49 protein-coding genes, 2 tRNA genes and 1 riboswitch (2 of these 52 cut by a window edge) are annotated in these 57,671 nt (G+C 47.6%); of the genes, 16 read left to right on the plus strand and 35 right to left on the minus strand.

The annotated features are described in order from the left end of the window. The 3 genes from H1A11_RS10055 to H1A11_RS10065 all read right to left on the minus strand — a co-directional run. Nucleotides 1-584 carry the start of a glycoside hydrolase family 3 protein gene (locus tag H1A11_RS10055; protein ID WP_181757160.1) on the minus strand. Its footprint begins 1,879 nt before the window's first position, so 584 of the gene's 2,463 nt are visible here — the first part of the coding sequence; the start codon lies at nucleotides 582-584; its stop codon lies beyond the left edge, outside the window. Nucleotides 585-760: 176 nt separating this feature from the next. Then, a complete protein-coding gene (locus tag H1A11_RS10060; RefSeq protein WP_034522673.1) occupies nucleotides 761-2,089 on the minus strand; it encodes a porin family protein in 1,329 nt (442 codons plus the stop codon). Further along, nucleotides 2,090-2,638 carry an RNA polymerase sigma factor gene (locus tag H1A11_RS10065; protein ID WP_005831669.1) on the minus strand — a complete coding sequence of 183 codons (549 nt, stop codon included), beginning with the start codon at nucleotides 2,636-2,638 and terminating at the stop codon, nucleotides 2,090-2,092. A gap of 181 nt (nucleotides 2,639-2,819) precedes the next feature. On the opposite strand from H1A11_RS10065, the gene H1A11_RS10070 reads away from it, so the two are divergent. After that, the gene (locus H1A11_RS10070; protein ID WP_005831671.1) at nucleotides 2,820-3,524 is read left to right on the plus strand and encodes a NigD-like protein; all 705 of its coding nucleotides are present in this window, start codon (nucleotides 2,820-2,822) and stop codon (nucleotides 3,522-3,524) included. A gap of 87 nt (nucleotides 3,525-3,611) precedes the next feature. On the opposite strand, the gene H1A11_RS10075 is transcribed toward H1A11_RS10070, so the two are convergent. The 5 genes from H1A11_RS10075 to H1A11_RS10095 all read right to left on the minus strand — a co-directional run bounded on the left by H1A11_RS10075 (nucleotide 3,612) and on the right by H1A11_RS10095 (nucleotide 9,652). After that, on the minus strand, nucleotides 3,612-6,149 hold the full coding sequence (locus H1A11_RS10075) for a glycoside hydrolase family 2 protein (RefSeq protein ID WP_181757161.1): 2,538 nt from the start codon (nucleotides 6,147-6,149) through the stop codon (nucleotides 3,612-3,614). Between the two features lie 447 nt (nucleotides 6,150-6,596). Then, nucleotides 6,597-6,684: transfer RNA gene (locus tag H1A11_RS10080), tRNA-Ser, on the minus strand. Between the two features lie 127 nt (nucleotides 6,685-6,811). Then, nucleotides 6,812-7,768: an ABC transporter permease gene (locus H1A11_RS10085; RefSeq protein WP_008664980.1), complete on the minus strand. Its 957-nt coding sequence runs from the start codon at nucleotides 7,766-7,768 to the stop codon at nucleotides 6,812-6,814. Beyond that, nucleotides 7,761-8,504: an ABC transporter ATP-binding protein gene (locus H1A11_RS10090; RefSeq protein WP_034522675.1), complete on the minus strand. Its 744-nt coding sequence runs from the start codon at nucleotides 8,502-8,504 to the stop codon at nucleotides 7,761-7,763. Before H1A11_RS10090 ends, H1A11_RS10085 begins: the two co-directional genes overlap by 8 nt. 2 nt (nucleotides 8,505-8,506) lie before the next feature. Further along, nucleotides 8,507-9,652: an NEW3 domain-containing protein gene (locus H1A11_RS10095; RefSeq protein WP_117600372.1), complete on the minus strand. Its 1,146-nt coding sequence runs from the start codon at nucleotides 9,650-9,652 to the stop codon at nucleotides 8,507-8,509. A 188-nt stretch (nucleotides 9,653-9,840) separates the two neighbouring features. Between H1A11_RS10095 and H1A11_RS10100 the strand changes: the two genes are divergently transcribed. After that, nucleotides 9,841-10,896 carry a winged helix DNA-binding domain-containing protein gene (locus H1A11_RS10100; RefSeq protein ID WP_117600374.1) on the plus strand — a complete coding sequence of 352 codons (1,056 nt, stop codon included), beginning with the start codon at nucleotides 9,841-9,843 and terminating at the stop codon, nucleotides 10,894-10,896. A gap of 6 nt (nucleotides 10,897-10,902) precedes the next feature. On the opposite strand, the gene H1A11_RS10105 is transcribed toward H1A11_RS10100, so the two are convergent. Further along, on the minus strand, nucleotides 10,903-11,979 hold the full coding sequence (locus tag H1A11_RS10105; protein ID WP_171030432.1) for an alpha/beta hydrolase: 1,077 nt from the start codon (nucleotides 11,977-11,979) through the stop codon (nucleotides 10,903-10,905). Between the two features lie 29 nt (nucleotides 11,980-12,008). Beyond that, nucleotides 12,009-12,545, minus strand: a complete 537-nt coding sequence (locus H1A11_RS10110) for a flavodoxin (RefSeq protein ID WP_117974355.1) — start codon at nucleotides 12,543-12,545, stop codon at nucleotides 12,009-12,011. Between the two features lie 379 nt (nucleotides 12,546-12,924). Here H1A11_RS10110 and H1A11_RS10115 point away from each other — a divergent pair, with 379 nt between their 5' ends. The 8 genes from H1A11_RS10115 to H1A11_RS10150 all read left to right on the plus strand — a co-directional run bounded on the left by H1A11_RS10115 (nucleotide 12,925) and on the right by H1A11_RS10150 (nucleotide 21,930). Next, nucleotides 12,925-14,217 (plus strand): site-specific integrase, encoded by a 1,293-nt coding sequence (locus H1A11_RS10115; protein WP_181757162.1) that lies wholly within the window; start codon nucleotides 12,925-12,927, stop codon nucleotides 14,215-14,217. 13 nt (nucleotides 14,218-14,230) lie between these two features. Then, nucleotides 14,231-15,265: a hypothetical protein gene (locus H1A11_RS10120; RefSeq protein WP_181757163.1), complete on the plus strand. Its 1,035-nt coding sequence runs from the start codon at nucleotides 14,231-14,233 to the stop codon at nucleotides 15,263-15,265. A gap of 220 nt (nucleotides 15,266-15,485) precedes the next feature. After that, nucleotides 15,486-15,794 carry a DUF3853 family protein gene (locus H1A11_RS10125; protein WP_007759946.1) on the plus strand — a complete coding sequence of 103 codons (309 nt, stop codon included), beginning with the start codon at nucleotides 15,486-15,488 and terminating at the stop codon, nucleotides 15,792-15,794. A gap of 11 nt (nucleotides 15,795-15,805) precedes the next feature. Then, nucleotides 15,806-16,876 (plus strand): AAA family ATPase, encoded by a 1,071-nt coding sequence (locus H1A11_RS10130; RefSeq protein ID WP_009126674.1) that lies wholly within the window; start codon nucleotides 15,806-15,808, stop codon nucleotides 16,874-16,876. A 207-nt stretch (nucleotides 16,877-17,083) separates the two neighbouring features. After that, nucleotides 17,084-18,052, plus strand: a complete 969-nt coding sequence (locus H1A11_RS10135; RefSeq protein ID WP_181757164.1) for a toprim domain-containing protein — start codon at nucleotides 17,084-17,086, stop codon at nucleotides 18,050-18,052. A gap of 182 nt (nucleotides 18,053-18,234) precedes the next feature. Further along, nucleotides 18,235-19,581: a MobV family relaxase gene (mobV, locus tag H1A11_RS10140; protein WP_181757165.1), complete on the plus strand. Its 1,347-nt coding sequence runs from the start codon at nucleotides 18,235-18,237 to the stop codon at nucleotides 19,579-19,581. 99 nt (nucleotides 19,582-19,680) lie between these two features. Next, nucleotides 19,681-20,607 carry an energy transducer TonB gene (locus tag H1A11_RS19115; protein WP_234128274.1) on the plus strand — a complete coding sequence of 309 codons (927 nt, stop codon included), beginning with the start codon at nucleotides 19,681-19,683 and terminating at the stop codon, nucleotides 20,605-20,607. 36 nt (nucleotides 20,608-20,643) lie between these two features. Beyond that, nucleotides 20,644-21,930, plus strand: coding sequence for an energy transducer TonB (locus tag H1A11_RS10150; protein ID WP_234128275.1), 1,287 nt, complete (start codon nucleotides 20,644-20,646; stop codon nucleotides 21,928-21,930). Nucleotides 21,931-22,010: 80 nt separating this feature from the next. Here the strand turns inward: H1A11_RS10150 and H1A11_RS10160 are convergent. Further along, nucleotides 22,011-22,095 (minus strand) — tRNA-Ser (locus H1A11_RS10160). A gap of 116 nt (nucleotides 22,096-22,211) precedes the next feature. Here H1A11_RS10160 and H1A11_RS10165 point away from each other — a divergent pair. Then, nucleotides 22,212-24,749 carry an endonuclease MutS2 gene (locus tag H1A11_RS10165; RefSeq protein WP_181757167.1) on the plus strand — a complete coding sequence of 846 codons (2,538 nt, stop codon included), beginning with the start codon at nucleotides 22,212-22,214 and terminating at the stop codon, nucleotides 24,747-24,749. 56 nt (nucleotides 24,750-24,805) lie between these two features. After that, on the plus strand, nucleotides 24,806-26,017 hold the full coding sequence (locus tag H1A11_RS10170) for an L-serine ammonia-lyase (protein WP_117966895.1): 1,212 nt from the start codon (nucleotides 24,806-24,808) through the stop codon (nucleotides 26,015-26,017). A 68-nt stretch (nucleotides 26,018-26,085) separates the two neighbouring features. Here H1A11_RS10170 and H1A11_RS10175 read toward each other — a convergent pair whose 3' ends face one another. The 12 genes from H1A11_RS10175 to H1A11_RS10225 all read right to left on the minus strand — a co-directional run bounded on the left by H1A11_RS10175 (nucleotide 26,086) and on the right by H1A11_RS10225 (nucleotide 34,118). Continuing rightward, nucleotides 26,086-26,589, minus strand: a complete 504-nt coding sequence (locus H1A11_RS10175; RefSeq protein WP_005831695.1) for a PepSY-like domain-containing protein — start codon at nucleotides 26,587-26,589, stop codon at nucleotides 26,086-26,088. A gap of 36 nt (nucleotides 26,590-26,625) precedes the next feature. Further along, nucleotides 26,626-27,066 carry a PepSY-like domain-containing protein gene (locus H1A11_RS10180; protein ID WP_181757168.1) on the minus strand — a complete coding sequence of 147 codons (441 nt, stop codon included), beginning with the start codon at nucleotides 27,064-27,066 and terminating at the stop codon, nucleotides 26,626-26,628. A gap of 92 nt (nucleotides 27,067-27,158) precedes the next feature. Continuing rightward, a complete protein-coding gene (locus H1A11_RS10185; RefSeq protein ID WP_005831698.1) occupies nucleotides 27,159-28,448 on the minus strand; it encodes a HAMP domain-containing sensor histidine kinase in 1,290 nt (429 codons plus the stop codon). Then, nucleotides 28,445-29,122, minus strand: coding sequence for a response regulator transcription factor (locus H1A11_RS10190; RefSeq protein WP_005832639.1), 678 nt, complete (start codon nucleotides 29,120-29,122; stop codon nucleotides 28,445-28,447). The genes H1A11_RS10185 and H1A11_RS10190 overlap by 4 nt, the downstream gene beginning before the upstream one ends. A 49-nt stretch (nucleotides 29,123-29,171) precedes the next feature. Next, on the minus strand, nucleotides 29,172-29,720 hold the full coding sequence (locus tag H1A11_RS10195; RefSeq protein ID WP_005831701.1) for a DUF4738 domain-containing protein: 549 nt from the start codon (nucleotides 29,718-29,720) through the stop codon (nucleotides 29,172-29,174). A gap of 60 nt (nucleotides 29,721-29,780) precedes the next feature. Further along, nucleotides 29,781-30,230, minus strand: a complete 450-nt coding sequence (locus H1A11_RS10200; RefSeq protein ID WP_005832642.1) for a DUF4890 domain-containing protein — start codon at nucleotides 30,228-30,230, stop codon at nucleotides 29,781-29,783. Nucleotides 30,231-30,366: 136 nt separating this feature from the next. After that, on the minus strand, nucleotides 30,367-30,594 hold the full coding sequence (locus H1A11_RS10205) for a DUF4248 domain-containing protein (protein WP_005831704.1): 228 nt from the start codon (nucleotides 30,592-30,594) through the stop codon (nucleotides 30,367-30,369). A 126-nt stretch (nucleotides 30,595-30,720) separates the two neighbouring features. Next, a complete protein-coding gene (locus H1A11_RS10210) occupies nucleotides 30,721-31,200 on the minus strand; it encodes an HU family DNA-binding protein (RefSeq protein ID WP_009038158.1) in 480 nt (159 codons plus the stop codon). A gap of 290 nt (nucleotides 31,201-31,490) precedes the next feature. Then, nucleotides 31,491-32,372 carry a formylglycine-generating enzyme family protein gene (locus H1A11_RS10215; protein ID WP_370528659.1) on the minus strand — a complete coding sequence of 294 codons (882 nt, stop codon included), beginning with the start codon at nucleotides 32,370-32,372 and terminating at the stop codon, nucleotides 31,491-31,493. A 217-nt stretch (nucleotides 32,373-32,589) separates the two neighbouring features. Continuing rightward, a complete protein-coding gene (locus H1A11_RS19120; protein WP_255461432.1) occupies nucleotides 32,590-33,294 on the minus strand; it encodes a 4Fe-4S dicluster domain-containing protein in 705 nt (234 codons plus the stop codon). After that, the gene (locus H1A11_RS10220) at nucleotides 33,227-33,538 is read right to left on the minus strand and encodes a helix-turn-helix domain-containing protein (protein WP_117976735.1); all 312 of its coding nucleotides are present in this window, start codon (nucleotides 33,536-33,538) and stop codon (nucleotides 33,227-33,229) included. The genes H1A11_RS19120 and H1A11_RS10220 overlap by 68 nt, the downstream gene beginning before the upstream one ends. Continuing rightward, entirely contained in the window at nucleotides 33,498-34,118 is a 621-nt protein-coding gene (locus H1A11_RS10225; RefSeq protein ID WP_005832650.1) for a DsbA family protein, read from the minus strand. The genes H1A11_RS10220 and H1A11_RS10225 overlap by 41 nt, the downstream gene beginning before the upstream one ends. Nucleotides 34,119-34,411: 293 nt before the next feature. On the opposite strand from H1A11_RS10225, the gene H1A11_RS10230 reads away from it, so the two are divergent. Next, nucleotides 34,412-35,920, plus strand: coding sequence for a DUF3843 family protein (locus H1A11_RS10230; RefSeq protein WP_181757169.1), 1,509 nt, complete (start codon nucleotides 34,412-34,414; stop codon nucleotides 35,918-35,920). 50 nt (nucleotides 35,921-35,970) lie between these two features. On the opposite strand, the gene H1A11_RS10235 is transcribed toward H1A11_RS10230, so the two are convergent. Beyond that, nucleotides 35,971-36,657: a TrkA family potassium uptake protein gene (locus H1A11_RS10235; protein ID WP_117966878.1), complete on the minus strand. Its 687-nt coding sequence runs from the start codon at nucleotides 36,655-36,657 to the stop codon at nucleotides 35,971-35,973. A gap of 5 nt (nucleotides 36,658-36,662) precedes the next feature. Continuing rightward, nucleotides 36,663-38,492 (minus strand): TrkH family potassium uptake protein, encoded by a 1,830-nt coding sequence (locus tag H1A11_RS10240; protein WP_181757170.1) that lies wholly within the window; start codon nucleotides 38,490-38,492, stop codon nucleotides 36,663-36,665. Between the two features lie 133 nt (nucleotides 38,493-38,625). Here H1A11_RS10240 and H1A11_RS10245 point away from each other — a divergent pair, with 133 nt between their 5' ends. Next, entirely contained in the window at nucleotides 38,626-39,993 is a 1,368-nt protein-coding gene (locus tag H1A11_RS10245; RefSeq protein ID WP_117600403.1) for a TrpB-like pyridoxal phosphate-dependent enzyme, read from the plus strand. Here the strand turns inward: H1A11_RS10245 and H1A11_RS10250 are convergent. The 10 genes from H1A11_RS10250 to H1A11_RS10295 form a co-directional block, all read right to left on the minus strand. Next, a complete protein-coding gene (locus H1A11_RS10250) occupies nucleotides 39,990-41,588 on the minus strand; it encodes a ClC family H(+)/Cl(-) exchange transporter (RefSeq protein WP_181757171.1) in 1,599 nt (532 codons plus the stop codon). The two genes, H1A11_RS10245 and H1A11_RS10250, sit on opposite strands and share 4 nt — an antisense overlap. Before the next feature lie 72 nt (nucleotides 41,589-41,660). Beyond that, nucleotides 41,661-41,837: a DUF4250 domain-containing protein gene (locus tag H1A11_RS10255; protein WP_005832662.1), complete on the minus strand. Its 177-nt coding sequence runs from the start codon at nucleotides 41,835-41,837 to the stop codon at nucleotides 41,661-41,663. Nucleotides 41,838-41,956: 119 nt separating this feature from the next. After that, nucleotides 41,957-43,510, minus strand: a complete 1,554-nt coding sequence (locus H1A11_RS10260; protein WP_181757172.1) for a carboxypeptidase-like regulatory domain-containing protein — start codon at nucleotides 43,508-43,510, stop codon at nucleotides 41,957-41,959. Further along, nucleotides 43,507-44,367: a FecR family protein gene (locus H1A11_RS10265; protein WP_181757173.1), complete on the minus strand. Its 861-nt coding sequence runs from the start codon at nucleotides 44,365-44,367 to the stop codon at nucleotides 43,507-43,509. The genes H1A11_RS10260 and H1A11_RS10265 overlap by 4 nt, the downstream gene beginning before the upstream one ends. Next, nucleotides 44,364-44,915 (minus strand): RNA polymerase sigma-70 factor, encoded by a 552-nt coding sequence (locus H1A11_RS10270; protein ID WP_009038152.1) that lies wholly within the window; start codon nucleotides 44,913-44,915, stop codon nucleotides 44,364-44,366. Before H1A11_RS10270 ends, H1A11_RS10265 begins: the two co-directional genes overlap by 4 nt. A gap of 51 nt (nucleotides 44,916-44,966) precedes the next feature. After that, nucleotides 44,967-46,229 carry a carboxypeptidase-like regulatory domain-containing protein gene (locus H1A11_RS10275; RefSeq protein WP_005831737.1) on the minus strand — a complete coding sequence of 421 codons (1,263 nt, stop codon included), beginning with the start codon at nucleotides 46,227-46,229 and terminating at the stop codon, nucleotides 44,967-44,969. A 233-nt stretch (nucleotides 46,230-46,462) separates the two neighbouring features. Next, nucleotides 46,463-47,491: an iron ABC transporter permease gene (locus tag H1A11_RS10280; protein WP_016272786.1), complete on the minus strand. Its 1,029-nt coding sequence runs from the start codon at nucleotides 47,489-47,491 to the stop codon at nucleotides 46,463-46,465. Nucleotides 47,492-47,572: 81 nt separating this feature from the next. Then, entirely contained in the window at nucleotides 47,573-48,706 is a 1,134-nt protein-coding gene (locus tag H1A11_RS10285; RefSeq protein ID WP_181757174.1) for an ABC transporter substrate-binding protein, read from the minus strand. Between the two features lie 5 nt (nucleotides 48,707-48,711). Then, nucleotides 48,712-49,830: a YncE family protein gene (locus H1A11_RS10290; RefSeq protein ID WP_181757175.1), complete on the minus strand. Its 1,119-nt coding sequence runs from the start codon at nucleotides 49,828-49,830 to the stop codon at nucleotides 48,712-48,714. Between the two features lie 53 nt (nucleotides 49,831-49,883). After that, nucleotides 49,884-51,899, minus strand: coding sequence for a TonB-dependent siderophore receptor (locus tag H1A11_RS10295; RefSeq protein ID WP_181757176.1), 2,016 nt, complete (start codon nucleotides 51,897-51,899; stop codon nucleotides 49,884-49,886). Between the two features lie 58 nt (nucleotides 51,900-51,957). Further along, nucleotides 51,958-52,157, minus strand: a riboswitch (cobalamin riboswitch). Between the two features lie 100 nt (nucleotides 52,158-52,257). Here H1A11_RS10295 and H1A11_RS10300 point away from each other — a divergent pair. Beyond that, nucleotides 52,258-53,490, plus strand: a complete 1,233-nt coding sequence (locus H1A11_RS10300; RefSeq protein ID WP_138345605.1) for a Cof-type HAD-IIB family hydrolase — start codon at nucleotides 52,258-52,260, stop codon at nucleotides 53,488-53,490. Nucleotides 53,491-53,556: 66 nt separating this feature from the next. Continuing rightward, nucleotides 53,557-57,671, plus strand: partial view of a RecQ family ATP-dependent DNA helicase gene (locus H1A11_RS10305; RefSeq protein ID WP_138345607.1) — the 5' portion only. It continues 760 nt past the right edge of the window; the window shows 4,115 of its 4,875 coding nt (coding positions 1-4,115); it begins with the start codon at nucleotides 53,557-53,559; the stop codon falls past the right edge of the window.

Genomic DNA, 57,671 nt, shown 5'->3' on the forward strand with positions numbered 1-57,671 from the left:
ATTTCCTGCAGCGTGCGTTCATCCACATCTGAGCTGGCATGATGTCTGCTCCACTCCTGGTTATTGGCCGCAAAATGCTTCACCGTAGCCATAACTCCCTCTTCCTGCACTCCCAAGATATATTCTTTAGCAGTTTCGCCCGTCAAATAAGGGTCTTCACCAAAATACTCATAGTTTCGCCCGCATAGAGGAGAGCGGTAGATATTGACTCCAGGCCCCAACAGAATACTTACCCCACGGGCCTTTGCATCCCGGGCCAAACCATGTCCCAGCTCTCTAGCCAACTTACGGTTCCATGTCGAAGCCGACAAGATGCCACAAGGATACAAGGTACTTTGAGTATTGTTACGTATGCCTTGCGGACCATCGGCCATCCTGATTTCGGGTATGCCAAGCCGGGGTACAGCCCGGATATAAAAAGATTTGGGACCGGAAATGTAATCGATTTTTTCTTCCAGCGTCATTTGAGAAACCAACTCCCTGGCACGCTGCTCCACCTGGGGAGTAATACACACTTGTGCTTTTGCCGTGATTGCACAACAAAGCAATAGCCCGCTTAAGGCTACTTTCTTTTTAATCTTCATTTTGTCTATTTTACTACGTGTTTGTTATATTGCCGGGCATGTCCCGACCTACTTTCTTTCTTCTCAATCAATAAAAAACCGTGTCCCTTCATCCACCAACGAAGAAACACGGCCGAAAGTTATTAAGAAAATTCTGAATCTACAAGAAAGTGGACAAAAACATGTCTGTCCTGCTATCAATAAGTAAGACGTATACCGGCCTGCAACGTAAAGTTACACGGGTTCTCCTTGCGTATAGTCTGTATCGACGAACCGTCATCAAAGAAATAAGATACTCCCGGTTCCACATACAGGCCCACCCTATTGCTTATGTTATACTGGGCACCGACAGCACCCATGACAGAAAGCTGTACCGGTTTCACAGTCTCACTCTCAGTACCAATCTTGCCATACACACATTTTTCAATGGCACCCCCCGCCGAAACGTACATCGTAAAGTTCTTTGCATCCACAAAGTTCCAGTTGGCCCGTACCGGAATGCCAATATAATGCAGCTTCTGGCTTATCTTTTCCGAGCTGCCCTCATACCTTACGTCAGAAGCAAGATAGGTATACGTCAGCCCGCTTTCCACAGAGAAACCCTTCGCCAAGTTTTTCCGCACCGAAACACCGAAACTGAGCGGTTGTTTATGGTCTATATCCGCAATTTTCTTTTCGCGTCTTTGCAGATAGGGCATACCATCCTTAAAAACCAGTTCCTGCCCGTCGGGAATAGTAACAATGCCATTGGCCGTAGAGGATAAATCTACGTTACCGCCATAAATAGGACTTCCAGGCATGTAGTCCGACATCACATTCGCTTCCCCTTCATTCGCCAATGAAAAACCTCCCGTATTTCCTACGGACAAGCCAACCGCCCATCCTTTAGTATCCCTACCAGAACTGTTTCTTTCCGGAAGATGCAGTTTGTCCCGGCCTGACGGACGATAGCGGTCTTTCCTTGTTCTCTCCGGTTCCTCTGCCTGCATTGCGGTCGCATGGTCCGTATCTTCCATTACCGGCTCTTCCGCCTGCTGCCCAATACCGACAGCCTCACCTGCAGTTTCAACCGGCAACATTTCCTCCTGCCGCTCATCGTCAACCGATATTCTGATATGTTGTGCAACCAAAGGGCGACTTGCCTCCCTATTGGGTGCCGATGCATTTCCATGTGCCCGATAGGCAGGCTCTATGGGATTAGTCCGTACAGCAGGTACCGTCTGTTCCGGCAAGACATCCGGAGCCACAGCCAAAGCAGGCACTGACGTATGCCGCATTTCATTCCCTACCGGACTCTGCAACAGCCACAGACTGACGGACGATACTGCCACCAGCAGCACAGCTGCCGCAGCCACCGCCCAGCGACGGAAAGGCATCATCCTATGCGATCCGGTTATCGGAGTTCCGGAAAGGGACAATTCCTTTTCCAACCGCTCCCATCCGGCAACCGGCAACGGTTCGGAATAGTCTTCCAGCTTGTCCTTTATCTTTTTCAACCACAATTCATCTTCCATACGTTCCTTCATTTAATCATTTCTTTTCATCCACTCACGTACTTTTGCCGCTAAAGTCGCTTTAGCACGCGTCAACTGCGAGGCAGAGGATTTTTCATTAATTCCCAATAGTCGAGCAATCTCCTTATGGGATTTCTCTTCAAAAATATATAAGTTGAATACGGTACGATAGCCGGCAGGCAGTTCACTGATAAACTGCATCAGCACCTTTTGAGGAATGACATCTATCGACGAACCTTCCGGTTCCTCATAAGCTTCGGGTGCATTCTCCAAAGCCGATGACTGATTCATCACATCATTTTTCCGCAAATACTGCAATACCGTATTCACCATTACGCGTTCCATCCATGCCCGCAGAGAGCCCTCTCCCCGCCAAGTGAACTTATCGAAAGAATCAAAAAGTTTCAGAAAACCGTCATGCATCAGGTCTTGGGCAGTCTCCCGGTCACCTGCATAACGGAGGCATACGCTGAGCATGCGTCCCGCATAGCGCTCATACAGTTCTTTGCGGGCAAGGTTGTCCCCTTGCCTACAGCGTTCTGCCAATTCCTGTTCTTCCATTCTCTCTTTTAACACGTGTTTACCTTAAAAATGCAACTGGCGCAAAAATACTGCATCAGGCAGAGAAGAAAATCATACTTTCATTTCTTTAACAATATACTACGCAGTATTTAGCTTTTCACCGCATTTTTTGAATACAAAAATAAGATTTAAACAGAAAAAGAGCTAAAACCTACCACTTATGAAGAAACTGAGAATGACATTGGCAACATCCATGCTTTTATTCCTGACTGCCATTGTATTGCAATCATGCCTGGACGATTGGGATGACAAATATGACACTTTGTTCGCCGTAGGTACGGTGAAGGTCATCGAAGGAAAAGACTACTATTTCTCACTGGACGAAGGCAGTAAACTATATCCCAGTGACACAACCTATGTTCACGACTATGCCGTAACAGACGGCCAGAGGGCTTTCATCTACTTCCGCGAACTGGAAGAGAAACTTCCAGGCTACGAATACAATGCCCAAATAAAGCACATCGAAAATATTCTGACCAAAGACATCTACTCCATGCCTGCCGAAAAGGCGGACAGTATCGGAGACGACAACATCAACGCCACGGATTTATGGATTACGGGTGAGTATCTGAACATCAAGTATCAATTCTACCACAGTAACAACGAAGATAAGAAGCACATGCTGAACCTGGTCATCAACGAAGCATCCACCGGCGAGAACGACAAACCGGATTACGTCAATCTCGAATTCCGCCACAATGCCTACAATGACAGTCAGCTCACACTGGGCACCGGACTGGCCTCCTTCAAGCTGGACAATATAGCGGAACAGCTGAAAGAGAAAAAAGGACTGAACATCCGCGTCAAAAGTCTATATGACGGTGAACGGTTCATGACCATAGACATTAAAAAAGAAAACAACTAAATCTCCTGAAAACACATTTTTCAACATCTCAATGAGAAGCGGAGTAACATTTCAATATGTTGCTCCGCTTTGTTTTTCCATAACTTATCAGAATTCATTGTTCAAGCAAGTCAGCCTCAACGAAGCGTTGAACGCTTCGGCAGACAATCGCGTCCTGACCTGTACCTGCACGCTGCTCTTCGGCTGGACATCAAAATAATTGTCGCTATATACACTTTCATTGTCAGCAACGGACAAGCATACGGCACGGGCAAACTTGTCTGTTGATACCGTCACTTCATATCCGCCTTCAATGGAACGGACTTCGGTCTGCAAATCCACTTTCGGATAATTCATATTCTTCTGCTTGTCCAGACAGTAGTTGTTATGGTACACCCTGCCCGATTTGTCCGTATAGTCTACGCGGACATATACCGTTCCTCTATCTGCCCCCTCCAGCAGCTTGGCAAGCGGTGCGGAAAAACAGACACGGCTGTCATTACCGGAAATGCCGACAGATTTGTCCCAGTGATAAACCACAGTGCCGTCGAACCGGCAGACCTGGAGCTGCAGCCGGCCGGAAGTATTCTCCAAGCGGTCGGACACTGCATATACTTTCAAATCATCCCCCTCCACTACCGGAGAAATCAGGATGTCATCATAGACCTTGCGAGTATAATAGTGCTGCGCCTTCCAGCGTCCGTAATAGTCACGGCTCGCCCAGGAAGCTACGGGCCAACAGTCGTTGTGCTGCCAGAAAAGCGTCCCCATATTATACGGCATCTGGCGGCGGTGCGACTCGATGGCCGTCTTGATGGCATCTCCCTGCAGCACATGGTTCATATAAAGGAATGCCCGGAAATCACGCGGCTTTTTATATTCATTCAATAGGTAAGTCTCAATCAGCCCGTTGGCATGGTCGCCACCACGCTGATGGGACATCATCACCTCGGAACGTATATCCCAGTCTTCGGGGTAAGGAGCATAGCGCTTGACGGAGTCGAACTCTGGAAAAGACTGAAAGCCGTACTCGCTGAAAAAGCGGGATTTCTCGCTGTCATAATCGGAAATGGGTGCTTTACCATGCCAGACACTCCAATAGTGACGGTCCCCGTCAGTAGTACCGGACATCTCTCCCTCGAATGCGAACGGAGAAGAAGGCCAATAGAAGGTTCCGGGTGCATACTCCCTGACCACCCCGGGTAAGGTGACATGATACTGCTGCCGGTACTGTGCCCAAATCTTGTCGGCATATTCCTTGTTCTGCCGTTCTATCTCGCACTTCCAGCCCCAGCCCAGCCAGGCATCCTGGCATTCATTGTTTCCACACCACAAAGCAATGCAGGCATGATTGCGCAAACGTTTCACATTGTCCACCGCCTCCTGATGGATATTATCGAGCAGGGCGCCTTCTGCCGGATACATGCTGCAGGCAAACATAAAGTCCTGCCAAATCATAATTCCATGCTCATCACACAAATCATAGAAGACATCGTTCTCATAGATACCTCCGCCCCAGACACGCAACATATTCATGTTTACACCGGCGGCATCGAGAATCGTCCTTTTATAATTCTCGGGAGCGACGCGCGGCAGGAAGTTATCCGAAGGGATGTAATTGGCTCCTTTGGCAAAAACCGGACGCCCGTTCAGCTCTATATAGAAAGTATGCCCGTCCTTATCCGGCTGATGCACCACCTTCAAAGAGCGTATGCCCACCCTTTCGGTTTTAGAGTCCAACAATTCCCCGCCTGCAATGATATCCGTACGGAAACGGTAAAGGAAAGGCTCCCCCAGTCCATTACTCCACCACAGCTTCGGCTTGTGAAGGACGAAATCAACGGTCACCCGATTGGTGCCTCGCTTCAAATCCGCTTGCCACTCGCCAAGCACTCTTCCGGTAGCCTCGTCTGTTATCGTGACCAGCACTCCGTCCATATCCTTATCGGCATCCAGCTCCACATGTCCGGCAATCACGGCCCTGCCTGCACCGACTTCCTTCTGCTCGATAAACACATCGTTGATTCTCAAATCGCTCCAAGCCCTGATATACACCGGACGCCAGATGCCGGAGGTAACCAGACGTGGGCCCCAGTCCCAGCCATAATGATAACCCGCCTTACGGGCAAAAATGCTTATCTTCTTGTTGAACAAGCCTCCGTTTTCAGACTGGTCATTGGATGCCGGATACTGGTAAGGAAGTGCATCCCATTTGGGGACGTCTATCTTTACCGGCGAATGGAAGTACACCTTCAGTATATTATTCTCCTCCCTGATGTACTGCCTAACGGGGATAGACCAGCGGCGAAACATATTGTCCGCTTTCAGTATACATTCATCATTCAAATAAACGTCAGCGTAAGTATCCAGCCCCTCGAACACAAGCTCCATATTCTCTTTCCGCATCATGTCGGCAGCAAGAGTAAAGCAAGTTTCATAAACCCAGTCTTCCTTGTCAATCCATTGCAATCCCCGTTCGTTCAACCGGAAAAACGGGTCTTCAATAATCTTGTTCTGCAGTAAGTCCGTGTGGACTACTCCCGGAACTGTAGCCGGATACCAATTGGTCAGTCTCGCCTGCCGGAATTTCCAGCCTTCATGAAGGTTCTTTACCGCTGTTTTTAGTTTCATACGAGTGTGTTTCATAGTTTTCTTTGACTACTCTAAATTACAGATAGACAAAAATACGACATTCAAAGGATACTTTATAATATCTTCTTAACGAAACATGATACAATCCCGTACACACCTACCGGGTCAGCGTCGCTGCACATCTGCTGCAGTGTGACTGCAAACGTGTTGCAGCGCTACTGCATATATGCTGCAGTGACACTGCATATGTGTTGCAGCGCCACTGCAAAGCTGAATGCAGTAGCACTGCAAAAAGCATGCACTTGCTTTGCAGTGGCAATGCATTATCCCATCGCCTTATTATGAAAGGAGATGTCATCCAACTTTCATTATCTATAATTAATTTACAAAGACATAGTTTCCAAGTCTTTCAAAGCAAACGGAGTACAAGCAAAAAAGGTCTACAAATCATAGATTTGTAGACCTTTACCCGCTAGTTTTCCATCTTATTCAGAACTGTTGCGGAGAGAGGGGGATTCGAACCCCCGATACCCTTTAGGGGTATACACGCTTTCCAGGCGTGCCTCTTCAACCACTCGAGCACCTCTCCTTGTTCGGGGCGCAAAAGTAAGGGAAGTTTTTGGAATTACCAAATGTTCGGGCAAATAATATTAAAAGTCCGTTCAAGCAACCAATGCCGGAACGGACTTTCAACACTCAATAAAACATACTTATCATTACCGTGATCTGACTTCCCGTCTCATGAATATGACATACGAAAGGGCAAAACAGATAACAGTAGCTGCAATCAGTCCGGTGAGCTGCGGCCACACCACCAAAAGACTCTGTCCCAATGGCAGCGGGCTAGGAATGGCCCCCTGAACCTGCTCCATAGTGAGCGGCCCCAAACTTCTGACGGAAGGCATCAGCAGCGTTGTGGTCGCCTCATTGAACAGTTCGCTAGGTGCCAGACGCATCAGACCGAGAATAAATTTCTGGTAACTGACTATCTGATAAGGAGATGCCAGCTGCGAGGGGCTCAACGCCTTGGCAACCAGGTTGACAATCATCGTATAGAACACGCTGAAAAACAACCATACCGCCACCGAAGCCAATGCCGAGGTGGCCGCCTGACGGAAGCAAAGCGAAAACAGAATGGCCAGATTCAGCCAGAATGCCACATAGAATACACTGATTATGAGAAAGAATACAATCCTCCAAAATTCTTCTGCTGTGGGAGGAATGCCTATCGCTATCAACCCGCAGCCCATTACGAGGAATCCCAGTACAAACAGCATTATACCTATCACAATCAATGCAGCCACGAACTTGGCATTGATAATGCAATCACGATGAACGGGCTGTGACAGCATACGGCTCAACGTCCCCTTGTTCTGTTCCGAATTTATAGCATCGAATCCCAGCGCAATCCCCAACAATGGCCCCAGAAAGTTGATAAACTGCACAAAAGAAGGCAATGTGCCGTCCGAGGCTGTGAACAACTTCAAGAAAAGGAACGAACCGTCCGGGTCATTGGGCTTGATGGCGGCACCGATGTTGGTAAGCGAGGTATAGAGTGAGCCCATGCACGTAAGCAAAATGATTCCCATCAAGATAATGAACCGCCAACTTTTCACATGGTCGGATATTTCCTTGTTGACGACTACCCAAAAAGGATAATTGACTTTATTCATGCCTTTCCCCTCCTTCCTCCATATAATGGTTATAAATATCAGACAATTCCTGATGCTTGTCCTTCAAATCAGACATATCAATCAAGGTGACCAGCTTCCCGCTGTTGAACAGTCCCACGCGGTCGCAAACTTTCTGCACCTGGTCCAGGTGGTGGGAAGAGAACAAGACGGTCAGTCCCTCCTTCCGGCTCAACTGCCTAATGAGCTCGATGAACTCCTGAACACCGGCAGGGTCTATTCCCGAAGTAGGTTCATCCAGGATTATAATTTCCGGATTTTTGATAAGCACGTCCGCCAGTCCCAATCGCTGGCGCATACCGCGCGAATATTTCCCGGTCTTCTTTTTCATCTGTCCGGCAAGCCCCACATGCTCCATCAGCTCCAGCGCCCTGACTTTCGCTTCGGCATCCGAAATGCCATTGAGACGCGCAGTATATATAAGGTTTTCCGGACCGGTCATGTCATCATAAAACCCCACATCTTCGGGCAGATAGCCTATCTTCCGCTTTACCTCGATAGGATGCCTGGTAGAGTCGATACCGCAAATCTCCACAGAGCCGGAAGTGGGTTCCGTCAGTCCCAGCATCATTAGGATGGTAGTTGACTTGCCGGCACCGTTTGGCCCCAATAATCCGAAAATCTCCCCTTTACGGATAGTCAAGCAAATGCGGTCTACGGCAGTGAAGCGCCCATACTGCTTGGTCAAGTCTGTCAATGCAATCACTCGCTCGTCCATGCTCACCTCCTTCCATATTTACGGAACAGATAGCATACGGCACCTATGGCAACGATTATTATCAAAACGCCCACCCATCCCCATATCATCGGGGTTTTCACGGCAATGCGGAATTGGGCGTCTGTATTCACTTCAGGAGTTTTGGCCGTCATGGTAGCCACATAATCTCCGGGCAATGCCTTTTTGGATGCTTTCATGGTAGCTACGACATTGGCCGTTTCCCCCGCCTTCAGCATATCAATCTTCGAAGGCTCAAAAGACACTTCCCAGTCCACGGGCTTATTGGCAGAAAGCTGGATATCTTTCAACAATGAAGAACCGGTATTCCGGACCACCAACTCGATACGCTTCACATCTCCTGCTGTGATTTCGGTACTCAACAATCCTCTGGGCGTGGACAATTCCATCTCGTAGGAACCCGTGACAACAACTTCCAGCTCCAAGTCGGCAGAAGTCGTACCAGTAGCCGCACGTACCGGAATCTTGTAATTGCCGGCTTCCACATTGGCGGGAGGGACAATCTCTATACTCACATTCTGGCTGCTGTTCGCTTCCACCTGGGCAGAAGTGGCCTGCTTATAGTTGGGCTTGAACACGACACTCCAGCCTCTGGGGGCATTGGCCATCAGCGCATACAGCTGCTGGTCGGCCGTCTGGTTTTTCAAAGTGGCATTGAAGGTAAAGGTGGACTTGGAATTGCCCTGCATATTGGGCTGGTCGGTAGTGAACTCGGTCTGGTAAGTTCCTTTCTGGGCCACGACCACCTCCAGCGGCAGTTTGGTTTCTCCGGCAAATACTGTGAAATGATAACTTCCTTTATTTACTTTTAGAGGAACTTCCACTTTCAAATTGAACGTTTTCTTTTCCTGGGGCAGTACAGAAAGCTGGCTGAGGGTCCAGCCGCCTGACTTGATTTCATGCTTCCAACTGCCCGGCAATCCATTGACCGAGAGATTTGCATTTGTAATCCCGTCCGTATTGTTAATCAAATCAATGCTGTAATCAATGGACGCTCCGGGCGTCACGGAAATTTTTGTGTAAGGAGTGTACAGAATAATGCTTCCAGATTCATCGGCATGTACACGATTTAAGGGAAAAGCTCCCAACAAAATAGCTAACAATAAAATACAATTTGTTCTCATAGTCATAAAAAAGTTCTTATGGTTGTTTTATTATGAATATTTTCCCAATTTGTGCGTTACAAAAATAAAAGATAGCTATATTAGCTGGTGTTAAAAGAAACAAAAGAATATAATTGCGGACACGATATACCCTACAATGACCTGCTTTTCTTATCTTTGCGATTCCTATTGATACAAACGAATACCATACCGACATGAGAATCCCTGAAATACGCTTACAGAACCAGCAACTGTCCACTCCACTCTTCCGCCACCCGAAAGAACTGGTCTCCTGGATGGGCGCCATGCAGGCACAAGACTATACAATGGTGAAATGGGCCGTAGGTATGAGGCTGAAGTCACCGGGAATTCAAGCTGTGGAAAAAGCCCTGCATCAAGGGGAAATACTGAGAACCCACGTAATGCGCCCCACATGGCACCTGGTAGCAGCAGAAGACATTCGTTGGATGCTGAAACTCTCTGCACAACGCATCAAATCTGCCAATGATTCCTATGCAAAAGGGCATGGTCTGGAAATCACGGAACAGCAATATGAAAGAAGCTACACCATACTTGGGAATATCCTCAGCGGGAAGCGAAGCCTGACGAAACAAGAGATTGCGGAACATTTTGAACATTCGGGACTGCTTGCAGACAACTACCACATGACCCGCTTCATGTCGCGTGCCGAAGTCGAAGGCATTGTGTGCAGCGGAGAATGCCGTGGACGGCAACACACCTATGCCCTTCTGGACGAAAGAGTTCCACCTACCCCCGAACTAGCGAAAGAAGAAGCGCTGGCCCGCCTGGCTACAGCCTATTTCCGCAGCCATGCCCCCGCTACCCTGCAAGACTTCTCCTGGTGGTCCGGTTTGCCTTTAACGGAAGCAAGGCAAGCCATTTCTCTGATAGAACCGGAACTGATGTCCGAACAATGGCACAGCCAGACATGGTACATCCATGACTCCTGCCGGACATTAGGAAAGGCGACCGACAGCCTGCACCTTCTTCCCTCCTACGATGAATACCTGATAGGCTACAAGGACCGGACGAACGTCCTACCCAAAGAAGACTATTCCAAAGCTTTCACCAACAACGGATTGTTCTTTCCGGTACTTCTCTATAAGGGGCATGTAGTAGGAAATTGGAACAAGGCGTCCAAGAAAAAAGAAATCTTCCCGGAGCTTTCGCTTTTCCGGAAAGATATCTGCCTGAAAGAGGAATTGCTGAACCAGGCTAAAGAAAGGTATGTCCGGTTCCTAACACATTAAAGGCGGTCATCGAAGATGTTCATTGAAGAATCTCTCTATTTTGCCGAATGGAATTACCTCTATATTGTCATACAAGTCTACATGGTTTGCACCGGGAATAATCAGCAGCTCCTTATTATCACCCTGCAACTTTTTAAAAGCATCTTCACTGAAATAACGTGAATGGGCCTTCTCACCGTGCAGCATCAACACTGCACTACGGATTTCATCACTATATGAAAGGATAGGCATATTGATGAACGAAAGCGGTGAAGTCTTGTTCCATCCGCGGTTAGAATTGAGTGACCGCTTATGATAGCCGCGCGGTGTTTTATAATAGGCATGGTAGTCCTTCACAAATTGTGGAGCATCGGCAGGCAACGGATCTACTACACCTCCTTCAAGAGCAAATGTACCGTTTCTATAATCCTCCGTACGCTGAGCATTAAGCTGGCGCCGCAATTCGTGCCGTGCATCGGCATTCATAGAATCAAAATAACCGTTAGCATTGACCCGGCTCATGTCGTACATGGTTGCCGTAACTGTAGCCTTGATGCGAGTATCGATAGCCGCTGCATTAAGCGCCATGCCTCCCCATCCACAAATACCGAGAATGCCGATGCGCTCTGCATCTACATCGTCACGGGTGGAAAGATAATCGACCGCTGCACTGAAATCTTCCGTATTGATGTCCGGCGAAGCCACATAACGGGGCTGGCCGCTACTTTCCCCCGTATAGGATGGATCGAAAGCAATCGTCAGAAATCCACGTTCTGCCAATGTCTGCGCATACAAGCCCGAAGCTTGTTCCTTCACGGCACCAAACGGGCCACTGATGGCAATGGCAGACAATTTACCCGTCGCATTCTTGGGTACATACAAATCGGCAGTAAGTGTAATGCCGTAACGGTTGTGGAAAGTTATCTTCTTATGGTTTACTTTATCACTCTGTGGAAATGTCTTGTCCCACTCCTGAATCAGATTCAAATTCTCTTCCATAAATTTATTATCATTATTAGGATTATTTTCTGTTGCAGACAAATGTCCCGCAGCACAAAGGCTAATAACCATCGCCGCACATATGTTTTTTACCATGTTCTTCATCTCTACTTCTTTAAGTTTCGGCTGGAAATTCATTTCTTAATCCATTGCTTGACAGTTTCCCGGCTCGCTCCATTCAGCAGCCTGCCTTTTCCCCAGTTTATGCCGGGGTAATTCGTCTGTAATTCCTTTTCTGCATTAAAAATACTGCTGCTTCCCGAAGTGGCGAATGGAATAACCGTTTTACCTGCAAAATCACCGCTTTCTATAAATGTATTGATAATTCTTGGAGCCAAATTCCACCAAATAGGAAAACCGATATAAATAGTATCATACTCCGCGAGACTCCCCAGTTTAGAATACAATGCAGGACGCAATTTGGAATCCGACATTTCCACACTGCTGCGCGAAGCTTTGTCATGCCAGTCCAAATCAGTAGCCGTGTACTTTTTCGCAGGCTGTATTTCGTAGAGAGTCCCATCGACAGTTTCTGCCACCAACTTGGCAGCCCTTGCCGTTGTTCCCGTTGCCGAGAAATAAGCTACCAGTGTCTTACCACCTTTTTTCTGTGCGTTAACAATAATAGACAACAGCATAACTGCCATCATAAACAATACCAATCTTTTCATACGATATATTATTTAGTTGAAACATATAAATCCAATTGTTATAGCGATACAAAAGTAGCGGGTATTATTATTACATAGGTATCCAGATTACTGATTATATAACCCAAATTACTGATAGATGTCCGAGAAGAGAAATAAAAAATCCCGTAAAACCTTGATTTTACGGGATTTGTCATACTTTGAGTCCTTTTTGTCTTTGGAGTTCTGCGGAGAGACAGGTTCTATCACCTACCATTTCAAACAATATCACAAACTCGTAATATCTTGTTAATTACCAGTTTATTACAAAACAAACAGAAAATAAAATATCTCTTAATATCTTTGCATATCTCACTTTTTGGGTGTATTTTTGGGTGTCAATTTTCAAACACACCCAATTATGAATATCAAGAGAAACATCATTTTCGCACTGGAAAGCCGGAAGAAAAACGGGGTGCCAATCACAGAGAATGTGCCTATCCGTATGCGTGTGATATTCGCAAGCCAACGCATAGAGTTTACAACGGGCTACCGCATTGACGCTACCAAATGGGATGCGGACAAACAAAGGGTAAAGAACGGATGCACAAACAAACTGAAGCAAAGCGCATCCGAAATCAACGCAGACCTGCTAAGACAGTACACGGAAATACAGAACATCTTCAAGGAGTTTGAAGTACAGAATGTACTACCTACACCCACACAGATAAAGGATAGCTTCAATGCAAGGATGAAGGATGTACCAGCCACAGAGCAGGAAACAGCCGAAGAACCTAAAACCAGCTTTGGGGAGGCATTCGAGGAGTTTGTAAGAGAATGCGGGAAACAGAACGACTGGACAGACGCAACCTACGAAAAATTCGCTGCGGTAAAGAACCACCTGAAAGAGTTCAGGGATGAGCTTTCCTTTGACACGTTCACCGAGAACGGTCTGAATGACTATGTGGACTTCCTGCGTAACAAGAAGGACATGCGCAACAGCACCATAAGCAAGCAGATAGCCTTCCTGAAATGGTTTCTACGGTGGAGCTTCAAGAAAGGGTACAATCAGAACATGGCTTATGACAGCTTCAAACCCAAACTGAAAAACACACCCAAGAAAGTGATATTCCTCACATGGGAGGAACTGAACAGATTGAAAAACTACAAAATACCCCCGACCAAGCAATATCTCGAACGGGTAAGGGACGTCTTTCTGTTCTGCTGTTTCAGCGGGCTGCGCTATTCGGACGTGTACAACCTCAAACGGAGTGACATCAAGCCCGACCACATAGAAGTGACCACCGTCAAAACAGCGGACAGCCTTATCATAGAGTTAAACAACCACAGCAAGGCGATACTGGAAAAATACAAGAACGTATACTTTGAAGACCATAAGGCACTTCCGGTCATCAGCAATCAGAAGATGAACGATTATTTGAAAGAACTGGGGGAGCTTGCGGAAATCAACGACCCGGTAAGGGAAACTTACTACAAGGGAAACGAACGTATAGACACCGTCACACCCAAATACGCGCTGTTGGGTACCCATGCCGGAAGACGGACATTCATCTGTAACGCTTTGGCATTGGGCATTCCCGCACAAGTAGTGATGAAATGGACGGGGCACAGCGACTACAAGGCGATGAAACCCTACATAGACATAGCCGATGACATCAAGGCTAATGCGATGAACAAATTCAACCAACTGTAACCACAATTATATCATGGAGGAAAGAATAACGTCAATGATACCCCGCTACGGGAAGCTCAACAAAATATACGCCGAAATAATGTCCGGCGGCAGTTTCTCTTTTGAGAAGCAACAGTTCATTTCTGATTTTTACAGAGAGTACGGGGACACGCAGGCCTTTGAAACCGCACTTATCAGCCTCATGCTTGAAGCGGACGCCGCGCACTTCTCCATATTACTGAACAGCCTGAAACGAGAGATTGAGGGCAACATCTCGACTTACAGCGCCTGCAAGGAGTTTTTTGACTGCCTCGATACCGGATATGTCTGCCGACAGCATGAAGAGCGCTTCGACTGGAGCATCGACAAACAGATGAAAGTCACAAACGGATATTACCGGGAACTCATGGCAGCTAACGGCTCTTTGGAAGCAGTAGGTTTCAGGGAACACGACCGTCAGGAAGAGGAACTGCTGGAAAGAAGGTACGACCGATGCAAACGGGAATACGACAAGGAGAAAGCCAAACTGGATGAACTGTACAGGCAGAAGGAGCAGGCAAGACGGGAAGCCCTGCAATGCCTGCAAAACCGTTGCGGGGACATTTGCAGGCTGGGAGGCTCACTATTGACAATCCTTGATAAATACCTGACCGACCAAAAGAAAAAGGAGGGGGAAGAAAAGGAAATTCCCTCATCCGGTACCACCCCGGCAAGCCCACCCGCCTATTTCCCCATGCGACTGCTGTCAGCCATTTATGAGAAATGCAACGACAAACAGTTTGAAGCCGTTCCCGAAGCCGATTTCTACGCCGGAATGAACTTGCAGCCATGCAGGAACAGGCTGAAGATAAGACCGGGAGAAAAGGCGCGTGTATGCTACCTGATATTCCTCATGGGTGAGACCCTCTCCAATCAGGACAGAGAGAAGTGGAAGGATGAAATCATGAGATTGCTGGATATAGACATAAAATATTACAAATCCAAATACAAGGCACCCGTTCCCCGTACTGATTTAGCCAGTGACAGCAATCAGGAATTTGCCAAGGAAATGCGGTTAATATTCCGATAGCCGGTGATATGTCCCGACATTCCACGACACGACCACTTTTACCACTCAAAATAATTTCTACCACTTTTTATTACTTGTTGATAATTAATGAGATAGCGTGATACCCCAATCACGCTATCCACATCCTTACCACCCATACCCGGAACTAACTTTGCACTGTTCGAACGAAATAAAAAGCCCATGCGCAGGGCTTACAGTACAAACGTTAATTCATTCTGACATGGAAATTAGAGACCTTTTATCAAAGCCCGTATGGCAGATGACGGGCGAAGAGTTCATATTCCTGAACCGCCATGCCTTGCAGGGAAGCGAAACGAAGCCAGCCCAGCCAGCAGCCGACAAGGATAAGAAATACGTGTACGGGATAGGCGGCATAGCCCGGCTGTTCGGGTGCAGCATACCCACTGCAAACCGCATCAAGAAAAGCGGGAGGATAGACAGAGCCATTACGCAGATAGGGCGCAAAATCATCGTCGATGCGGACATGGCACTGGAACTGGCAGGACGTAAAAGCGGGGGACGCAGATAGGGAGGTGCCATATGGAAAACAAGGAAAGAAACATCACGCCCGAAGAGGCGATAATCCTATGGCATGCCTCGCGGCTTGACCTTTCGGAAGACTATGAGCAGGCACCCGAAATCCTGAAAGTGCAGGGCTCCGTCATCGGCACGCTGGGAAACTTCAGCGCGTCAATCGGAAAAGCCAAAAGCAAGAAAACATTCAACGTCTCCGCAATCGTGGCGGCTGCGCTGAAAAACGGGACGGTACTGAACTATACGGCGGAACTGCCCGAAAACAAGCGGAAAATACTCTATGTGGACACCGAACAGAGCTCCTACCACTGTGCGAAAGTGGCAAGGCGCAGCCTGCGCATGGCGGGACTGCCGACAGGCAGCAACCATGAGAACCTCGAGTTCCTCGTCCTGCGGAAATACACGCCCGAAGAGCGCATAGCAATCGTGAAGGAGGCAATCTACCGGACTGAAAACGTCGGGCTGGTAATCATCGACGGAATACGGGACATGGTGTACGACATCAACAGCCCCGGCGAATCCACGAAGGTAATCTCCCTGCTGATGACATGGACGGGGGAAAGGAACATCCACATCCATACCATACTGCACCAGAACAAGGGGGACGAGAACGCAAGGGGGCACATCGGAACCGAGCTAAGCAACAAGGCGGAAACGGTGCTGCAAGTGGAGAAGGACAGCAAGAATCCCGACATAAGTACGGTCAAAACCGCACATATCAGGGCGGTGGACTTCGAACCGTTCGCATTCCGCATCAATGAGGAAGCATTGCCCGAACTGCTGGAAGACTACCAGTTCAAGGACAAGGATGAGACAAAAGGAAACAGGGAGAAGTTCGACCCGTACAAGGACATCACCGAGCGGCAGCACCGCATCGCACTGGAAGCGGCGTTCACCCTGAAAGACGAATACGGCTATCAGGAACTTGCGGAAGCCTTGCAGGAAGCATACGCCTCTGTCGGTGTCACGCTTGGAGACAACAAGGTGGTAAAACTCATCACCGTACTCAAAAGCAAGCGGATGATAGTGCAGGAGAACGGCAGGAAATACACCTTCAACCCCGACTTCCACTATTAGCGGCACAGACCGGAAACCACTTTACTTTAGTCAGGGTATATATATATGTCAGAGTAAAGTGAAGTGTTCCGGTTGCTGATAAAAGCACTTTACTTTATTCCCGTACCATATATATACGGAAGTAAAGTAAAGTGGATACAGCCCGTAATATACGGAAAGGTACGGGCGAAAAGAAAAAAAACAATATCCACTTAAACAGAAACCTACATGAATACGAATGAAGCGAAACAGATACGCATAGAGGAATATCTGCACAGTCTCGGCTACGACCCGGTAAGGAAACAGGGCGACAGCCTATGGTACAAGTCACCATTCAGGAATGAACGGGAACCGTCCTTCAAGGTCAACACGGAACGCAATCTATGGTACGATTTTGGCGCGGGCAGGGGCGGGAACATCATCGCACTGGCGCAGGAACTCTACGCATCCGACAGCCTGCCCTACCTTTTGGAACGGATAGCGGAGCAGGCGCCCGGCGTGCATCCGGTCTCCTTTTCTTTTGGCAAGCAGGCACTCTCAAAACCGAGCTTCCAACAGTTGGAGGTGGTGCCGCTCTCTTCCCCCGCCTTGTATTCCTATCTGCGGCAGAGGGGGATAAATACGGAGCTGGCGAAAAGAGAATGCAGGGAAGTGCGCTATCTGACCGACGGCAAACCATACTTTGCCATCGGCTTCCCCAACCGTTCGGGAGGCTACGAGATACGCAACAAGTTTTTCAAAGGGTGCATCGCACCGAAGGACATCACCCACATACGGCAGGAACAGACGAGGGAGACCTGCTGCCTCTTCGAGGGCTTCATGGACTACCTCTCCTTCCTTACCCTGCGGCTGGAAAGGTGTCCCGACCGTCCCGACCTTGACGGGCAGGACTACATCGTGCTGAACTCGACTTCCAACCTATCCAAAGCAATCCGACCTTTGGGTGGTTACGGGCACATCCATTGCTTCCTTGATAACGACAAGGCGGGAATGGAAGCCGTTCAGGAACTGCGGGAGAAATACGGAATGCGTGTCCGGGACGCATCACACATATACGGAGACTACAACGACCTGAACGACTTCCTTTGTGGTAAACGGTCAGGACAAGCGGAACGGCGGCAGGAGAAACCGGAACCGGAAAGAGAACAACGGCAGGCAAGGCAGCCGGAGAGGAAAGGCAGAGGTTTCAGGATGTAACCGCACAGTCGGCTGAAGGCTTTAAAAAAGCCATAGCTCATTAGGGCTTTTTCTTCACGCAATGCACGCATTGCTAAAAAAGCCCCAATGAGCAAAAGGGACGCCGCCCCTTTTGAAACCCCGGAGCCATGCGGCATGGGAACAAGGCAGGGGAAGTATTAACCGAAAAATATATTACAGTTATGGGATATGCAGTTTTGCATTTGGAGAAAGCAAAGGGTACGGACAGCAGGATGTCCGCACACATAGAGCGCACCGTCCACCCCAAGAACGCGGACAGAACGCGCACGCACCTGAACAGGGAATTGGTGCAATTCCCCGAAGGAGTGAGGAACCGCACACAGGCAATAGCGCACCGGATAGAGACAGCAGGTATCAGACGCAAGGTGGGCACCAACCAGGTGAAGGCAATCCGGGTACTGCTCACCGGAAGCAACAAGGACATGAAGCAAATGGAAGCGGACGGACAGCTTGACGGATGGTGCAACGACAGCCTGCAATGGCTTCGGGAAACATACGGGGAGCGGAACCTCGTGTCGGCAGTTCTGCACATGGACGAAAAGACACCGCACATACACGCCACTATCGTACCGATAGTGACCGGGGAGCGCAGGAAAGCCAAAAAAGAAGAACAGAACGGGAAAAAGAAATACCGCAAGAAGAGCACGCAGGACGTGCGGCTGTGTGCTGATGATGTCATGGCAAGGCACAAGCTTAAACACTATCAGGACACCTATGCACAAGCCATGGGCAAATATGGCTTGCAAAGAGGAATAGACGGTTCGCTGGCAAAACACATCTCCACCATGCAATACTACAAGGAGCTGGTAGAGCAACAAGACAGTCTGCAGGAGAACATAGAAACCCTGCTGGGGCTGGAAGAGGAAGCGCAGAAGAAACTGAAAAAGGTCAAGGGAGAAATCAACACGCAGAAGATAAAGAATGCGGCGGTAAACGCCACCACAGCCATAGCGGACGGGGTGAGTTCTCTTTTGGGAGGCAGCAAGGTCAGGAGGCTGGAAACGGAGAATGAAGGTTTGAGGCAGGGCATTGTGAAGCTGCAAAAGCAGGTACAAGCCGAACAGAGGGAACAGACAAAAATGGAGAACCGCCACAACAGCGAGATAAACAAGATAGACCGGAGCTACCAGCAAAAAATCAGGGAATACGACAATCGGCTGGGACTGATAGACACCTATTTCCCTATCGTGAAGGAACTGTTGCCCATAGCCGAACAGTGCCGGGAAGTGGGGTTCACCGAGGAACTGACAAGGCGGATTGTCAGCCTGCAGCCCGTGGAGTTCAAGGGAAAGCTCTACTCAAAAGAGCACAAGGAGAAGTTCAGGACAGACCACTCAACGGCAACCGTGGAGAGGAACCCGCAGGAGAAAGGAAAATTCCGGCTGTGCATTGACGGTATGCCCATACTCGAATGGTTCAAAATGAAGTTTCAGGAACTTAAAGAAATGCTGGGTGTAAGCCACACCCAAAAAGAAGAGAACAGACCTAAAAGAGGGTTGAGAATATAATACTTTAGCAGAAAATAAAAGTGCAATTCTGATTGTTAATGAATTGCACTTTTACTATTTTTGTAAATACATTGCTTCACTGATAAATAATAATCCGAGATGAAAACAATATTGCAAAAAATTATCTACTGCTTCATTATTGGAGTGAATGTATCAGTTTCATCTTTTCCCCAAAAAACAACTTCTAATATACATTGGGGATTTCTAATAGATGAAAATGATGGAATAACTAAAATCTATTTTAATAAACACATCAATCAGATGTGCCGTGAAAAAACCGAAGACATTTTTATAAATGGCACAAGTATCTCCAAAGGAAAAGTTTACGTTCCTATTGGTAGTTCTAATTTTGAATTGACTTACGACGAAGCGGTATTTTACCGTGAAGACAGACAAGGAAAATTGCATAAAATTCTTCAAGACAACTCTATCGACAAGGAGTCTATTGCTTGGGTGATTGAAAAAGGAAAGAATGGAGAAATAAAAGTTGACTTTCCAAAGAACTGCCCCACCGGAGATTATCTATTGAAAATCAAAGTCCACAATGAACAAGGAGAACGTTACGAAATATGCCGTTGGTTTGAGGCATACACGTCCAAGCAGGTTTCCCGAAGAAAGAAGCCAATTTCTATAGGTTCCGGATATGCCCCAGCCATAGGGGACATAACGGAAGACGATGAAGGTGATGTATTTGAAGTGGTGCAAAATATGCCTGAATTTCCCGGAGGAGGTTTACCTAAATTAATGGAATTCATACAACAGAATGTTAGATACCCTCAATCGGCACTGCAGAGCAGATTAGAGGGCAGAGTTATTGTACAAGTTGTCATAGATAAAGACGGCAGCGTTATACAACCCAAAATTCTGCGTAGCATTAATCCGGTTCTAAGTATTGATAATGCTTTTTGTGAAGAAGCATTACGCATAGTTTCAATAATGCCTAAATGGAAACCGGGGAGCCAACATGAAATTCCCGTAAAAGTAAAATTTACATTTCCAGTAAGATTTACTTTGCCAACTGATTAAATGTTTAATAAATGTGACCCAATAAAGACGTATCGTATGAAAATGAATATTTTGTTATGTATATTAACATTTTGCACATTTGTTGTTGGCTGTACAAATAAGCCTAAACAAAAAGAGGCTCCACAAGCTCCTATAAACAATACAGTCGGAATAAATGATACACTGGGGCTTTCTTTACATCCTGAATTCCCAGTCTATTCCACAAAACAGAAACAAGTCACTTTCGTATTGCACAACAATAGTGGTACTGATATTGGTTTTGGGGGATATTACAGCTATACTTATGAGGATGAAAAAGGAATATGGAGGGATGTTCCTATGCAACTTGTTGTATTTGATGAAGAGATTATACTTTGGCAAGGCAATAAATATTATTATAATGCAGAATTATTCAGGCATACTCCCGGTCGTTATCGTTTTTTTCTTACAGTAAGAAGATATAGCAAAGAATACACTTTAATGGCTGAATTTCAATTACAAAATAATGTGGTTGAACTATTCAAAAGACATCCCTATAGTCAATTGAATGACACTTTATTGCTCCCGGAAGAAGAAGCCGTTTACCCACCAATCTATAATGTAATCGACCAAATGCCCGAATTTCCCGGTGGTATGGATAAATTGTTACAATTCATCAATGATAATATGAAATATCCAACCAAAGCACAAACGGAAGGAATACAAGGAAGGGTTGTAGTTCAGTTTATTGTAGATGAAAACGGTTACATAATAGAACCTAACATAGTGAGAAGTGTTGAGCCTTCTTTAGATAAAGAGGCACTACGTATCATAAAAATGCTTCCTCAATGGAAGCCCGGCATACTGAAAGGGAAAGCCGTAAAGGTGAAATATACAGTTCCAGTTACTTTTAAACTTAATAAAATAAAAGAAGAAATACCCCAAACTTCACAATCAACCACACAGATATTGCATCCGGTACCCCGTAACATTCCAACTGAAAAAAACGTAAATCCCGATTCGCTTTCCATGCACACAGAATACGCTAGCTATCCGCTATCAACTACGGAAGTAAAAATAGCAGTCTTCAATCACTCACAACAAAAATATACATGTGGAAACGATTATAGCCTTGCTTTTTATAACAATAGTAACCAACAATGGGAAGCATTACCCACCAGTCCAGCCTTTGAAGATATTGGTTGGGTGTTACTTCCTAAATATCCCCCTCATCAGCAAACAATCAAACTACACACTTCCGAAGTCCCTAACCGTCCGGGTAAATATCGTATTTATAAAACATTCTATAGAGATACGAAAGAAGTGGCTTATGCAGAATTTGAAATATTTTCAAATCTTAAATAAAACAAAAACACCCAATTTTACATTATCGGGTGTAAAATTGGGTGCAATCTTCATAAATCACTGATTATCAATGTTTATTGCGGAGAGACAGGGATTCGAACCCCGGGTGCCTCGCAGCACAACGGTTTTCAAGACCGCCGCAATCGACCACTCTGCCACCTCTCCTAAAAACTTCCTCTTCGAGAAGTACTTTTTCCTTAAAGCGGTGCAAAGGTACAAATCATTTTTAATTCTGCAAACTTCCTTTCTCTTTTTTCATGAATTAATAGTACTTTTGCACCATGATATATCCGCAGAACTTTGAACAGAAAATAGGTTTCGACCAAATACGCCAATTGCTGAAAGAAAAATGCCTCAGTACACTTGGCGAAGAACGGGTGATGGACATGGCATTCTCCGACCACTTTGGGGAGGTGGAGGAGCGTTTGGACCAAGTCACTGAATTTGTACGCATACTCCAAGAAGAAGACAACTTCCCGGCACAATACTTTTTTGATGTACGTCCGTCACTGAAACGCATACGCGTGGAAGGCATGTATCTGGATGAACAAGAGCTATTTGACCTGCGCCGTTCACTGGAAACCATACGTGATATTGTACGCTTCCTACAGAAAAGCGACGATGATGAGGAAGAGGGCGCTTCCCCCTACCCTTGTCTGAAAAGACTGGCGGGAGACATCACCGTTTTCCCACAGCTCATAGCAAAAATAAACGGCATCCTCTCCCCTTACGGAAAAATCAAGGACAATGCCTCTACAGAGTTGGCACGCATCCGCCGGGAACTGGCAAGTACTATGGGAAGCATCTCCCGCTCACTGAATAGTATTCTACGAAATGCCCAGTCCGAGGGCGTTGTGGACAAAGACGTAACGCCCACCATGCGTGACGGCCGTCTGGTCATTCCCGTTGCACCGGCACTGAAACGGAAAATACGCGGTATTGTACACGACGAGTCGGCCAGTGGTAAAACCGTATTCATCGAGCCTGCCGAAGTAGTGGAAGCCAACAATCGCATACGAGAACTTGAAGGTGACGAACGCAGAGAAATTATCCGCATCCTGACGGACTTCTCCAACCAGTTGCGTCCCTCCATCTCCGACGTACTGCTATCATATGAGTTCCTTGCCGAAATAGACTTCATACGTGCCAAAGCATTGTTTGCCGAGCAAATATCCGGACTGAAACCGGCTCTCGAAAACAAGCAACTGCTGGACTGGACAATGGCGGTACACCCACTCTTGCAACTTTCTCTCGCCAAACATGGCAAAAAAGTCGTACCGCTTGACATCGAACTGAATGAAAAGCAACGTATCCTCATTATCTCCGGTCCGAACGCAGGCGGCAAGTCCGTCTGCCTAAAGACAGTAGGCTTATTGCAATACATGCTGCAATCCGGACTACTCATCCCGATGCACGAACGCAGTCATGCCGGAATATTCAGCAGCATATTCATTGACATCGGTGACGAGCAGTCCATTGAAGATGATTTGAGTACCTATTCCTCCCACCTTACAAACATGAAAATCATGATGAAAAGTTGCAATGAACGGAGCCTCATCCTGATTGATGAATTCGGTGGTGGAACAGAACCCCAAATAGGAGGCGCCATCGCCGAAGCCGTATTGAAACGCTTCAACCAAAAACAGACGTTCGGTGTCATCACCACACACTATCAGAATCTGAAACATTTTGCCGAAGACCACGAAGGTGTAGTAAACGGCGCCATGCTCTATGACCGCCATCTGATGCAAGCACTGTTCCAGTTGCAGATAGGCAATCCTGGCAGTTCGTTCGCTGTAGAGATTGCCCGCAAGATAGGTCTGCCCGAAGATGTCATCGCCGATGCCTCGGAAATTGTGGGCAGCGAATACATCAATGCCGATAAGTACCTGCAAGACATTGTGCGCGACAAACGCTATTGGGAAGGCAAACGCCAGACAATACGCCAGCGTGAAAAGCACATGGAAGAGACTATCGAGCGTTATCAAACCGAAATCGAAGATTTGCAGAAATCCCGGAAGGAGATTCTGCACAAAGCGAAAGAAGAAGTGGAGCAATTGATGCAGGAAGCCAATGCGCGCATCGAGAACACCATACGCTCCATCAAAGAAGCCCAAGCAGAAAAAGAAAAGACACGCCAGGCCCGCCAGGAATTGACGAACTTCCGCGAATCAATGGAATCGCTTACCAACAAGGAACTGGAAGAAAAAATTGCCCGCAAAATGGAAAAGCTGAAAGAGAAGCAAAACCGGAAAAAAGAAAAGAAAGCAGGCAAAGGAAAAGAGGACGGGCTATCCGCCCAGGCTTTGGCAGAACAGCAGGCGCGGAAGGAAGCAGAACGCCTTGCAGCCATCACCCCCGGCTGCAACGTCAGAATAAAGGGACAAACCTCTGTGGGAGAAGTAATGGAAGTGAATGGCAAGAATGCGGTCGTCGCGTTCGGCAGCATCAAAACTACCGTAAAACTAGATAGGCTGGAACGTACCAACGCGCAGCCTAAACAAGCTGATGTGTCCACCAAAAGCACTTTCATCAGTGTCCAAACCCAGGACAGCATGTACGAGAAGAAACTACATTTCAAACAAGACATTGATGTCCGCGGCATGCGTGGCGACGAAGCCTTGCAAGCCGTTACCTATTTCATTGATGATGCCATCCTTGTCGGCATGTCACGCGTGCGTATCCTTCACGGAACTGGAACGGGTATCCTGCGCACGCTTATCCGCCAATATCTGGAAACCGTTCCCGGAGTGCGCCACTTTGCCGACGAACATATACAGTTCGGCGGAGCAGGCATCACCGTTGTGGACTTGAGTTAATGAATAATTGACAGTTGATAACTGATAGTTAAAGCTAAATCATAAATCTGAAATATATGAAATCAATCAAAGAACTCTACCGCATCGGTACCGGTCCATCCAGCAGCCACACTATGGGGCCGCGCAAGGCAGCTCAGATATTCCTGGAAAGGCATCCCGAAGCAGCCGCATTCCAAGTAACCCTGTACGGAAGCCTCGCCGCTACCGGCAAGGGACACATGACCAATGTTGCCATCACCGAGACACTGCAACCCGCAGCACCGGTAGAAATAATCTGGGAACCCAAAATATTCCTGCCCTTCCATCCCAACGGCATGAAATTCGTCTCTTTGGACAGCGAAGGCAAGGAGACCGACCAATGGACCGTATTCAGTGTCGGAGGCGGTGCCCTGGCAGAAGAGAATGACGGAGCATCATCCGTAAACACTCCGGATGTATACAAAATGAACAGTATGACCGAAATACTACAATGGTGTGAACGTACCGGAAAAAGTTACTGGGAGTACGTCAAGGAATGCGAGGAAAGCGACATTTGGGATTACCTGCAGGAGGTATGGAAAACCATGCAGGCTGCCGTAAAACGGGGATTGGATAGTGAAGGAGTCCTGCCTGGCCCTCTGAATCTGCGCCGAAAGGCTTCTACCTATTATATACGTGCCAGTGGCTACAAGGCTTCCCTCCAGTCGCGCGGACTGGTATTTGCCTATGCCTTGGCAGTAAGTGAAGAAAATGCGTCAGGTGGGGTCATTGTCACTGCACCTACCTGCGGTTCGTGTGGCATTGTACCGGCAGTGCTCTATCATCTGCAAAAAAGCCGGGAATTCAGCGACACACGCATACTCCGTGCCCTTGCCACAGCCGGACTGATAGGAAACATCGTGAAGACCAACGCTTCTATTTCGGGAGCGGAAGCCGGATGCCAGGCAGAGGTAGGTGTAGCATGTTCCATGGCATCAGCCGCAGCCAACCAATTGTTTGGAGGCAGTCCGGCACAAATAGAATATGCCGCCGAAATGGGATTGGAGCATCATTTGGGTATGACCTGCGACCCGGTTTGCGGACTGGTACAAATCCCGTGCATCGAACGTAATGCCTACGCCGCCGCACGCGCCTTGGATGCCAACCTTTACTCCTCCTTCACCGACGGCATGCACCGCGTGTCATTCGACAAAGTGGTGGAAGTCATGAAAGAAACCGGAAACGACCTGCCCTCCCTCTACAAAGAAACCAGCGAAGGAGGACTGGCGAAGGATTATAAGCCAATGTAGTTAGAGATTAGGGATAAAGGATTAAGGGGTCAATATGATTGCCCCCCTAATTCTTTATCCCCTCATCCCTAATCAAGTTTTACCGGCCAATGCGTATCATCCCTATTACCGCTCACATCTTTTGTCTGCAGCAGGCCGCCTTCTTCCGAATAGAACAATTGATACTCTGCATTTCCCTTTTCAACTTCAATGACAAACTGCATAGGCACTACCGGATACTCCAAAAGAACAATCTCCTCTATCTTCCAGCCGGCATACTCACTGGCGCTGAAAGAGGTCTGTACTGTTCCCGGAAGATTATTCCAAAGCAATTCGGTTTCCGTCAGTTGCCATTCCGCCTGATTATTGAACCATACATCCTTTTCCTGCCCATCCACTTTACAATCTGCAACGAAATAGCCCCCTTTCTGTTCCCATTCCACATGGATTGCGGAAGGGTATTTGGACTTCAATGCTTGTGACATTGCTTCGGGCACTTTGACATCATCCTTGTCGTCATCATCACTGCATGCACCAAGTGCCAAGGCGGCGATGAACATCATCGCCAACATTTGAATCTTCATTCTCATCATTTCTCTATAAGGTTTAAGTTAATAGCTACCGGAGAATCAGTCGTCCATGCTGACGAACTTTCCCTTTTTGTTGAACTTCAAAGAGTAGTCATTACCCAGTTCAATTTCCACGCCGGTACGTCCGCGTTCGATTTTAGTAATAATCTCTCTCGGGAAGTTAGCCTTCACATACTCCTTTACCGGAAACGGAATCAATGCTTCGGGAACAGCGGACTTCTTGCAATCCACTTCCAACCAATTTCCTTTCTTGTCGAAGTCTATTTCCGTACGGTCTGTCAACAGCACTTCATATTTTTTAGTCTGCAATATTTCACTTTCAATCTTGATGTGTGAAATGTGCGGTTTCGAGAAATACTGGTTGATAAAATTGCGTGCCGTCAGCGGAAGCTGCTTGGTATCCTGAGTGATGACATCACCGGCAAAGGCAAACTGAACAGCTACAAGAGCCAACACAAGAATAGACAATACTTTCTTCATAATCGTTATTTTTTAATGTTACTAATAAATTTCATATTATTCACATTGCAAATAACGGTAGAGAATTAGGAAAGATTTAGGAATAACCGCAGTTAACAGTAAATTTTACTTTCTTTAACCAGACGAAAGGTATGCATACCGTCCTGCCATTCATACGTGAGCTTCAATGAAGACGACAACGCAATGGAACGCGCTATGGCAAGCCCCAGTCCGGTGGAGTCCTTCTTGCCATCCATGCCATGATAGAAACGCCGGAACAACTTCTCTCCATCCAAAGGGGCATCCCCCGTATTCCTGATGACCAGAGAAGCGGGAGTAGTAAACACCTGCAACTCTCCCCCTTCCCTATTGTGCAGCAACGAGTTCTTCACAAGATTGGAAACCAGTATTTGCGCCAGCGAATGGTTGCAACGGATGATAAAAGGCTGCTCCTCCCGTTTTCGTATCAGTCTCACCTGCTTATGTTCATAGATATCCATCAGGTCGGGCAAGAGTTCATCCAATATCTCATCCACCGAGACATCCTCCATCTCGGTATACTGCCCGTTCTCTATACGGGAAAGCAACAGCAGGGACTTGTTCAGTTTTACGGCACGCCCCAGCGTGGCATATATCTCGTCCAGCTGCTCCATTTGCTGTTCCGTCATCCCTTCACTCTCAGCCAGCAGTTCCACTTTTCCCCTCACGATGGCAAGCGGTGTCTGCAACTCATGCGAGGCATTCTCGATGAACTGCTTCTGCTCCTCGTATGCCTTGTAGCTGCGGTTGCCCATATCCAATGCAGCATCGCTCAGCTGGCGGAACTCCCGTATCTTCGTCGGGTTGTCCAATGGAGGCACCTCCTTGCCGGGCTGAATGCAGTGCAGCCAGTCAAGCAACCTATGTAACGGACGGAACACTCCCTTCAGCACCAACTGGATGCCGATGGAAGTACAGATGAGAAACAACAGGAACAGCGCTCCCAGATACCAAAGCATAGCCTCCACCATGTCATCCCGCTCCAAAATGGAAATCATCAGTTTCAACTCATAATATTGCCCGTCGGGCATACGGAAAGCGGTACACATGACACGTACCGGTTCGTCTTCATCCTCCAGTTCGATATAAACCGTAGCATCATAGAACACTTGTCTGTAATGCCGCCCTTCCTCTTCGGATATAGGGGTGAACTTATAGAAAGACATCAACGAGCCTTCCGTTTCGAGTATCGAGGGGTCGTGAAGCGCACTCTCCATCAATATCTCACCGTAATTCTCCAACGTATCGTCCGTCTCATCCACCACCTCGTCAATGATTGCGTAATAGAACAACACACCCCACACTGCCATCAACAGAAACAGCAGCAATGCAAGTTTGCGGTAGGTGTAGCTCAGCAGCTTCATAGTTCGGAGAGTTTGTAGCCGAATCCATAGACAGCCTTTAATTCTATGGTAGCCTCAGCTTGTTTCAATTTCTTACGCAGATTCTTCACTTGCGAGTAGATAAAATCCAACGAATCCGCCTGGTCTATATTGTCTCCCCACACCGACTCGGCAAGGCTCATTTTATTGATGACCCGGCCGGGGTTGACTACAAAATAATAGAGCAGGTCGAACTCCTTGCGGTTCAGCTGCAAGGGTTTTCCGTTTATCTCTACCTGCCGTTTGTCGGGGTAGAGCAAAAGATTTCCAAGGGTGACGGTCACATCTCCCTTCGCCTGCCGCCGACGTATCAATGACTTGACACGTGCATTGAGTTCTGCCAGATGGAAAGGCTTTGTAAGGTAATCGTCGGCTCCCAGTTCCAGCCCGTCCACCTTGTCGTCCAGCGAGTCTTTGGCCGAGATAATAAGCACACTGTCACTGCGATGCAGCCGTTTCAGCTCACGCAGCAAGTCCAGACCGCTCCCGCCAGGCAACATGATATCCAGCAGAATGCAGTCGTAATCGTAGTCATTGATTTTATCCAATGCCGAAAAATAGTCGGCAGCGGTCTCTACAACAAACTTTTCTTTCAAGAGCGAAGTGCGGATGGTTTCCCGCAAATCTTGCTCATCTTCTACAATCAGGATTTTCATACCGGCAAAGATGGTCTATAAAACTGGAAACAATCTGGAAAACTATCCACTAATCAATGCTGTCTGTCTGATAATCCTCCATCAGTTCTTCTTTTGCCATGGAGATTTTCCCGTCAGCCGTAATGGTCAGTCTGATGGGAACATAAAGGTCGGATTGCGGATAGCAGACGCTGGCCGCGTATATGATTCCTTGCGGAGTGGTCTTGTCATAGACCAGCCCCTCAAGAATAGAGTACTTCATGAACTTGGCATCCACCAACGAAGCAAAATTATCTTTGGTGAACACTTTATCCACCACCTGCTTCCCGCCGCACGTGATGCGCAAGGTGATACGGTTATCCACAAATTTCTCCCCCTGCTCGTTTTTCACTATCGGCAGAGATTCATCCGGCCGGCGCACTACAGAAGACTGATACTCTTTTCCCTTATACGTAAAGGATGTTTTTACATCAGACACCTGCATGCGCTGTGGGCCGGCAATTTCTGTACTATCCTGCATCAATACCTGCGTACCGTCTTTCTTATTCTTGTCTTGCGACGAACAAGCAGTGAAGAAGATGACCGATGCACACACTAAAATATAGACTATATTCTTCATCGTTCTGTTTTTTAGTAGTTGACCGGACAAAAATAGTACAAATTGAATGCAATAGAAAATTTATTTTCTTTTAGATTCCATTTTTGCTTTTCTATCCTGCACTTTCTTGCTGTATGCAGCATATTGTTCTTCCGTCATAATCTTCCGGAGTTGTGAATCATAAGCAATACGGGCAGTCTTCATCTCTTCACGCTTCTTTTCCATCTCCGCTTTTTTCTGCGCGCGTTGCTCATCCGTCAATTGATGGCGCTTGCCATCTCTCTTATGATGCTTGTGTGCTTTGGCACGATGCATCGGCATATCTCCCATTTTCTCAACCAATGCTAGATTTGCCTCCAGCAGTTGTTGTTTCTGCGTATCGTTCAAGGAGTACTCTTTCACCATCCGTTCCGTCATGCGCTCGGCACGGACTTTCGGTTCGGGCATTTTATCACTGTGGCGGGCATGTTGTGCCATTGCCATGCCACCCATCAGGAAGGCGGCCATCCATATCAGAACTATTCTTTTCATCATTTTTCTCTTTTTTTAATTAATACCTTATGTTAGTTATACCTATTGTGTTGCAACGTATCTATGACAAAAACAAAAGCAGGAAGTTTAACCGCAACTTCCCGCTTTAACATAATAAATGAGGTTGAAAAGAATATTAAGGTTCGTCCAAATACTGTACGATAAGGCTCACCTGCTTCGGCATGAATGTCCGTGTCCTTACATTGTAGCCGGTATGCGCCAAGGCTTCATACAGCTCGTGATTCCGTTTTATCCACCGCGTCAGGGTGCGGATGGCGCAACGTGCAGTAGCATTGGGGCAATAGAGGCATGCCAAATCTTTCTTTTTATAAGTCGTGATACGAAAGCCATTTTCTGTTTCCATAGCAGTTTGTCTGATTTTTAAATGATTGATGTAAAGATACGATATTCAAAAGGCGAAGTCAAGTATTTCAAGGAGAATATGAACCTTTTTCTGAGAAAGTTCATATTCTCCTTATTTACAGAATGTTTATCCTAACGGATTTTCTCCCTGGTCGCCATCGGAACCGCCGCCATCCGGATTTGGTTTGGAGCTACCCCCACCAGAAACGGTGCCGTTGCCCGACCAATCCATCTTCTCTACACTGGCACGGGTCAGCATATCCTTAAAGTAGAAGCCCGGAGTGAAGATAATCTTGCGGCGATAAATCGTGCTTGCCTTCACATCTTCCAGCTTGTCCTGGCTCTTGGCGTTGATGCCGGGACGGAAACAGCCGAACTCACCCAGCTGTACCGAAAATCCCTTGTTGATATCCATATTCAAGGTGTCGATCAATCCGTCCAGCACCAGCTTCACCACACCGCGAGGCGCCATGCCTATCTTGGAAACCTCGTCGCATAAATCCTTAAAACCTACCACACCCAAAGTTTTCATCTGCGCCACGTACTTTTCCGTTTTTGTCTCGTCAAAACCGAATACTCTCTTTTTTACTTCATAATTCAAAGCCATAGTTTTTTAATTTTAAGTTGATTAATAAAAGTCGGTCTTGTTCGCTCGTCAGTCTGCAAAACCAGTTTCTTTGTGACCACGATGCAAAGATACAACGGGCAGAAAACGGGGTGGTGCTTTAACGGAGGTTTAAGGAGGTTTTCGTAGGATAAAAAAGGATATTGGAGGAGGAGAAAGGAGCTGATAAACAAGGAGTAAAAAAACTTTGAGAAATATTATCGGAGATGCTTCTTTCATTCAGTTTATCAGCTCTAACTTTACCTTTATGGCTGGGGGGTATACTTGATGGATTATTTTTCTTCAGAGACTTGTGCAGGGCTGATGCCAAGAGCTATACGGAAACCGCCATATTCATCACGATACGTTCCCATATCGTAATCAATGTAGGACACACGGCACCCTTTGGCTGTTCCTCCCCAACTTCCACCACGCAGTACATGGCGGAAATAGAGATGTGTCCCCTCAAAAGGCCAGCCCGAATGGACGGACTTGCCATTTTGTTCGTATTCCTTGGTATATAAATCCTCACACCACTCCCACACATTTCCACTCATGTCGTATAGTCCCAATTCATTTGGCTGCTTCATACCAACCGGATGCGTAGTGCCTTTATCTCCGGATTTGTTTTTCTGATAATTGTCAATATACCAGGCAACCTTGTCTATATGATGGCTGCCACTATACTTATATCCTTTGCTCTGCCTGCCGCCACGGGCAGCATATTCCCATTCCACCTCGGTGGGCAGACGAAAAGGTTGCTTCGTGAGGATACTCAATTTGGTGACAAATACCTGTGCATCGTTCCAACTTACACCTTCCACCGGACAATCATCGCATCCGGTATTAAAGGAAGGGTTGTGTTCGCTACCGATTACGGCATTCCACAATCTTTGAGTCACTTCATATTTTCCTATATAGAAAGAATCCACTTTCTCTTCATGTACCGGTTTTTCATTCTCTTCGCAATCCTTTCCCTGCTCCTTTGTACCTCCCATCATGAAGGTTCCGCCTTCCACCAGAACCATTTCAAAGTTTTCACCGTTTACGGTAAAAGTTTTGGTCAGATTTGGTTCTTGTTCGGATTTGTCGGGGGTACATGCCATTGCACAACTCAGCACAAAAGCAAGCATCAGATTGTTTATTCCGTTGATATTTAAAAAAAAATTCCGCATAAGCCTTTATCTCTAACTTTAGTAAACTGCTTATTACTATCTTTAATGGATATTCTATCACAACTCAAATATACGGAAATTATTTTTAAAATTTATTCCGATACTGAAAAATCATTTCAGATGCTCCCTGTCTAAATACTACAATATACCTCATTAGCAAAACATGTGCCTGATATGTACCCGTTTACCGGATTAAACTTAAATTCCCGGTTCCCTATTAACAATTCTCTTTTTCCGCATAGACGCCAATCCCCATATAACACAAATCCAAATAGACAGCATAAAAAAGTTCAGGTTCTTTTCTCTCTGAATTTGCGCTTGCAAACTCCAAACTCTTTTTTCCGAAAAACGGATAGTGGTAGTTTCGTGAACCGACAGGACATAGGGCAATGTACCTTCCACATGAAATACATTGACTTTCATCTGTCTTTATAGGGTTCTCCGACGCAATGGCATGTGTCGGGCACTCCTCGACACATTTTTTACAATCAATGCATGTGTCGTCCCCCGTAGGATAAAGCGGAACTTGCAGTATATCCCGATAAAGTCTGCTGCCCCTAATATTTATATCCGGTATCGCACTCGTATCCGTAATGCCCGATAGAAGCTGCCATGACTTGCAACCGAAATCATCGACTATACGGTTGTCTTCCATATCGGAACGTTCGGATGCGACATTTCTGAATACTGAGTGTCGGGCAATGAATGCGGCGGCAGACACGATTCTAAACCCGTTGGCAGTCAGCAAATCTTTAAGCTCGACAAGCATATCTTCATAATCTCTGTTCCCATAGGAGCAAACGATAATGGCAGGAGAACCGTCTCCCTTAACTCGTAAAAGCTGTTGTGAAGCTCTATTTTCTTGAATCCGGCTTTCGTCCAATCCTGCAAATATCTCTTCGACGGATTGGTTCGCGGCCATATTCAACGTATGGTAAATTTCTTCTCCATGTTCTGTAAGCTTTTACGAACTCCATACGATTGTCGTTCGTTGCCTTCTCCCTATATATGTATTCTTTCGCCTCCAGCTTTTTCAATATGCGGGATAACAGCCCTTTATCCATATTGAGCTCACGGGATATGTCCTTTGCATTTCGATTCGGATGCAAATACACATCTTGAATTTTACCTCTTTCTGGCATACACCACACTCGGCCCCATCCCATGCCTCATCAGTACCCCTTCTTCTATAAACCTATTCAAATCGACAACCGCCTGCTTATAACTACGTCCTGCCAGCCGTGCATACTGGGAACGATTGATGCAGGGATATTGCTGCAAATACTCATCCAGCAACTGCCAGCGCTGCTCCACGCCCAACGCCTCATCGGCAGACGAAGCAGGCGCCGATGCCGATTGCGGACAACGCTCCAACTGCATCTTTCCTTTTAAATCTTTATAGAACTCCCTGCCCAGACGGAAATTCAAACCGCGCAAAGCGATGGAAGCGGCACGAAGCTCTTTCTTGTCCGTCGCCTGGCGGGTACAACTCAAAGAGGGGGTGAAGTAACCCAGTTCGCCCAGCTCCACCGTCCAGCCATTGGCAAGGCAGTCGCGCAACTCGTCCATAAAGCCTGCCATCGCTCCTTCCAGCAGGCTGCGGCTGAGACCGGTGAAAAGATGTACACGCTCGATAAATTCCTTGCGGTCGATGGTGCCCTTGGGGACAAAGCGGGCATAAAGGGATTGTTGCTCGCCGGTCTGGCGGACGTCGGGTTTCTCGAAAAGGTCGTAATACGCACTCATATATATTCTGTTTTTAAATGGTTCTGTAATTCCGTTTTTTCTTCTTCCCTGGCATTAAGGAGAAGAAATGCTATTCTTTAATCGTTCCACCATGGAGAAAATATCATTCCACCACGGAAGAAAAATCGTTCCACCATGGTGGAACGATTTTTCCCACACGATGGAACGATTTAATAGTAGCATACAAATATACTAATCGAAAGGAGGGAAAGCAAAAAAATTCCCATAAAAAACATATCTTTACGCCGGAAATGAAACATATAAAACACACACACCAAACTCACTTTAGAGTCATGAAGAAAATATATCCCAAAGAATGGTTGGAACTGCATCCTTACAAGCAGACAAACAGCGTTGACCAGTACTACGTCGGCATTGCAAACGAAATCCACAAAAGACTTTATTCTTCAACGATAGCCGACGCCTTCGAAGAAGAGGAAAACATACGCTATACAAGCCTCTGCCTCGCCGCATGGTTTGAGGACGTCATCTCCCAGACCGGCATCTGGCAGGCATTCACTGCCGAGTGCCGGAAGCGATACGGAAGCTATCTGCCCTTCTACCCCATCAAAGGCGATTATTTTCCGGATGAAATCAATCTGGAGGACATACGCTTTCTGCTTTGGCACCATATACAATATCTATGCCGGGGAATAAGCGCCATCAACCCCGAGAATCCCGGAATAGAGCAGACTGCACAAAAGATATACGGACTGCTTGCAGAGGAATACGAAACCGCTCCCGAAAATGAAAGGATGCAGGAATTTCTATACCACTCTGCCATGGAAGAAGAAGACTTCTTCCGCTACCGGGAGATACTGGATTGGTTTCACTACCAATGCTACTTCAACATCGAAAATGTCGCCCAATACCGGGACGAAGCTGAACGGTTGCTGGATGATGAAAAGATTACTCCCGAAATGGCAGAGACCCTCATATATGCCACACGCACCTCACTGACGTTCAAAGGGCGCCGCAACCTGCTGTCGCTGACCTCACCGGAATGGCTGGCTCTCATCGGAAAAGCCCATCCCGAACATCAGCTTTGGGGCAAGGTGAAGGCACGGGAAAACAGTTGCTATCTGCTGGAGAAAGAAGACGGCGAGCATCTGTATGTCAGAGATTTGTGTAGTGAAGACAAAGGCGAATTCAAGATAACCAAGAAGTCCTTGAACCTCTCAGCTATCCGTAGCAGAGAAGTAGGGAAAAGCACCCTTATCTGCGAACTGATTTATTTTGGCAATGCATGGTGGCAGTGCGGCATGCTTCTCGAAAACAAGTACGACCAGAAAATAGCGGAATATGTGGACGACTTGACGAAACAGAAAGAAAAAACGAATGAAAAGGCTACATTCCATGATTTCATAAAAGCATCCGGCGGGAAATCTTTTGTATTCTGCCAATCGCAAGAGGAAATCTCTGATTTTCTGCTGAACAAGATGGGATACGGCTTGAAAGAAGACCTGAACATACCACGCATACATACAGAAACCGGAGCCATGCTGATGGCCAACCCGCACACCGGCCTACATATCCAATTCAAGCTGTGCGAATGCATCAAATCTCCGGACAACCCCAATTATAATAAGGAGGAAGCAGAGAAAAACGCCATTATGTTCATCGTCAACCCAGACATTATCCCCTACCAATTGAGTTGCATCCTGCAAGACGAAGGCATGCTTCCGGATGCTTATCTGAACAGTTTGCAAGGAAAAGAATACGGGCAAGAGTTCATACGCAAGAATGCACACTTCCTGACTGATTATTTCCATTATCGGTGTCGGGAGAAAGACTTTGATTAGTTGAAAATGGGGGTGAATACCACTTTTGACACATTTCCAACTACCAATTATCATAGTGCTTTCCAGAACTTCTGAAAATCCTTATACCGTCCGTAGCACACTAACTGGTCGCCGGCTTGTATCTGGTCATTTTCCGGCAGTTCGTTCAATACATTGTGTTCCACATACGAGATGCCCAGGCAATTCTTCAAAGTCTCGGCACGTTTCAAGGCGAGCATCTTCAGGCCAAACTCCTTATCGAGATTCAATTCGTTGGCATAATAGCCAATGAACTTGTCCGGAACAGTGAACTTGACTACATAATAATCCGGTGCCACGCGGAAGGTCTCCATATCGGCACCGAATTCCAGCAACCGTACCAGTCCGCGTGCGGCATCCTCCTCGGGAGTAAGAATGCGTTCCAGCTCAAAGGCCTCGAGCACGGAACGGTGGACAGCGTCAATGGCGCGGGCATAGATATGCTGCACCTTCTTCTGCTTCAGCAAAGCCACTACACGGATGGATGCACCGAAATTCTCGCCGATGGCAACAATCACCACATCCACACTGTTCAGCGGCAACACGGACAGCGCTTGCTCGTCCGTCGCATCGATGACAAAGGCTGTAGCAATCTTTTCCTTCAGACTATCTACCCGACCAGCGCTCACGTCCGCACCTATCACTTCGTGTCCCAATGCAGAAAGCTCTTCTGCCAGCACGTGACCATAATTCCCTAAACCGATAATAATATACTTCATCTTATTTAATTGATTATAATCTGACCACTCGGATACTGATACTTCGTATGCTTCTTCTGCTTGATGATGCCAAGCATCAGCGTAATCAGTCCCACACGCCCCACAAACATCAGCAGTGCCACCAGCAGCTTGCTGTCGTCTCCCAACTGCGGGGTAAGGTTCAAACTGGACCCCACCGTGCTCAATGCCGACACACACTCGAAGGTAATGGCCAAAAGCGACGCACCCGGCTCCAGAATGCTGATGATGAAAATAAACAGCAACAAGACGCCGAACGACATCACCACCGTGGCATTGGAACGACGAATGGAATCGTGTGACAGCTCACGACCAAACACCTCTACCCGTTCCGTGCCGCGCAACACAGCCACCAGATTCAGCACCACTACCGCAAAGGCATTTACCTTGATACCGCCTGCCGTAGACTGGGAACCACCTCCCACCCACATCAGAAACAGATAAATGAGCAATGTCTGTACCCCCAAGCCGGCCAAGTCCACACTGGTAAAGCCTGCCGTACGGGGACACGTGGCATTGAAAAACGCCTGCGTCCACTTGTCTGCCACCGACATGCCGGCAAAAGCGGCATTCCACTCAAAGACAGCAATGCCCACCGTGCCCAGCACCAACAGCAGGAAGGTGACTATCAGTACAATCTTTGTATTCAGGTTGTACAGATGGTAAAAACGCTTGCCATCCCAATGCCACGTACGCAGGAAGTGCCACAGACGACGCAGATGGTAAAGAATAATATCCTTGAAATTCACCAGGATGGGGAAACCGATCCCCCCCAAAATGATCAGCAGAGATATATAGATGAAGAACGGATTGTGCCCCGTCATCACCAACGGATTGCCCAGATTTCCGGGCAACGTGGAGAATCCCGCATTGCAGAAAGCGGAAATGGCATGAAAAGCGGAAAAAGCCAGCTCTTCCTGAAGGTCCATCCCCATCGTCCCGTGGATGTCTCCCCAGATGGCAAGCATCCCTATTCCTTCAATCACCAGCGTAAAGGCCAGAATATAGACCAGGGTGGAGAGCAGGGAATTCAAGGAATTGGAACTCACCATGTCGCGCACCACTAACTGATTGTACAACGAGGTATTACCCATGAAGAACATGGCAAAAAAGCTCGTCAGTGTCATCACTCCCAGACCGCCTATCTGAATCAGCAGAATGATTACCACAAAACCGGTCGGGGTAAAAGTGGACGCCACATCGACAGACGTCAGCCCCGTGACGCACACCGCACTGGTGGATATGAATAGCGAGTCGACCCACGATATGCCGTTCACCGTGCAGCGCGGCAACATCAACAACCCCGTGCCTATCATTATGATTATCAGAAAGCTGGCAGCCAAAATAAGCGAAGGGTTCGTACGCCGCCCCAGCAACCGTACCAGCCCGTTGGAAAGGCTGAAAAAGGAAAACACCAGCAGCAGGACAAGGTGATAGGCCTTGCCATGCAGAAATTCCCAGAACTGCAAGATGGCGCCCTCCTCCTCCGGACGATGGAAAATGACCGGAATAAGGGTCAGATAGAGCAGAATGGTCAGTATCCAAGTGAGCTTACTGAACGTGCGACGGGTATCCTTGTATTCCAGCAAAATGCGCAGAGTGACGTCTGCCAGAAAAACAATCCACACCCCATGATACAAGCGCTGGAGCTGATGCGCCTCGACCTCTGAAATCGTAAAGCCATGCTCATAGACCACGCCGACAATCAGCAGGATGGAGGCCAAATAAGTGATGGAAGTCATTACTCCCACTGTCATCCGTACGTAAGGGTGAATCCATTTATTTTGATACAAAAGGAATTTATGATAAATCTTCATAAATGCATCGATTAATGAAACGCGGCAAACTTAGACAAATATACCTTGATATACAAAAAACAAAAGGAAAAAGAAATTGGTTCAAAAATAATAGCTACATTTGGGCATTGAATTATTAATAATTTTAACCACTATGAGCAACAAAAAGAAAAGATTCATTCTCCCGGAAGAGGAAATTCCACAATACTGGTATAACATACAAGCCGATATGGTGAACAAGCCCATGCCACCGCTTCACCCCGGCACCAAGCAACCGCTGAAAGCAGAAGACTTGTATCCTATCTTTGCCGAGGAACTCTGCCGCCAGGAATTGAATCAGACCGACGCGTGGATTGAAATCCCCGAAGAGGTCCGCGAAATGTACAAATACTACCGCAGCACTCCGCTGGTGCGCGCTTATGGATTGGAGAAAGCACTCGGCACACCGGCACATATCTACTTCAAGAACGAGAGCGTCAGCCCGATGGGCTCGCACAAGCTGAACTCCGCCATCCCGCAGGCGTACTATTGCAAGCAGGAAGGAGTGACCAACGTGACCACCGAGACCGGTGCCGGACAATGGGGAGCTTCCCTGGCATATGCCGCCCGCCTTTTCGGGCTGGAAGCTGCTGTCTATCAAGTGAAAATCAGTTACGAGCAGAAACCCTACCGCCGCAGCATCATGCAGACATTCGGTGCGCAGGTTACCCCGTCTCCCTCCATGTCTACCCGCGCCGGAAAAGATATACTGACCGCCCACCCCAACTATCAGGGCTCGCTGGGAACAGCCATTTCCGAAGCCATAGAGCTGGCACAGACCACTCCCAACTGCAAATATACCCTCGGCTCCGTATTGAGCCACGTGGCCCTGCACCAGACCGTCATCGGACTGGAAGCCGAAAAGCAGATGGAAATGGCAGGTGAATATCCCGATACCGTCATCGCCTGCTTCGGAGGAGGTTCCAACTTTGGCGGTATCGCTTTCCCCTTCATGCGCCACAACATCCTCGAAGGAAAGAAAACACGCTTTGTCGCTGCCGAGCCCGCCTCATGTCCGAAGCTGACACGCGGCAAATTCCAATACGACTTCGGAGACGAGGCTGGATACACTCCGTTGCTGCCCATGTTTACACTGGGACACAACTTTGCCCCTGCCAATATCCATGCCGGCGGCCTACGCTATCACGGTGCAGGTGTCATCGTATCACAACTGCTGAAGGACGGTTATATGGAAGCGGTGGACATCAAGCAGCTCGAATCATTCGACGCCGGTTGTCTGTTTGCGCAAGCAGAGGGCATCATCCCCGCCCCCGAGTCCTGCCATGCCATTGCCGCCACCATCCGCGAAGCGAACAAATGCAAGGAAACGGGTGAAGAGAAGGTGATTCTGTTCAACCTTTCCGGTCACGGACTTATCGACATGGCATCCTACGACAAGTATTTGTCCGGCGATTTAGTGAATTACGAGCTGACGGATGCCGACATCCAGAAGAATCTGGACGAGATAGGCAATCTGGCTTAATAGATATTCGCCATACTGACAAGCGGTTCATAGAGTTTCTCTATGTCCTGCGAGTCCATCTCAATCTGTACCTGGTCCCCCGGAATCAAACGAGTTCCTGCGGGGACCAGATTTTTTCCATCCCGATGTACATTGATAATGACGCAACGCTCCGGCAGGGAAAGTTCGTCCACCAGTTTCCCGTCCAGATAAGAGTCCGTCATAATCTCCACCGAAAGCGTATAGCGCTTCTCCTCCTTAAAATAGGGAGCATGAATCATATCTTCATAGAGGGAGACATTGGAAGGCTTCATTTGCAGTAGTTCCGTAAAATAGTAAGTCAGCCCGCCTACCACCACCGAAGGGTAAAAGACCTCAAAATGCCCCGTAATCTCCGTAATCAGCACAATGGCCGTGAGCGGTGTACGGACCACGGCCACCAGAAAAGCCGACATGGAAACAAGCATGATATAACTGACATTCTCTTGCCCGATGACACCGTACCTCACTCCCACCAGCCCGACAATCTGTCCCAACAGCCCTCCCGTAACCAGCGTCGGAATGAAACTGCCGCCCGGCAATCCGGAAGAGACAGAGAAAACGGAAAAGACGAAATGCAGCAACATGACAGCCGTCACCCACATAATCTGCGTACTGCCGTTCTGCGCCTGGGCCAGCAGAAACTGCTCCCCGCCTCCGGTCAGATTGACCTGCATCAGCGAAATGATGTAGGCCACCAGCACCAGATAGAACATCTTGACATACGCCGGAGAACTGACTTTGGCATACACATGCCTGAAAGCATTCACGGTGGAGGAGTAGAACTTCCCGCATACGGAGACAATCACCGCCAATATCAAGAAATACTTCATCTGGACAAAGAAGGCGAAAACCGGTTCCGTTACTTCTATCAGATGGTAAGGATTCACGGGAAAGACCATGCTTGCCACGGCTCCTGCCACAACACCCGCCAGCAAGGTAGTGATGGCCGTCTTAGGGGCATCGAAGCGTTCAATGGATTCTATTACAATGAGCGAGGAAGCCAGTGGCGCTGCAAAAGCCGCAGCGAGCCCTGCTCCCGCCCCGGCTGCCAGCAACTGTTTCCGTTCGCCTTTCAGGATATGAGTCCAACGGGATACCAGGCTACCCACATAGGAGCCTATCTGCACGGAAGGCCCTTCGCGCCCCAAAGACAGCCCCGCCGAGAAGGACAGAATGCCCCCTGCAAACTTGGATACCATCTCGATGAAAGGATGCCGGTAAGTGATGCGCCCGTTAATCACGCCGCGTGTCTGCGGAATACCTCCCCCGCCGATAAGCGGCATTTTCCCCACGAGCCACATGACGAAGACGAGAATGCCCCAAGAAAACAGAAAGAGTGGAATGTGCCAGTACCAGGCCGGATGCGAAGCGAAGAAACCACTGCGGAGGTGGAACAGATAATAGAGAAGATAGTGATAGGGCACAGCGACCAGTCCCGTCAGCAAACCGACGAACATGCTGACGAAATACAGCCGGGCATCCACCAGCTTCAACTTCCAGATGTGCCAGCCGCGTACTGTTTTCCAGTTCTTAACCCTCGTCCAAAGACGTTCTGCCTTATCCCATAGTTTCATAACAAAACAACTCCCGTTAACTTGCGCTTTACAACAACAAGCAACGGGAGTTGTTTTATACAGAAACATTATTTACCAAAATCTGTTCTTTGCAGGATTATACTCAAATCCCACGAGCTTCAATTTTCGTACAATGTCCTCTTTCTCTACGTTCATATCCTCACAGAGCGCGTCCAACGAAGGATAGAAATCACGCAGTTTCATGTTGATGAAGCTGTACAGCATCACCGGGTCCTCAGGTAATCTCATAGTTACAATCTTTAAATTTAAACTAATACCAGGGGCAAAATTACAATAAAAAAACAAAATAGAGATAATTTTAGTGTAGAATATACAATCTAACCACCGCAAACGATTGAGGGCCATGTTTACGGAGCTTCCGTCTGCTCTATCTTCAGGGAGACCTTCTCGATAATCTTTCCAAGCTCCTCTTCCAGCGGAATCACATTGAAGTCGCCCCAGAAATCGGCGTCATACTTGAAGTCGGTTTCAGAGAAGACGGTATGCACCGGCAACCGTTCCGCACGCGGGAAGCGCGTCACGTTCTCCCCGTCAATCCGGCAGGTCACCATCTCGAACCAGGTATACAGAGTGGGATTACTGAAGAGCATGCGTTTTCTCTTCATCTTGAAGTAAAGGTCGCCACGGATGTGGTGGACATAATAGGCACCGTTCCAGGGTTTGTATGAGACGGTATAGACAAGTTTCTCCGTTGTCAGCCTGATTTTCGGAGCCTGGCGTATCACGAAAAGCCGTGTGGCGGCCTTCACATACCGGGGATGAATCTCGAAGCGGGCACGCAGCAAGGCGCTGTTCTCCGAGTCTATATAGAGTTCTCCGCAGAACAAAGGCTCCTTTACCCCACGTTTCTGCTCAAAATAGACGACGTTGGCAGTACGGTCGTCCACCGATACGATGTCGCCCGAAGTATAGGTATAAAGTTCCTCGCCGGATTCCAGCAAGAGGAAGTCTGGAAGATTCTTCATGATGTCCAACTGCAGACATGCTTCCACCCCGGAGCTGATTTTGGCAAGCACACTGTCCGTCTGCTCCCGGTTATCTATCTTGCTCATCTTGAGCAGTTTCACCTGGTCTTTCTGTCCGGGTTCCATCGTCGGTGATTTGTAGACCTTGAAAACGGCCTCCGTCAGGCTCTGGAACTTATTCTTCAATTGTACGCCTTCCCGGTAGAAGGTGGTCAGATAGACCGGAGAAGTGGAGCAGTTCCTATCCCGGTGCTCTATCATCTCGCGAAGCAGCTTTTTAGGCTCCACCAGGCGGATAAGCACTTCTTGTAAGGAAATGACTTTCGGCTCAAGGCTCAGAACATTGCTGCGTCCTTCCAAAGCAGAGGCTTCCACCGTTTGCCCCACATAACCCAGATGGGAGAAGAAGAGCATGCAGCGCCTCAACGAGTCGGGCAGGTTGAGCCGGAATTCACCGTTCTGGTTGGTAATGTTACCCAGTGAGGTTCCTTGTGCGATGACCGACGCACTGACGACGGGCTCTCCCGTCTCCTTGTCCAGCAGGATTCCGGCAATGGTGGAATACGCCGGTCGGGGCGGCAGGAGTACCGTTTCTTCCATACTCTTCCTTTCTGCCGCCCGTGTTATCAATATATGGTTGCCTAATACCTTCAATTCGAGGTTCCGGCTGCCGGTTATCCTATGAATAGCCTGCCTCACGGAACACTCCTGCTTCTTGACCCTCACCACTGAGTCGTTATGGATGACCTTACTATCATAGATAAACAGATAGCCGGACTGCTCCGAGACTTTCCCCAACAGCGCATAAACCGTTCCCTTCATTCCGGGCAGCCGGACGATGCGGTCCAGCACATCGCCTCCGTCCGCTCTTGCACTGCCCGCCAGGAAGAAAATGAAGAGTGAAAAATGGAGAATGAAGCATTTCATTGAATTCATTGTTCCGACAATATCAGTCTATTGCCCTGACGTGTACACTTCAAGTCGAACGTCCAGCATATCAGCTCGGCCACAGACTCCGGGGAGTTATTCGAAAATTCGACCGTTAGCCGCCGTTTGCCCAGGGTTGGCGATGCGGCTTCTATCTGCCAGCCGGCAGACTCCTTATTGATGGCACGCAACACATCCTCCAGGCACTCGTCCTTGAAACGGATGTTGCTGGTGTAACGGTCAAAGAGCTCCGGATTCTCCGTCTCGCTGACGAGCAGACTGCCCCCCTGCAAGATAACCGTTTCTCCCGCCTCTACAAAGACCGTCTGTTCCTCTTGTTTCAGCAGCACCTTCACCTTCCCGCGCTTCACGGACAAGCTGAAGGGGGCCCCTTCATTGCTCCTGACATTGAAAGCCGTGCCCAGCACCTCCACACGCACCCTCGCCGTCTCAATCGTAAAAGCCTGCTCGGGTTTCTTTGCCACATCGAAGAAGGCTTCACCCTGCAGGTTCACTTCCCGCTTGTCTTCCGCAAAATGTTCGGGATACTTCAGCGTGCTTTCCTGCGCCAGATATACCACCGAACCGTCTTCAAGGGTCTTGACCAGTGTGGGCTTCTCCCGGTTTTCCTCCGTCAGCAAGCTACGACTGTCCCCACCTTGTTCCGGTACGGCCCACCATGCGGCAAAACATACGATTCCGGCAATCACGGCTGCCGCAACGCTCCCCCACTTGAGGTAAAGCCTGTGGTGCGTTGCCGGAGCGTGTTCCGCATCTGCCGGCAGCAGGCAGTCCGTTTCGAAGCGGGCATAAAGCCGTACCCATGCCTCGTCGGTCCTTGTCTTCTTTTTATCTACTTCCATCATTGTGTCCGGATATAATTATCAATTTCGTTTCGTAAGGTTCGGAGTACCTTGGTCATTTCCGCTTCCACCGTCTTGACGGACAACGAAAGCGACAAGGCAATCTCTGCATATTTCTTCCCCTCCATGCGGTGCATCCTGAAAATCTGCTGCCGGCGCCGGGGCTGCTTGTCGAGCGTATGCCGGATGAGGGTCTGGAGTTCCTCGTATTCCAAATGTGCGTGGGGGTCGGACGAATAGCCCGGCCCGGACTCCGTACGGACAGATGCCCGATAACGCTCCTTGACCTCCTGATGCTCACAAAACTGCACGGCTTCATTCCTCACAGAACGGTAGAGATAGCTCTTCACGGACTGGAATACTTGTAACCGCTCCCGGTTCTTCCACAGCACGTAGAACAGCTCCTCCACAATTTCCTCGGCAGACGCCGTATCACCCGTGATGCCCGCAGCATACCAGCAAAGAGGGGAATAATACCGGCGGAAGATTCCTTCGAACGCCTTTATATCGCCCTCCTTTATTCTGGCCAGTATCATCAGTTCGTCCAGCATACACGGTGTTTTTTCTCGGTTGCTCCAAATATAAGGAAAACTATCAGATAATCAATTGGATTGTTTCCGCAATTTATTGACTGCATTCTCCAGGGATTCCGTAGGTTCTATGATATTGTAGTTCCTCCAGAAGTCTTCGTTCCAATACTCATCCACCAGGTCGTAGAATACCTGCTTCCGTTTGAAGGTGTTCTTGTTGGAGATGCCGGAGAGAGGGCTTTCCGTCCTGTCGGTCACCACCATTTCGGAGAAAGCGGTGTAGCTGGAGGAGAACAGTCTTTTTTTCCAGTCGCATTTAAAGCGGATGACATTCCGTATATAGTTCAAGTAAGTCTTGGTCCCCTGCTGCTTGTAGGTCACCAGATAGGCGACTTCCTGCGGGCGGAACCGCAAGCCGACGGGCTTCTTATGCAGAATGGCCTCCACTGCCTTCACCCGGTTTGCCATGTCCAGGCCAAACTCGGCACGTGTAAAGGAGAGCCGTTCGTAGTCTATATACAGTTTCCCGATGAACAAGGCATACATCAGGCTGACCCGCGGACGGAAGCTGACTACATACTGCATGCGGTTATCCAGATTGACGGGGTCCTCCATACGGAATTCATAATAGTCCAGATTGTCCGTGCTCAACAGTGCATCGCCATTCTTCACAATGTCCAGATAAAGGGACAAATTGGGGCCTCCCACCACTTTCACAGCCAGCGTGTCACTCTGCTTTTGGCTCAGCAGGCGGCGGCCTTTCAGCAGCTGCACCTTGTCGCGGTCCACATCGCGGGAGTTATAATCCGTCTTATAGACATCCATCACTGCCTCGGACACGCTGATATAGCGGCGGCGCTTCTGCACGGTTTCCCGATAGAAGGCGGTCAGCATGTTGTCATTGCCAGAATAGTTTACTGGAATTTTCTTGATGGCCTCTTCCACTATGACGCGGGGATTATTGCCATAGACCACAATCTCGCTCAAAAGATTGGGAGCCGGTATCATCCAGATGGTCAGCCCGCCCGTTTTTTCAAGTTCTTCCAGAGAGAGGTGTGTAGTGAGATAGCCGATATGGGAGACTTCCAGTCCACGGAAAGCTTCCGCTTCCGCTACTTTCAAGGAGAATGTGCCGTCGGCATTGGTCACCGTTCCGATATTGTTGCCGACAACAGAGACGTTCACGTTTTCGAGTTTCTTCCTGCTGTCCTTATTCTTGACCGTACCGGTGATGACGAGCTCGTTCACTGCCGCGTCCTGCGCCATCAACGGGGTGATACCCGAAGATAAGAATGCAAACAAACACCCAAGTGTAAATCCTACAAAGTTTTTCATAAGGCATGTTTTTAAGGGGTTTCTATTAATAAGAGCGGTGAGAAAGATAAAACCCTATGGAATGGAGAGAAAAACACCAAAAAAGTAGTACGTTGATAATCAGAGAGAAATTTTGCCAAGACATTGCCATAGGTTTGGCAAAACTTTGCCATGCCTATGGCAAAAGTTTGCCAACGCGGTGGCAAAGTCTTGCCAATAGTAAGGCAAAACCTTGTCAAACTGTTGGCAATAGCTTAGTTGAATTGTTGGGGCTTCCGCTGGCTCAGAATAACGTAGATGATGACCGGCGCACCGATAATGGGCGTGACGGCATTCAAGGGGATAATACCCGCTTCGCCGGGCAAGACGCAAATCAAGTTGCAAAGCAGTGCCACTGCACCGCCACTCAAGATGGTGACCGGCAATAGGGAATTGTGATTGGCTGTCCCCAATATCATGCGGGCCACATGCGGCACGGCCAGGCCGATAAAGGCGACCGGACCACAGAAGGCGGTGGTGACAGCCGTCAAGAGCCCGGTGATAATCAAAAGCCAGTTGCGCACACGGCGGATATTTACACCTAGATTTTCGGCATAGCGCTCTCCCAGCAACAAAGCGTTCAAGGGCTTTATCAACAATAATGAGCCGAACAGTCCCACAATGGTGACCAGCGCAAAGGCCGGCATCTGCTGTAGGGAAACTCCACCGAAGTTGCCCAGCCCCCATATCATATAGGACTGCACCCCCTCTGCCGTAGCAAAGAAGTTCAGCAGGGCAATGGCCGAAGAAGCGATGTAGCCTATCATGATACCCGTTATCAGCAGCATGACATTGCTCTTTATCAGCGTGGAAAAGAAAAGGATAAGTGCCATAATCAGCATGGCTCCGATAAATGCGCCAAGCAGTACGGAGAAGAAGCCGGACAGACTGAACACCCCTGCCGTGATGCTGCCGCCAAACAGCAGCATGACGAAGGCCACTCCCAGACTTGCCCCGGCGTTGATGCCCAGAATGGATGGTCCTGCCAGCGGATTCTTGAAAGCCGTCTGCAACATCAGTCCGCAGACAGCCAATGCGCCACCGCAAAGCAGCGCCGTCAGCGCTTGGGGCAAACGGGATTCCCAAAGGATGAAGCTCCAGCTTGCCTTCTCCCCCTCTCCACCGAGCAGGATACGGAAAACATCGGCAGGCGGAATCGAAACCGACCCCACCAGCAGATTGCCCGCAAAAAGCAATAAGATTACTACTCCCAGCCCGATACCATATTTCCAGCCTTTACTCATAGTTACATTATTTAGCACACAGAGACACGGAGGCACAGAGTTTTCTATTACTTTCACAAAAGTTCCGTATCTCTGTGTTCATCACTCCTTCAGTCTGCAAAAATAGCGCAAACCTCCCAAATCTCCTATTTCGGGATGCAGAATCTGTATTAGGTCGGATAACAAATAATCGGGACGGAACGGAGTCTCCTCGTAGAAAGGAACTTTCGCCGTATTACAACCATAGACATTCCGGGTCTTGAAAGCCTTAAAACCGGTGTAGCCGATATAATCCGCCTCCAAATCAGCGTAGCTCATGTCGCGGTCGCGGTTGTACTTCACCAGCCAGACGTCGGCATCGCCCGCCTTGTCGAAAACGGTCTCGAAAGCCAGAGGAACAGAACCGCTGTGGGTATCGTCGGCAAAGGCGTAACGTCCGCAAGCATCCTGAAAAAGCCTTCCTATAGTGCTGCGCCCTCCCGGCACGTACAATGCCGAGCCGCTTTTCAGCTCACTGACAACGGAGAACGAGGTGGATGAAAGTTGTGCACGCATCTTGAGCTGTTGGTAACAACTGTCTACTTCGGCAAAAAGGTTGTCAGCTTGTGGCGCAGCCCCGAAGAGCAGTCCGTAGAAACGCATCCACTCGGCACGTCCCAAAGCGGAGGTTTCCATGTAGTCGGCACATTCGATGATGGGAATATTCAGTTTCTCGATACGGCCATAACCGCCGCTGTTCTCAAACGGAGAGAGCAGGATGGCATCGGGGTGCAGGTCAATGATGCGCTCCATGTCGGGATTCATGCCGTCGCCACAATCGGCGATGGCGCCCCGGCGGCAGGCTTCGTGCACGGCGGGTAGCTTGATGTACTTCAAGTCGCAGACGCCGCCGATACTACCAAACACACCCAGATTATCCATCAGTCCGCAGTGGACGGAAGAGTAGATAACTGATTTGGAGAGCGGGGTACGTACCACAGTACCTGCCGGAAGATGTGCCGGAAGTTCGCGGTCTTTCGGAACCAGTATATAGGTATGTAGCGTGTGCAACGTATCCCAAGGATTGCGCAAGGTGGCAAGGGTATAGCCGGGATAGGACACTAAGGTAAGATTCTCCGCATAACGTAAGGGAATGGTGTCACCGTTGACCAAAACAGAGGCAGTCTTGCCCCTTCCCCCACAGGAGAAAAGAAGCAAGACTGCGAATATACTGATAAAAAAGCAGCCTCTTTTCATTGATATTAATTAAAGAAGATAGCGGAATTAGGATTGATGCCTCCTGCATCGAACTTCTCGATAAATGTACCGTCTTTCTTGAAACGGTAGATGGTACCGTTCGTTGTGAACTCGGAAGTACCGATATAAATATCACCGTTATTTTCGTTTACTTCCAACATGTACAACGTGCTTGAAGCAAGTTCGGCAGGGGCGTCTTTGAGGAAAGAAGCACTATTCATCTGCCCGGTCTTGATGTTATAAGTAAAGAAAGTGTTGACTGTTGTATATGGTTCAGTATTCCAGTCCGTCATTGAATTCACCAGATATAAGATATCATCAGCAGCACACATACGGGTGGCACTGCCTAATTCCGTCACCTTATTGTTGGCAGCAGGATCTATCATCTGCAATGAATAGCCGACATCGCCATAATTGCCCCATGAAATCAAAAAGACTTTATCATCCTCTTCAATCAAAGCATTGGGGTTCAAACCTACCGTCAACTGCTCTTTCAGCTTGAAAGTGCGCAAATCTATCACCTTTACGTCAGTGTGCCGAGTGCTCCAATCAGCAGTACAGCTATTCGCCACATACAGCATATCCTCGCAGATTGCCACACCTTCCAGATTGTCACCAAGTCCGGTCAATTTATCCACTACCTCCAACGTTTTCGCATTGATTTTAGCCACAGCTCCTCCGTAGAAGGAAGCATAGATATATCCATCCTCAGCGTCTATATAGCGAATACCAGCACTGAGGTCATTATCATCTACAAACGAAACACGTTTCAACTCCACACCTGCAGCATTCAGCTTGGTCAGATAATTGGAACCGCTTACAGCTATATATATTTCATCTTCATACTCAATCATGCTCTGACCAAGGTCACCCAACTTGGCATTGTTTTGGGTCTTGTAGATATCACTGATAAAATCCGCATCCTTATTGGGTGCATAAAAGGCAAGTCCTGCATTGTTGGCTCCTTGAGAGCCTTCGTTCAGAATATAGACACGCGTCTGCGGCAGTGTCACCTTCGACCCGCCGTCATCCAGAGAATCGTCATCGTCGTCACTACAAGATGCCAAAGAGGCACCCAAAGCAAGCATGCAGAGCATACCGAATAATAAACTTCTTACTTTCATAATCACAGTTGTTATTGTTTATAATTAGTTTTTGTTGTTCATAAATAGATTATTCAAAACTTGAAAGTACCCGTCAACCGCCACGAACGGCCCGGCATAGGATAATATTTTATCACGTCATACTGCTCATCGGTCAGATTTATAATCTCGGCCTGCAACAGAAGCCGGCAACCGCCCAAAACAAACTCATGAGAGAGGCTCATCGTATGCTCCAGATAGCCCTCAATCTCATTTTCCGGAATGTTCTGCGACAAATAGTAACGCTTTCCCACTCCTACCGCCGAGTAGCCCACATTCACCCACGGCGTTTCTACAATGGCGGACGCGTTTCCGCTATGAAGAGGAGTATAAGGCAATTGGTCCTTATAGTTCTTCGCGTCGGAATCGGTCAGGTCAATGGCCTTTTGCCATGTATATCCGCCCGACATAATCAGTCTTATTTTCTCCGTCAATGGAACGGTTGCCGCCAAAGTGGCATCCACACCTGCGGCATGCACCTTGCCGTAGTTCGCCATCTTCCACGCATAGGTGGTGGGAAAAGCCACAATCTTATCCGTCACATTATTATAGTAACCGTCAAGCGTAACGGAGATATAATCGAACACAGACAATCCGGATTTGCTCCATGTGATACCGACATTATATTCGTCTGCCTTCTCGGGTCGCAGATTGCGGTTGCCCAGCCGGTAATAATAGAGGTCGTTGAAAGTGGGCAGACGGAACGTACTCTTATACATCAACCGGAAATACAGCGACTCGTCCTGCCAAGGCTGCATACTGACTGATAAAGAGGGGGCAAAACGATGGAAGTCATCGGGGACCGTACCTTTCTCGGCATGCTCCGAAGTGGCGGTATGCACCAGCGAGGTCGTGGCCGTGAGCCATCCTTGCCGGTAGCGTGCATTGAAGGCACTGATGGAAGTATATCTTGTGGGGAAAGGACATTCCGGCAAACTGTTGCGCAACTTGTTTATCACCCCGTCCTGCGCCAACGAAAGGGTCAAAGCTTCCAAAGGACGGTAGAGAACGGTCGCGGAAATATAATATTCGTCTTGCCGGTGATTTTCCCGATAATATCCGTCGGTATATTCCTTACCCTCATCCTTATATTTGTTCCAGCCATGATTATACTTTGCTTGTGCCTGCAGACTCCATCGGGGCGAAAAATGCTTCCTATAACGTGCCTGCACAAAAGTATTCTCATCCCAAAGCGTTTCATCGGAAAGGGGATTATAGAGCGTAACCGCCCCTGGAAGTCCCCGACGGGAATAGAAGTAGTAACCCTTCACATCCAGTTCACTGTCATCCTTGAAAGTATGATAAAGGGTAGCTTCGCCCTGCCAGGAATAGATGCCGGTGTTGTTACGTTTCTCTTCCGTCACGTATTTTCCATTGACCAGCGTGAAAGGGTAATTACCGTCCGCCCTCATATAAGCGGCATCTACCGCCACGCGTGTACGGCTGCCCAGTTTCTGCCACCAGCGCAACGAGGGGCTGACCATGCCGAACGACCCTCCGCGCACCCGTGCCTGAAAAGCGGCATTGCACCCGTCATCAAAATGAGGTTTTTCCGTCTCTATGCCCAGCACACCGGCCGACGCATACAAGCGGGCGGACTGCAACAAGTCCTCCGACTGCCCGATGGCGAGCGAAAGCATGGAAACATTGTCCAGCGAAAAACGCCCGATATCTATCTGCCCTGCCTGACAATTGCTCACCGCCACCCCGTCATAACTGACAGCTGTATGGGCTGCTCCCATATTGCGTATGGAAACCGTTTTCAGTCCTCCAATGCCTCCATAGTCCTTTACATTGGCTCCGGCAAAACGGCGCACAGCATCTGCCATATTCTGTATTCCCAGCTGGCTGATATCCTGCCGTGACATCGTCTGTATGGGTACGGCAGAAGTCACTTTATTGGGCGACCTGCGTGCTGTCACTGTCACTTTCTCTATCTGATGCACTTTCCCTGTAATCGTATCTCCTCCCACCTCCTGGGCAGAGAGCCGGAATATACTTGCACCCACTGAAACAGCACAGACCAGTAGTACCTTAGTCCTTCCTGACATAGAATAAATGAAGATTATCTTAAACCATTTGCGCACTGCCCACTTTCCTCGAATGGACAATTTTTCGACTTTGTTTTGCAGGTCTTCTGACTCGTTCCCGGTACATCGCCTTCCCGTTCTTTCCGAAGAACAGTGGCACAAGTATGATACACCGAGCATGGAACTCACAGCAGCGGGACTGTTCGGGACTTTCACCCGATTCCCTTTTCATCCGCTTCTCCGGATAGAGAACGCGGAACAAAACGTGGACAAAGATAGGATAAATAAAAGAAGTTTCAGTAAACAATAAAACGAATATTACCGTTTTAACAGTCATTTTTCTAACTTTGTAACATAATAACCCCAAAATCGAGTTGCCATGAAATATAAATTATTGGTTCTTGATGTAGATGGAACGCTACTCAATGATGAAAGAGAAATCAGTAAAAGGACATTAGCTGCTCTGCTAAAGGTCCAGCAGATGGGAGTGCGCATAGTTTTGGCATCCGGTAGGCCGACTTATGGACTGATGCCACTGGCCAAAACCCTCGAACTCGGCAATTATGGAGGGGTTGTTCTCTCCTATAACGGTTGCCAGATAATAAAAGCACAGAACGGAGAAATATTGTTTGAACGACGCATCAATCCGGAAATGCTGCCTTATCTGGAAAAGAAAGCCCGCAAGAACGGCTTTGCCATCTTCACCTACCACGATGATACCCTCATTACGGATAGTCCGGACAATGAATATATAAAGAATGAAGCCCTGCTAAACAATTTGAAGATAATCAGGGAAGATGAATTCTCTACTGCCATAGACTTCGCGCCTTGCAAGTGCATGCTGGTGAGTGACAAGGAAAAAGCTCTGATAGGGCTGGAACAACATTGGGAAAAACGCCTGGCAGGTACTCTGGATGCTTTCCGTTCCGAGCCTTACTTTTTAGAGGTGGTGCCCTGCGGAGTCAATAAAGCGAATACGTTAGGCGCCCTATTAGAGCATTTGGGAGTAACACGGGAAGAAGTCATTGCCGTTGGAGATGGCGTATGCGATGTGACCATGCTCCAATTGGCCGGCATGGGGGTAGCTATGGGACATTCACAAGATTCTGTAAAGGTCTGTGCAGACTATGTGACCGCATCGAATGAAGAAGATGGAGTGGCCCTGGCCGTAGAAAAACTAATATTGGCAGAAGTGCGTGCAGCAGAGGTGCCTCTTGATTTACTGAACGAACGGGCACGACACGCATTGATGGGAAACTTGGGCATTCAATACACATACGCTTCGGATGAGCGCGTAGAAGCAACCATGCCGGTCGACTACCGTACCCGCCAACCCTTCGGCATTCTGCATGGCGGTGCCACCCTTGCCTTGGCAGAAACCGTTGCCGGGCTCGGCTCCATGATTATCTGCGAACCTGATGAGATTGTCGTGGGAATGCAAGTCAGCGGAAATCATATTTCTTCTGCACACGAAGGAGATACCGTAAGGGCAGTAGGCACTATCCTGCACAAAGGACGCTCATCCCATATATGGAATGTGGACGTATTTACTTCCACCAATAAACTGGTTTCCTCTATACGGGTAGTGAATAGTGTGATAAAGAAAAGATAAAATAATAAAAAAACGATACAGACACATAACAAATCCAAGTTGTAAAACTATTTATTATATTGAGATATGTCAATATGGAGCAAGCTTATAGGAATCAAGAAAACCGAGGATAGAAACAATATCATCGGCTATAAAACCACCTCTGTACCATATAATGCCTACAATTATGCCATAGTAGATGTTGAAATAGGCTTGAAAGACCACAGAATCCATGATATAGGAGCCCTCAAGCATGATGACACGACATTTCATAAAACCTCAAAAGAAGAACTATTCATTTTCTTAAACGACATAGACTACATCTGCGGACACAATATCGTTCACCATGATGCTAAATACCTGTTTACGGACAAAATTTGCCGCTGGATTTTAGTTGATACACTTTATGTTTCGCCTTTACTGTTCCCTGAACACCCTTACCACAGGCTTGTGAAAGATGATAAACTGATGAGCGAACAGATGAACAATCCGGTGAACGATTGCAAGAAAGCAAAAGACTTATTACTGGATGAAATAGCATGCTGGCATTCATTACCAAAAGAAAAGCGTATACTATTCGCATCGTTGCTGAAGGACAAGAAAGAATTTGAAGGATTTCTCAATATGGTAAGTGCGGAGTATATTCATAAAGGAATACCTGAACTTATTAAAGAACTTTATGCCGGAAAAATTTGCCAACATGCCGACCTTGACATGCTCATCAATCAATACCCATGCGGATTGGCATACGCTTTGGCTCTGATTGACACCACCGATTACCGCTCCATCACTCCCGGATGGGTACTTTATAATTATCCGGAAGTGGAATTTATCGTAAAACTCTTGCGACACACTACTTGCAAAGAAGGCTGCGACTACTGCCATACGCAATTGGATGTGCTCCATAACCTAAAAATATTTTTCGGATATGAGCGCTTCCGGACATACGAAGGCGAGCCACTGCAAGAACGTGCTGCCCAAGCTGCGGTAAAAGGGGAATCGCTACTGGCGATATTTCCTACCGGCGGCGGCAAATCACTTACTTTCCAATTGCCCGCACTCATGGCTGGGCACTCCGTGCACGGGCTTACGGTAGTCATCTCCCCCTTGCAGTCCTTGATGAAAGACCAGGTAGACAACCTTGCCGACAGAGGCATCACGGATGCCGTAACCATAAATGGGATGTTAGACCCCATCACAAGATCACTGTCCATACAAAGAGTACAAGACGGAGAAGCCTCGTTGTTGTATATCTCTCCCGAAATGCTCCGTTCAAAAACAATCGAGAAAATATTGATGGCGCGCCACGTTGTAAGGTTTGTGATAGACGAAGCGCACTGCTTTTCTTCATGGGGGCAGGATTTCAGGGTTGACTATCTCTACATTGGCAAATTCATCCAAAAATACCAGCAAAAGAAAAAATGCAAAACCCCGATACCTGTATCCTGTTTCACGGCCACGGCAAAACAGAAAGTAATCCAAGACATCTGTGACTATTTCAAGCAGACTTCGGATTTGAACTTGGAATTATTCGCATCAACGGCCTCAAGAACGAATCTGCACTATTCCGTCATACATGTAGAGAATGACAATGATAAATATTTAAAACTGAGAGAACTTGTAGCAGAAGCCGATTGTCCGACAATTGTTTACGTATCACGCACCAAACGGACAAAGGAAGTGGCTGCAAAACTGACTCGCGACGGTTACAAGGCACTCCCTTTCAATGGGAAAATGGAAGCCGATGAAAAAATTGCCAACCAAGATGCTTTTATGAACGATCAGGTACACATCATTGTGGCCACATCCGCATTTGGCATGGGAGTCGACAAGAAAGATGTCGGTCTTGTGGTACATTATGATATTTCCGATTCGCTGGAGAATTATGTTCAAGAAGCAGGCAGAGCAGGTCGTGATCCCGGTCTTAGCGCACGTTGTTATGTGCTTTATAGTGACAATGATTTGGACAAGCATTTTATATTGCTAAACCAAACGAAACTTAGCATTAGCGAAATACAACAGGTATGGAAAGCCGTCAAAGACCTTACCAAATACCGTATGAAAGTCAACTGTTCTGCGTTGGAAATTGCCCGGCAAGCAGGATGGGATGATTCGGTATCTGACATTGAGACCCGTGTACGGACAGCATTAGCAGCTTTGGAACAAAGCGGATACTTGGTAAGAGGAAACAATGTACCTCATGTATATGCCACAGGAATAACAGTAAAGAATATGGACGAAGCTAGAGAACGCATATCAACATCACTACTTTTTGGCAACGATGAAATAGAAAAGGCAGTCCGTATCATCAAGTCATTGATTTCTCAAAAACATATCGCTAAGGCTCAGGACTCGGAAGCAGAATCACGAATCGACTATCTGGCAGATATTTTGGGACTAAGCAAAAGAGATGTTATATCTGTAGTGGAGCGCATGCGACAGGAAGGCATATTGGCAGACAGCAAAGATATATCTGCCTATTTGCAGGATGCAGGTGATTCGGAACGAAAGTCGCAAATGCTCCTCGAACGCTTTGCAAAACTTGAACAATACATTCTCAACCATATTCCCGATGAGTCTTTACGAATATCATACAAGCAACTGAATGAGAATGCCGTAAACGACGGAATCAACACATCCAAAGAAAAAGACATTCGGACGTTACTCTATTTTCTCACCGTCAAGGGATATACGCGTAAAAAAGAAGATGCGGCCCGTAACATGGAGATAAGTCGTCAGGCAGACATGGAATCCACCATCAGGCGATTTGAAAAACGATTGGAAATAAGTCGCTTTGCTGTAGAATGGCTATACAAACTAGCTTTTGATGCAGAAAAAAAGAATGTATCCGACAAAGCCATCCAGTTCTCCATAGTAGAGCTTCTGAACCGAATAAAATCAAGTTCCCAATCTCTTTTTGGTGGACTTGATGACATTCAATTGGAAGACGTGGAGGAAGCACTTCTATATTTATCGAAAATCGGTGCGCTAAAACTTGAAGGCGGCTTTTTGGTACTTTACAACGCCATGAATATCCAAAGAATAAAAGACAATAAGTCGAGATACAAGCAAGACGATTACCGAATGCTGAACGAATTCTACAAACTGAAAATCCAACAAGTGCATATTGTGGGGGAATATGCCAATCTGATGGTGAGAGATTATCATGCAGCCTTGCAATATGTTCAAGACTATTTCCAAATGGACTACAAGAAATTTGTCACAAAATATTTCAAAGGAGACAGAACAAGCGAGATACAACGTAACTTGACGCCACAGAAATACAATCAATTGTTTGGACAATTATCCAAACGGCAAATGGAAATTATTTCCGATAAGGATTCACGTTGTATTGTAGTTGCGGCAGGTCCCGGTAGTGGAAAAACACGAGTGTTAGTCCACAAACTGGCTTCACTCCTACTACTTGAAGACGTAAAACACGAACAGCTACTGATGCTGACATTTTCAAGGGCAGCCGCTACGGAGTTCAAACAACGGCTTATGGAGTTGATAGGCAATGCAGCCCATTTTGTCGAAATAAAAACATTCCACTCCTATTGCTTCGATCTCCTGGGACGGATAGGAAATCTTGAAGATTCAAAGAATGTCGTTTCAAAGGCAGCCGAGATGATATGTCAAGAAGAAGTAGAACCGAACAAAATCGGTAAGACAGTATTGGTTATAGACGAAGCCCAGGACATGGGAACAGAAGAACACGCACTTGTAAAGGCTCTGATGACCAACAATGAAGAAATGCGTGTGATAGCAGTGGGAGACGATGACCAAAACATCTATGAATTCCGAGGTTCCGATTCTGATTATATGTACCGGCTGGCGCAAGAAACCGGAAGTACATTTGTCGAAATGACCGAGAATTACCGCAGTGCTCGCCAGCCGGTTGATTTTGCCAACGGATTCTTAAAAACTATCAATAAAAGAATAAAAAGTACACCTATCATCTCTATGAGAAAAGAGAAAGGTTGGGTGGAAGTGATACGTCATCATTCAACATATATGTATCAGCCGCTTGTCGAAAACTTACTTCAACACAAGGACAAAGGCACTTCGTGTGTACTCACCCAAACAAACGAAGAGGCTGTCATCTTGATAGCCCTCCTGCGAAAACATGGTATAAACAGTAAACTGATACAATCAATGGACGGTTTACGTTTTTGGAACATGGCGGAAATGAGATACTTCCT

Source organism: Bacteroides sp. CACC 737, assembly GCF_013874375.1.
Taxonomy (GTDB): Bacteria; Bacteroidota; Bacteroidia; order Bacteroidales; family Bacteroidaceae; genus Bacteroides; species Bacteroides uniformis.

Excerpts from the sequence above, each read along its gene's own strand:
- H1A11_RS10060 (WP_034522673.1), bottom strand. The coding sequence starts at position 2,089 with ATGAAGGAACGTATGGAAGATGAATTGTGGTTGAAAAAGATAAAGGAC.
- H1A11_RS10065 (WP_005831669.1), bottom strand. The coding sequence starts at position 2,638 with ATGGAAGAACAGGAATTGGCAGAACGCTGTAGGCAAGGGGACAACCTT.
- H1A11_RS10070 (WP_005831671.1), top strand. The coding sequence starts at position 2,820 with ATGAAGAAACTGAGAATGACATTGGCAACATCCATGCTTTTATTCCTG.
- H1A11_RS10075 (WP_181757161.1), bottom strand. The coding sequence starts at position 6,149 with ATGAAACACACTCGTATGAAACTAAAAACAGCGGTAAAGAACCTTCAT.
- H1A11_RS10085 (WP_008664980.1), bottom strand. The coding sequence starts at position 7,768 with ATGAATAAAGTCAATTATCCTTTTTGGGTAGTCGTCAACAAGGAAATA.
- H1A11_RS10090 (WP_034522675.1), bottom strand. The coding sequence starts at position 8,504 with ATGGACGAGCGAGTGATTGCATTGACAGACTTGACCAAGCAGTATGGG.
- H1A11_RS10095 (WP_117600372.1), bottom strand. The coding sequence starts at position 9,652 with ATGACTATGAGAACAAATTGTATTTTATTGTTAGCTATTTTGTTGGGA.
- H1A11_RS10100 (WP_117600374.1), top strand. The coding sequence starts at position 9,841 with ATGAGAATCCCTGAAATACGCTTACAGAACCAGCAACTGTCCACTCCA.
- H1A11_RS10105 (WP_171030432.1), bottom strand. The coding sequence starts at position 11,979 with ATGAAGAACATGGTAAAAAACATATGTGCGGCGATGGTTATTAGCCTT.
- H1A11_RS10110 (WP_117974355.1), bottom strand. The coding sequence starts at position 12,545 with ATGAAAAGATTGGTATTGTTTATGATGGCAGTTATGCTGTTGTCTATT.
- H1A11_RS10115 (WP_181757162.1), top strand. The coding sequence starts at position 12,925 with ATGAATATCAAGAGAAACATCATTTTCGCACTGGAAAGCCGGAAGAAA.
- H1A11_RS10120 (WP_181757163.1), top strand. The coding sequence starts at position 14,231 with ATGGAGGAAAGAATAACGTCAATGATACCCCGCTACGGGAAGCTCAAC.
- H1A11_RS10125 (WP_007759946.1), top strand. The coding sequence starts at position 15,486 with ATGGAAATTAGAGACCTTTTATCAAAGCCCGTATGGCAGATGACGGGC.
- H1A11_RS10130 (WP_009126674.1), top strand. The coding sequence starts at position 15,806 with ATGGAAAACAAGGAAAGAAACATCACGCCCGAAGAGGCGATAATCCTA.
- H1A11_RS10135 (WP_181757164.1), top strand. The coding sequence starts at position 17,084 with ATGAATACGAATGAAGCGAAACAGATACGCATAGAGGAATATCTGCAC.
- mobV (WP_181757165.1), top strand. The coding sequence starts at position 18,235 with ATGGGATATGCAGTTTTGCATTTGGAGAAAGCAAAGGGTACGGACAGC.
- H1A11_RS19115 (WP_234128274.1), top strand. The coding sequence starts at position 19,681 with ATGAAAACAATATTGCAAAAAATTATCTACTGCTTCATTATTGGAGTG.
- H1A11_RS10150 (WP_234128275.1), top strand. The coding sequence starts at position 20,644 with ATGAAAATGAATATTTTGTTATGTATATTAACATTTTGCACATTTGTT.
- H1A11_RS10165 (WP_181757167.1), top strand. The coding sequence starts at position 22,212 with ATGATATATCCGCAGAACTTTGAACAGAAAATAGGTTTCGACCAAATA.
- H1A11_RS10170 (WP_117966895.1), top strand. The coding sequence starts at position 24,806 with ATGAAATCAATCAAAGAACTCTACCGCATCGGTACCGGTCCATCCAGC.
- H1A11_RS10175 (WP_005831695.1), bottom strand. The coding sequence starts at position 26,589 with ATGATGAGAATGAAGATTCAAATGTTGGCGATGATGTTCATCGCCGCC.
- H1A11_RS10180 (WP_181757168.1), bottom strand. The coding sequence starts at position 27,066 with ATGAAGAAAGTATTGTCTATTCTTGTGTTGGCTCTTGTAGCTGTTCAG.
- H1A11_RS10185 (WP_005831698.1), bottom strand. The coding sequence starts at position 28,448 with ATGAAGCTGCTGAGCTACACCTACCGCAAACTTGCATTGCTGCTGTTT.
- H1A11_RS10190 (WP_005832639.1), bottom strand. The coding sequence starts at position 29,122 with ATGAAAATCCTGATTGTAGAAGATGAGCAAGATTTGCGGGAAACCATC.
- H1A11_RS10195 (WP_005831701.1), bottom strand. The coding sequence starts at position 29,720 with ATGAAGAATATAGTCTATATTTTAGTGTGTGCATCGGTCATCTTCTTC.
- H1A11_RS10200 (WP_005832642.1), bottom strand. The coding sequence starts at position 30,230 with ATGAAAAGAATAGTTCTGATATGGATGGCCGCCTTCCTGATGGGTGGC.
- H1A11_RS10205 (WP_005831704.1), bottom strand. The coding sequence starts at position 30,594 with ATGGAAACAGAAAATGGCTTTCGTATCACGACTTATAAAAAGAAAGAT.
- H1A11_RS10210 (WP_009038158.1), bottom strand. The coding sequence starts at position 31,200 with ATGGCTTTGAATTATGAAGTAAAAAAGAGAGTATTCGGTTTTGACGAG.
- H1A11_RS10215 (WP_370528659.1), bottom strand. The coding sequence starts at position 32,372 with ATGCGGAATTTTTTTTTAAATATCAACGGAATAAACAATCTGATGCTT.
- H1A11_RS19120 (WP_255461432.1), bottom strand. The coding sequence starts at position 33,294 with ATGGCCGCGAACCAATCCGTCGAAGAGATATTTGCAGGATTGGACGAA.
- H1A11_RS10220 (WP_117976735.1), bottom strand. The coding sequence starts at position 33,538 with ATGGGATGGGGCCGAGTGTGGTGTATGCCAGAAAGAGGTAAAATTCAA.
- H1A11_RS10225 (WP_005832650.1), bottom strand. The coding sequence starts at position 34,118 with ATGAGTGCGTATTACGACCTTTTCGAGAAACCCGACGTCCGCCAGACC.
- H1A11_RS10230 (WP_181757169.1), top strand. The coding sequence starts at position 34,412 with ATGAAGAAAATATATCCCAAAGAATGGTTGGAACTGCATCCTTACAAG.
- H1A11_RS10235 (WP_117966878.1), bottom strand. The coding sequence starts at position 36,657 with ATGAAGTATATTATTATCGGTTTAGGGAATTATGGTCACGTGCTGGCA.
- H1A11_RS10240 (WP_181757170.1), bottom strand. The coding sequence starts at position 38,492 with ATGAAGATTTATCATAAATTCCTTTTGTATCAAAATAAATGGATTCAC.
- H1A11_RS10245 (WP_117600403.1), top strand. The coding sequence starts at position 38,626 with ATGAGCAACAAAAAGAAAAGATTCATTCTCCCGGAAGAGGAAATTCCA.
- H1A11_RS10250 (WP_181757171.1), bottom strand. The coding sequence starts at position 41,588 with ATGAAACTATGGGATAAGGCAGAACGTCTTTGGACGAGGGTTAAGAAC.
- H1A11_RS10255 (WP_005832662.1), bottom strand. The coding sequence starts at position 41,837 with ATGAGATTACCTGAGGACCCGGTGATGCTGTACAGCTTCATCAACATG.
- H1A11_RS10260 (WP_181757172.1), bottom strand. The coding sequence starts at position 43,510 with ATGAATTCAATGAAATGCTTCATTCTCCATTTTTCACTCTTCATTTTC.
- H1A11_RS10265 (WP_181757173.1), bottom strand. The coding sequence starts at position 44,367 with ATGATGGAAGTAGATAAAAAGAAGACAAGGACCGACGAGGCATGGGTA.
- H1A11_RS10270 (WP_009038152.1), bottom strand. The coding sequence starts at position 44,915 with ATGCTGGACGAACTGATGATACTGGCCAGAATAAAGGAGGGCGATATA.
- H1A11_RS10275 (WP_005831737.1), bottom strand. The coding sequence starts at position 46,229 with ATGAAAAACTTTGTAGGATTTACACTTGGGTGTTTGTTTGCATTCTTA.
- H1A11_RS10280 (WP_016272786.1), bottom strand. The coding sequence starts at position 47,491 with ATGAGTAAAGGCTGGAAATATGGTATCGGGCTGGGAGTAGTAATCTTA.
- H1A11_RS10285 (WP_181757174.1), bottom strand. The coding sequence starts at position 48,706 with ATGAAAAGAGGCTGCTTTTTTATCAGTATATTCGCAGTCTTGCTTCTT.
- H1A11_RS10290 (WP_181757175.1), bottom strand. The coding sequence starts at position 49,830 with ATGAAAGTAAGAAGTTTATTATTCGGTATGCTCTGCATGCTTGCTTTG.
- H1A11_RS10295 (WP_181757176.1), bottom strand. The coding sequence starts at position 51,899 with ATGTCAGGAAGGACTAAGGTACTACTGGTCTGTGCTGTTTCAGTGGGT.
- H1A11_RS10300 (WP_138345605.1), top strand. The coding sequence starts at position 52,258 with ATGAAATATAAATTATTGGTTCTTGATGTAGATGGAACGCTACTCAAT.